Here is a 56,174-nt window from a genome sequence, read left to right on the forward strand (position 1 = left end):
GAAGACATCGCCGCCGAGCAGACCGATGCACTGCCGATCCCGCGCAGCCTGCACCGCCGCCCGCTGGCCGAGCATGTGGCCATCGAAGCCGCCGTGCAGAAACTGCATAACGCCCGTAACCCGATCCTGGTGATCGGTGCCGGCGCCAACCGCAAGATGACCGCCAAGGTCCTCAAGCAACTGATCGACAAGACTGGCATCCCGTTCATCACCACTCAACTGGGTAAAGGTGTGGTCGACGAGCGCCACCCGCGCTTCCTGGGCAACGCCGCCCTGTCGTCCGGTGACTTCGTGCACCGCGCCGTCGAAGCCGCCGACCTGATCGTCAACATCGGCCACGACGTGATCGAGAAGCCGCCATTCTTCATGGTCCGTGGTGGCACCGAAGTCATCCACATCAACTTCCGCTCCGCCGAAGTCGATGCTGTGTACTTCCCGCAGGTCGAAGTGATCGGCGATATCGCCAACGCCGTGTGGCAGATCAGCGAAGCCCTCACCGAGACCTCGCACTGGGACTTCACTCGCCTGATGGCCATCCGTGAAGCCAACGAAGCGCAAATCGCCGAAGGCGCCGACGACGACCGCTTCCCGGTCTACCCGCAGCGCCTGGTTGCCGACATCCGTCGCGTGTTGCCGTCCGAAGGCATCGTTGCCCTGGACAACGGCATCTACAAGATCTGGTTTGCCCGTAACTACAAGGCGCACAAGCCAAACACCGTGCTGCTGGACAACGCCCTGGCGACCATGGGCGCCGGCTTGCCATCGGCCATGGCGGCGCACCTGGTGCACCCGGACCGCCCGGTGATTTCGGTATGTGGCGACGGCGGCTTCATGATGAACAGCCAGGAGCTGGAAACTGCAGTCCGTCTGGGCATGCACATCACCGTGGTGATCCTGCGTGATGACGGCTACGGCATGATCCGCTGGAAGCAGGCCAACATGGGCTTCACCGATTTCGGCCTGGACTACGGCAACCCGGACTTCGTCAAATACGCCGAAGCCTACGGTGCCAACGGCCACCGCGTGGAAAGCGCCGAAGGCCTGCTGCCGCTGCTGGAGCACTGCATCAAGACCCCAGGCGTACATGTGATCGACTGCCCGGTCGATTACAGCGAAAACGACCGCATCCTCAACAGCGAGCTACGTGAGCGCGCGTTGGCGGTGTAAGGCGTAGCTTCAAGCTGGCACCGACCGGCAGCATGAGTTGCCGGGTTGGCTGCCCTCCTGAAAAATCTGCCCGTGCTGTGGCACGCACGGGCAACCCTTCAAGCGTTGCTGTGCTAGGGTGCACACACTTTTGCTTCTCAGGATGTACGCCCATGCTCCCCGCTCTCAGCGAAAAAGAACTCGCCCGCCTCGAAGACCTGCTGATCACTTACGGCAACGACTACTCGGTGCTGAACCTGGCCGAACTCAATGGTTTTTTCACCGCGCTCGCCAGCTCGCCGGTCACCGTCTACCCCGAGCAATGGCTGCCTGCGGTAGCCGGTGGCAAGGTACCGAAGTTCAAGAAGCCTGCGCATGAAGAAGCGTACACCGCGTTGATGCTGCGCTATGCCAACCAGGTGGCAGAAGAGCTGGGTGACGACGTCGACCACTTCGAGCCGCTATTCGAAGAAAACGAAGGTGAGCAAGGCAATGTGATCGTCATGGAAGAGTGGTGCTTCGGTTACATGCGCGGTACCCAGGTTGCCGGTTGGGAGGCGTTGCCGCCGGAGCAGGATCAACTGCTCAAGGCTATTTCGCTGCATGGGCTGGAGGACAACTTCGAGTTGTTGGACCAGATGAGCGAAGCCGATATCCAGGCGTGCGTGCCCCAGGTGGTCGAGGCCGCGCGGGGGCTGTACCGGTATTTCAACAAGCTGCACTGATTCGGAGTATGCAATAAGGCTGCTGGCCTCTTCGCAGGTAAACCGCGAAGAGACCAGCAGATCCAGCACACAGTTGGCTCAGAGGTGCTTGGGGCGGATCTCGAACGCCGACAGTGTGGCAGCCAAGCGCTCGGGGATGCGGCGTCGCGCTGGCGCGGCAATTGGTACTTGGCATGACCGATCTGGCGAATTATTTCGCGCAGCGAAATTATGGTTTCCTCATCACACGGATTCTGCTCTGCGCCGATCAGGTGCAGCATGTGCTCCATCAGCCCACTCCGGTGCTGACCAGGAGCCAAGCCCATGTCGAACCCGATCAAGCTTTACAACTTCCCGAAGTCTGGCCACGCCCATCGCATTGAACTGATGCTGTCTCTGCTCAACCTGCCTACCGAGCTGGTGTTCGTCGACCTGGCCAAAGGGGCGCACAAGCAACCGGACTTCCTGGCCCTTAACCCGTTCGGCCAGGTACCGGTCATCGATGACAACGGCACGGTGATCGCAGACTCCAATGCCATCCTCGTCTACCTCGCCAAAAAATATGACAACGGCACCTGGCTGCCCGAAGAGCCAGCCGCTGCCGCCCGCGTTCAACGCTGGCTGTCGGTCGCTGCAGGCCCGCTGGCCTTCGGCCCCGCCGCCGCCCGCCTGGTGACCGTGTTCGGTGCTTCGTTCAACACCGACGAAGTGATCACTCGCGCCCACACCCTGCTCAAGGTGATCGATGCCGAGCTGGCCAAGTCGCCCTTCCTGGCTGGCAACACAGCCACTATCGCCGACATCGCCAACTACTCGTACATCGCTCACGCACCGGAAGGCAATGTGTCGCTGGAGCCCTATGCCAATGTGCGTAGCTGGCTGGCACGGATCGAGTCACTGCCGGGCTTCGTGCCCATGCCACGTACCGTGATCGGGCTGCAGACCAGCGCCTGACACCCCGTCCTCGGGAGGAACGCCGCCATGCAACAGACGCCGGACCAACGCCCCTCGCCCTGGCATGCGGGCGAGAAAACCCTGCAGGAAAAGGTCGGTGTAGCAGAGCGCATGGAGGCGTTCGGGCAAAAGGTCATTCGTGACTACATGCCCGACCAGCACCGCACGTTCTATCACCAGTTGCCGTTCATGGTGGCGGCCAGCGTTGACGCTCAGGGGCGGCCCTGGGCGACGCTGCTGGAAGGGCCGGAAGGTTTCGTCAGCTCGCCCGACCCACGCCAATTGACGATTGACACCAGGGTACCGGCAGATGACCCAGCCACCCCGGGGCTGGTCGCCGGGCAGGCAATCGGCCTGCTGGGCATCGAACTGCACACCCGCCGGCGCAACCGCCTCAACGGGCAGATCCGCCAGGCTGCTGCAGGGCAATTGCAGGTGACGGTGGACCAGTCGTTCGGCAACTGCCCGCAGTACATCCAGCTGCGCGACTACACCCGCGTCACCGAACCGGCCCAAGGGCGCGTCGATGCCACAACACTGAATGCCACGACCGTCAGCATGATCCAGTCTGCTGACACATTCTTCGTCGCCAGCTATGTCGAGCATGAAGGCGGCCAGCGCTCGGTGGATGTTTCCCACCGTGGCGGTCGGCCAGGGTTCGTCAAGGTCGAAGGCAACACGCTGACCATTCCCGACTACGCCGGTAACCTGCACTTCAACACCTTGGGCAACTTGTTGGTTAACCCGAGGGCAGGTTTGCTGTTCATCGACTTCAGCAACGGCAACGTATTGCAGGTGTGTGGCCGTGCCGAGGTGCTGCTGGAAAGCCCGGCCATCCAGGCTTTCGAAGGTGCAGAGCGGCTGTGGACGCTGGAGGTCGAGCAGGTGGTGTGGCGGCCGGCTGCGGTTTCCCTGCGCTGGGCCTTCAAGGAGTACGCACCGACCAGCCTGATGACCGGCATTTGGGCCGAGGCCGATGCGCGTTTGCAGCAACGTCAGCAACAGCGCCAATGGCAAGCCTGGCGCGTGCTGCGAGTGGAGCAGGAGAGCCGCGATATCCGTTCGTTCTACCTTCAGCCGCCCAGCGATGGCGCTGTAGTGTTTGCACCCGGGCAACATGTTCCGGTGCAGGTACAGCGCGACGGTGAAACGCCGCTGATCCGCACCTACAGCTTGTCCAGTGCACCTTCCGACGGCTATTTGCGCATTAGCGTCAAAGCCCAGGGCCCGGTTTCCCGGCATTTGCATGAGCGCATCGCGCCCGGCGATGTGCTTAACGTGCGTCCACCCATGGGCAGTTTCACGCTGGACGTGCAGAGCACGCGGCCGCTGGTGCTGATTGGCGCGGGGGTGGGTATCACGCCATTACTGGCCATGCTGCGCGAGCAGTTGAGCAAGGCTCAGACGCGGCATATCCACTTGTTCCATGGCGCGCGTAGCCTGACCGACCTGCCGTTCGGGCAGGAGCTGGCGAGCTTGCGGCAACAGGCGGGAGGCCTGCTGCACGTCCATCGCGCCCTGAGCCAGCCGGAAGAACATGCGCTGCTTGGACGAGATTACGAGTTTGCCGGGCGTCTGGGCATCGAGCAGGTCAAGGCCACGCTGGCGCTGGATGACTACGATTTCTACCTGTGTGGGCCAGGCAGCTTTACCCAGGACCTGTATGAAGGGCTGCGGGGCGTGCATGTGCCGGATGCGCGGATTCACGCAGAAGCCTTTGGGCCGTCGACGTTGCGGCGGCACACGGACGCCGACCAGCCTACCTTGCAACAGCCGCCCGCCGCCAGCGAGCCAGTACCGGTGTACTTTGCGGCGTCAGCCAAGGAAGCGCGCTGGGCACCCGGTAGCGGTACCTTGCTGGAGCTGGCCGAGGCGCGCGGGCTGGCGCCGGAGTTCAGTTGTCGGGGTGGCTCGTGTGGTACCTGCAAGACCAAGCTTGTGAGTGGCCAGGTGCATTATCCGAATCCACCGGCAGAGCTGCCGGAGGCGGGGTCTGTGTTGATCTGTTGTGCGGTGCCGGCGCAGGTGGAGGAGAGGTTACAGGCGTTGGTGCTGGACATCTGACAAACCAGTCCCGCCCTCTTCGCGGGCAGCACAAAATGCCCAGATGAATAATAATCCCGGCACCTCATGTCCTCAGGAGCCCGCATGGACCAGATCCACCTGATGAAGGTGTTCGTCGCCGTAGGTGAGCTGGAAAGCTTCGCCGCTGCTGCCCGGCGCCTGGATATTTCCCCGGCCGCCGTCACCCGCGCCGTCTGCGCCCTGGAAGACCAGCTTGGGGTAAAACTGCTGCAGCGCACTACCCGCAGCGTACGCCTGACCGAAGCGGGAGGCCGCTACCTGGAAGACACCCGGCATATCCTCGCCAGCATCAACGAGGCCAACGCCGCCGCTGCGGGCATCAACGCCACCCCCAAGGGCGACCTGGCGGTTACCGCGCCGATCCTGTTCGGCAAGAAGTTCGTCATGCCGTGCATCGTCCGCTACCTGCAGCAGTACCCTGAAGTCGATGTGTCTGCCTACTTCCTGGACCGCGTGGTGAACATGGTCGAGGAGGGCATGGACGTTGCGGTGCGCATCGGCCCGTTGCCCGACTCGGGGTTGAAGGCGTTGCGGGTCGGCAGGGTGCGGCGCATGCTGTGCGCATCCCCCGATTACCTGGCGCGACATGGCGTGCCGAAACATCCCTCGGAGCTGGCCGGGCATGCGGTAATCGGCACCACCAACCTGTCGCCCCGTGCCGGCTGGCGCTTTGGGGTGACAGAAGAGCCGACCATGGTACGCATGAAGCCGAGGCTGACGGTCACCAGCAACGATGGGGCCATCGCGGCTGCCAGTGGCGGGCTGGGTATTGCCCGGTTGTTGTCGTACCAAGTGGCCGATGAACTGGCCAACGGGCAACTGCAGGTGATTCTGGCCGAGTACGAAGAGGCGCCCTGGCCAATTCATGTGCTGCACCGGGAGAGCAAGTATGGCTCGGCCAAGGTCAGGGCCTTCATCGACATGCTGGCGCAGACACTGCGAGCACAGCAACTCGATTGAGATCGTACAACGCAGGTAAAAATAGCTTGAAATAATATTTGTTGTACGATGACCTATGACGTGGCACTCTTTCGCCTGAAACAATTTGTCGCAAATAGCCCTGCCGGCGCTTGCGCCAAACGTTCGTCACTCTAAAAACAAGAAATTCAGGTGAACCATGAAGATGAAAGGCATCCGTTGGTGGATGGTCAGCCTTGTCACGGCTGGGCTCGTCGTCAACTACCTCGCCCGCAACACCCTCTCGGTGGCTGCCCCCACCTTGATGACCGACCTCTCCATCAGTACCGAGCAATACGCCAAGATCGTCGCTGCCTGGCAGGTGTGCTACGCCCTCATGCAGCCGATTGCCGGCTGGTTCATCGACTTCATCGGCACCAAGCTGGGCTTTGCCGTGTTCGCCATGGCTTGGTCGCTGGCCTGTGCCGGCGCGGCCCTGGCCACCGGCTGGCAAAGCATGGCGTTCATGCGTGGGTTGCTGGGCATGACCGAAGCCGCCGGCTTGCCGGCCGGGGTCAAGGCCACCACCGAGTGGTTCCCGGCCAAGGAGCGATCGGTGGCGATTGGCTGGTTCAACATCGGCTCGTCGCTCGGCGCCTTGCTGGCGCCGCCGCTGGTGGTGTGGGCGATCCTGCACAGTGGCTGGCAGCTGGCGTTCGTGATCGTTGGCGTTTCGGGCATTGTCTGGACCCTGTTGTGGATGCTGCTGTACAAGCACCCGCGCGACCAGAAACGCCTGAGTGACGAGGAGCGCGACTACATCCTGGCCGGGCAGGAAGCGCACTTCAAGCAGGACACCCGCGAGAAGGGCGCGTGGAAGCGTATCTTCAAGGCCCGCAACTTCTACGCCATCGCGTCGGCGCGGATCCTGTCGGAGCCTGCCTGGCAAACCTTCAATGCCTGGATTCCGCTGTACCTGATGACCGAGCGGCACATGAACATCAAGGAAGTGGCGATGTTCGCCTGGCTGCCGTTCCTGGCGGCGGACATCGGCTGTGTGCTGGGTGGGTATCTCAGCCCGCTGTTCCACCGTTACTTCAAGGTGTCGCTGTTCACCTCGCGCAAGATGGTGCTGGTGTTCGGCGCCAGCTGCATGATCGGCCCGGCCTGCATTGGCCTGGTGGAAAGCCCGTACACGGCGATCCTGTTGCTGTGCATTGGCGGGTTTGCCCACCAGACGCTGTCGGGTGCGCTGTACGCGATCACTTCCGACTCGTTCAGCAAGGACCAGGTGGCCACGGCGACCGGTATGGGCGGCATGTGCGGGTATCTGGGGGCGGCGGCGTTTACTTTGGTGTTCGGCGTGCTGGTCACACAGATTGGCTACAGCCCGTTGTTCGTGGTGCTGGCCGCGTTCGATATTGTGGCGGCGATGTTGGTGTGGAAGGTGGCGCGCGAGGTACGGGGTACCTCGGCTGAAAAGCCGATGGCGACACCCGTTGAGGCAGTTGCGTAGGGCTTGAGATTTTGGGGCTGCTTTGCAGCCCCAATTCCAGGCGACACGATTACAGCGTTTGATATTGCATCCTGAACCCCAGGCTCATAGCCTCCCCACGCTGCAACAACCTCAGCCCCGGACGCCCCGGCAGGTGATGCGCATTGACCGGGTGAGTAACCGGCTCAAAGCAGAAAAAACCTTGTCCCTGCGGACAAAACAGCAAGAAATGCTCAGCCCCACTGGCACTGCATGCCAAGCGATATCCGGCACCGGGCTGTTCAATCACGCAGTCCCCCGGCCAGCCATTGAAGGCGTGGTCCACGACCGTGTCAGGCAAGCCTCCCATGCGTTCAAAACTCCACTGCTCTGGTATCTCGGCCTCATACGAAGGCAGTCGCCCCTCCTCGGCCAACCAAACCTTGCGCGCGGCTGCATACAGCTTGGTATCGGGATACCGCGGGAAGTAGGGATGCAAACCCAACCCATACCAGTTAGCCTGCTCATCCAGATGCGTGACATGCAGGTCCAGGTTCAGGCACCCCTCGTGCAAATGCACATCCAACGTAGCCTGGTAGGCGAACGGCACTTTACTGTGCAGCGTCAGGCGTACGCGCCGCTCGCTGTGGTGCTCCACCTGCCAGGGTTGTTGCCAGGCACTGCCATGAATCGGGTAAGCGTCGTGCGTGGTATTGGGCGCCAGTGCCTGCCAGCCTTCGGGCCTGGAAAAGCCACCCTCGGAAATGCGATTGGACCACGGCGCCAGCGGGTAACAGGCCAGTCGTCGTGGGGTACCGGTGGCCAGCGCGGCCGCGTCGGAATGGCGTAGCAAGGGCTGCCCGGTTGCCTTCACTTCCCAGTTGACCAGGCTGGCGCCCAGTTCGGGGGCCAGGCTCAGGCGGGTCAGGTTGTCTTGCAGGTGCAGCTCGGTTACAGCCATTCAAGGCTCCTTTCAAATGAACAATCAATGAGCCCGACGGTAGGTCAGCAGCACGATGCCGCACACCACCACGGCGGCGCCGATCAGTTGCGGGGTACTCAGGTGCTGATCGAGCAACGCCCAGCCCAGCAGCAGTGTCGCGATGGGTTCGACATTCATCACCGGTGCGTTCTGCGCCATGTTCAGCCTTGGCACACACACAAACAGCAAGGTGAAGGCCAGGCCGTACAGCACCACCAGGCTGCCCAAGGCGACCCAGCCACCGCTGCTGCCGGGCAGTGACAAGCCCGACGGCATCACACCGCTTGCGCCTGCAACCAGCATGCTGGAAAACACGATCAGCAAGGTCAGCAGGCTGCGCACTGGCCCGCGTACGGCAGCCAGTTTGTGGTCGGTGATCCACAACGCGCAGGCAAACGCACAGGCGGCACCAAAGGCCAGGCTGACGCCCAGCGCCCAGTGCGGGTTGGCCGCGCCTCTGTCGGCCAGGCGAGCCGGCACATCCAGCGCCAGTACCAGACCGCACAGAATCAGGCCCATGAACAGCACCGTGCGGCCGCTAGGTCGCGCGCCACCCAGCGCCCAGGTAAGCAATGCCAGCAACATCGGGAAGGTGTTACCCACCAGCAGCGCCAGGGCCACCGGGATGCGCGCCACTGCCGAGTACAGGCACAGGCTCTGGGTGGCGATCAGCAGGCCTAGCAGCAACTGCCAGTGCCGGGTGCCCGCAGGCAGGCCTATCGCCTGGCGTTGCCACAGCAACAGGCAGGCGAGTACCAGCAAGGTGATGCCTGAGCGACAGAGAATCGCCAGCAGCACGCCAGTGCCGTCATCGAAGGCGATGCGAGCGGCGATGTGGTTGCCGGCGAATGAACAGGCCAGCAGGGCCAGCAACGCGATGGCCAGTTTGCGTGGGAACAAGGGGGCAGCAGAGGAGGGAACAGCCATGTGCAGGGTCCATTCGCAGAGAGAACCCGGGGCCGCACGGCGGCCCCGGTTTCAGTTAAAGCACCACGCTAGGCAGCCACAAGGAAATGGCTGGAATGTAGGTCACCGCCATCAGCACCAGGAACAGCGCCAGGTAGAATGGCAGCAGCGCCTTCACCGTCGACTCGATGCTCACCTTGCCGATGGCCGAACCCACGAACAGCACCGCCCCCACCGGCGGGGTGATCAAGCCTATCCCTAAGTTCACCAGCATGATCATGCCGAAGTGCACCGGGTCCACGCCGATACCGGTGATGACCGGCAGCAGGATCGGTGTGAGGATCAGGATCAGCGGCGCCATGTCCATCACCGTGCCCAGCAGCAGCAACATGAAGTTGATGCACATCAGGATCACGTAGCGGTTGTCCGACAGAGTCAGGAACGCCGTGGTGATCTTCGACGGGATCTGCATCAGCGTCATCACGTAGCCGAAGCTGGCGGCAAAGCCGATCAGGATCATCACGATGGAGATGGTGCGAACCGTGCGGTGCATCAGCTTGGGCAGGTCGCGCCACTTGTAGTCGCGGTAGATGAACATGGTCACGAAGAACGACCACACCACCGCCACGGCTGCCGATTCGGTCGCGGTGAACACGCCCGACAGGATGCCGCCCAGGATGATCACCATGGCCATCAGGCCCCACAGCGCCTCACCGGCAATTTTCAGCGCCTGGCGCAGCGGGATCACTTCGCCCTTGGGGTAGTTGCGCTTTTTCGCGAACAGCAGGCACAGGCCCATCATGACCGCGCTAAGCAGCAGCCCCGGCATCACCCCGGCCATGAACAGCGAGGCGATCGACACCGAGCCGCCAGCGGCCAGCGAGTACAGGACCGAGTTGTGGCTGGGTGGGGTCAGTAGCGCCTGCACCGAGCCGCTGACGGTCACGGCGGTGGAGAACTCGCGCGGGTAGCCCTTGCGCTCCATCTCCGGGATCAGCACCGAGCCCACCGAGGCCGTGTCGGCCACCGACGAGCCCGAAATCGCGCCGAAGAAGGTCGAAGCCATGATGTTGACCAGCGACAGCCCGCCACGCACGAAGCCCACCAGCACCCCGGCAAAGGCCACCAGCCGGCGTGACATACCGCCTTCGGCCATGATCGCACCGGCCAGCACGAAGAACGGAATGGCCAGTAGCGAGAACTTGTTAACCCCACTGGCCACCTGGATCATCATCGCCTGCAGCGGGATGTCGATCCACCAGGCACCGATCAACGCCGACAGGCCCAGTGCATAGGCCACCGGCATGCCCAGCAGGATGAGCGCAACGAAACTGCCCAACAGAATGAACGCATCCATTTACGCCACTCCTTCGCTTTCTTCTGCGTGGTCGAAACGCACCACCTTTCGATGGCTCTGGTCGCCAAGCAGAAGTTTTTCCAGCACGAAGACCAAGGTCAGTACGCCGCCCACCGGGATCGGCGCATAAGTCATACCCACCCGTACACCCGGCAGCGACGCCAGAAACTGGTTCCAGGTGGTGATGCACAACTTGGTGCCGTAGTAGGTCATGAATACGCACACCAGAATCATCAACACCTGCACCAGCAGCGCGACCAGCTGGCGCTGCAGCGGTGGCAGGCGATCGGTAATCATCGCCACCGCCATGTGCGCCCCGGCGCGGTAGCTGGCGGCGGCACCGACGAAGGTGAATACCACCATCAGCAGGATGGCCACCGGCTCCGGCCAGCTGGCGCCAGTACCGAGCACGTAGCGGGCAAAAATGCCCCAGGGGATGATCAGCGACATCGCCAGGATCGACAGGCCGGCGACCCAGATGCAACTGCGGTACAGCGTGTCGTTCACACGCAGGACAAGGTTTTTCATGGGCATCACCAAAGCGGCAGGGCGACGGGCGCCGCGCTGCCGAGGTCGTTCAGAAAGGGGCCGCTGTTACTGGACGGCGTCGATGCGCTTCATCAGGTCAGCGTACTGCGCGCCGTATTTTTCACGCACCGAGGCGGTGGCGTCATAGAACGGCTTCTTGTCGACGGTGATGAACTCGACACCGGCGGCCTTGAGCTTCTCTTCACTGGCGGCGGACTTGGCGTCCCACAGCGCGCGCTCTTCCATCTGCGCCTCACGCGCGACCTTCTTCACCAGCGCCTGCTGCTCGGGGGTGAGCTTGTTCCAGGTGGTCTTGGACATCACTACCGGCTCCGGCAGAATCAGGTGGCCGGTGAGGGTGTAGTACTTGGCGTTCTGATAGTGGTTGTGTTCGAGCAGGGTCGGCGGGTTGTTCTCTGCGCCATCGATCACGCCGGTTTGCAGGGCGCTGAAGATTTCCCCGGTGTCCATGGCGATGCCGTTGCCACCCATGGCGTTCATCATGTCGATGAACAGCGGGTTGCCCTGAACGCGAATCTTCATGCCCTTGAGGTCTTCAAGGCTGCGTACGGGCTTCTTGGTGTAGATGCTGCGCGAGCCGCCATCCATCCAGGCCAGGGCCACCAGGTTGAAGTCGGAGTTGGTGATCTTGTCGAGGATCTCCTGGCCGATGTCTCCGTCGATGATCTTGCGCATGTGCTCATGGTCGCGGAACACGAACGGCATGTTGAACACGTTTACATCCGGCACCACCGGGCCAACGATCCCCAGGCTGACGCGGGTCATCTGTACGGCACCGATCTGCGCCTGTTCGATCACTTCCTTTTCCGAGCCCAGCACGCCGCCGGCGAACATCTTGAAGGTGATATCGCCATTGCTGGCTGCTTCAAGTTTTTTGCCCATGTTCTGCTCGGCCACCACGGTGGGATAGCCGGCCGGGTGGATCTCGGCGAACTTGATGTCCAGTGCCGAGGCGGGCATGGCCACGCTGAAGGCGAAGGGGAGTACGGCAAGAAGCAGCTTGCGTTTGAACGTCATGATGAAACTCCGTGGTTTTTATTATCTGGTTTCGGGCGTGCAAGTGTGGGTACGGCAAGGGGCCTTCAGCCCCGGTAGGCAGGCTCCTCCAGGCCTTTGGTGCCAGGGTTTAGGGCAAACACCCCGCCAGCCAGCGGCTGGTCACTGAGGTCGATGCCTGCAGGGCGGATCGAGGTGACGTACAGGATGTCCAGGTTGGCGCCGCCGAAGGCGCACATCGCCGGCTTTTTCACCGGTACGTTGAGTGAGCGGTCCAGGCGGCCATCGGGGGTGAAACGGTAGATCTGCCCAGCATCGTTGCCGCAAACCCAGTAGCAGCCGTCCTGGTCGATAGCCGCGCCGTCGGGGCGGCCGGGGTAGCCGCGCATGTCGACGAACAGCCGCTTGTTGCGCGGCGTGCCGCTGTCGGTGTCGTAGTCGAAGGCCCAGACTTTCTGCACGTTGGGGTGCGAGTCGGAGAGGTACATGCGTGCGCCGTCGGGGCTGAAAGCCAGGCCGTTGGGGACGATCATGCCGTCCTGCTGCAGGTGCAGATGGCCTTCGCCGTCATGCCGGTACAGCGCGCCCACGTGGGCACCTTGCTGCATGTCCAGCAGCATGGTGCCGGCCCAGAAGCGGCCCTGGCGATCACAGCGGCCATCGTTGAAACGCATGCCTGCCTGGGCATGTGCCACGCTGCTGAGCAGCCGGCTGTCCAGGCTGCCGTCGGCCTTGGCCTGAAGCTGGAAGATACCGCTTTCCATGCCGGCAACCCAGCCTTGGCTGCTGCGGGCGATGCAGGCCAGCATCTCGTCGCCCTGCCAGACCTGGTGCTTGCCATCGGCCGCGTGCCAGCGGTGCAGTTGGCGGGCGGGAATGTCGACCCAGTACAGGGCCTGTTCAGCGGCGTGCCACACGGGGCTTTCGCCAGTGCCGTTGCGGGCGTCGACGATCAGTTCGCAGTTCATGGCCGTGCCTCCTGGCGTGCGTGGGGTCAGTTGAACGGGCCGGCCACGGCGAAGGCGCCGCCCTGGTAGACCATGCTCGGGTCATCGGCGGCGGGCGCCGGCTGGGCTTCGACGGCGGCGCGGAAGGCTTCGGAGCTGTCCTTGGGCACATAGCCCAGGTGCTCGGCATGGCGGTTGTCCCACCACACGGTGCGGTTGTCGGAGACGCCGTAGACGATGGTGTGGCCAACGTCGGGCGTGGACAGCCCACGCTCGATCAGTTGCAGCAGGTCGTCATAGCTCAGCCAGGTGCAGAGCATGCGTGGGTTTTGGGGTTGCGGGAACGACGAGCCAATACGGATGCTGACGGTCTCGATGCCGTAGCGGTCGAAGTAGAAACTGGCCACATCTTCGCCGTAGCACTTGGACAGCCCGTAGTAGCTGTCGGGGCGGCGCGGGGCGTGGGCGTCGATGCGCTCATCCTGGCGATAGAAACCGATGGTGTGGTTGGAGCTGGCGAAGATGATGCGCTTCACCCCATGCTTGCGTGCCGCCTCATAGACATGGAATACGCCGCAGATGTTGGGGCCGAGGATGTCTTCGAAGGAATGCTCGGTGGACACGCCGCCGAAATGGATGATGGCGTCAACGCCTTCGACCAGGGCATGTACCGCCGCCTTGTCGGCCAGGTCGCAGGTGATCACTTCTTCATGCGGGCCTGCAGCAGGTGCCATGGGGCTGATGTCGGAAAGGCGCAGGACCTCGGCGTAGCCTTGCAGGCGTTCGCGAAGGACCTTGCCCAGGCCGCCTGCGGCTCCGGTGAGCAGCAGGCGATTGAGGGGAGTAGGGGTCATGGCCGGCTCTTGTTGTTGATTGTTGTAGGTTGTCGTATGACTTCGGTGATTATTGGCGGTGGGTTCGGGTGTTGTCAATGAGGCCTGCGTCTCTTTTGCCGGCCTCTTCGCGGTAAACCCGGAACACGGACGAAGCCCGTGCCATCCAGTCGCAGGTCTTGATCAGAGCAGCGATAGCGGATAGTTGAAGATCAACCGGTTCTCATCAAACTCGTTATTGCTGTAATCCCGCCGAATCGACGAGTTACGCCACTTCACACTCAAATCCTTGAACGCCCCGCTCTGAATCACATACGCCAGCTCCGTCTCGCGCACCCACTCCTTGCCATCGGTAACCGACCCGGTATGCACATCACGCCCGCTGATATACCGGTTCATCAAGGTCAACCCTGGCACCCCGACCGTGACGAAGTTGAAGTCATGCCTCACCTGCCACGAGCGCTCGTTGGCATTGTCAAAACTGGAGTTGTAGCTGTCGTTGGCCAAGGTCCCGCCGCTGGTGCCATTGACCCGCATCCAGGTATCACCATCGACTTTCTGCAGACCCACCCAGAAGGTGTTGCCGCCGTACTTGGCCGAGAACATCCCCGAATAGGTCTTGTTGTCCAGCTGTCCGGCACGTTCGGAGCCATCCTCATCGCCATGGAAGTAGCCCAGGTTGGCGCCCAGGGTCCAGTCGCCCACCGGCTGGCTGTGGCTCAGTTGCAGGTACTGCTGCTGGTACACATCCTTCAGCACCGCATTCCACAGCCCCACCAGCGTACGGTCCTGGTTGAACTTGTATTCGCCACCGACGAAGTTGAAGCGGTCCGACACGCCACCGCCGTAGCTCATGTCTTCCATACTGGCGTCGTTGCGCGGGCTGTTGCCGCGGAACTGGCCGCCATACAGGGTCAGCCCGGCAATCTCGTTGGAGGTGATTTGCCCGCCACGGAATGTCTGTGGCAGCGAGCGCCCGTCGTCCGAACGCAGAATCGGCAGCACCGGCATCCACTCGCCAATCTTCAGTTCGGTCTTGGAGATACGCGCCTTGCCGGCGACTGCCAAACGTCCGTAATCATCCGCCGGCTTGCCATCGTCGTGGCGCGGTAGCAACGCCGTGCCATAGGTGCCGCCGCCGCCGTCGAGCTTGACCGACCATAGCCCCAGCACATCCACCCCGAACCCGACTGGCCCTTCGGTGAACCCCGACCGGGCATCGAGAATGAAGCTTTGTGTCCATTCCTCGGCCTTGCTTTGCGGGTTGCTGGGGTTGGTGAAGTTACGGTTGATGTAGAAGTTGCGCAGCCCGAGGGTGGCCTTGCTGTCTTCGACAAAACCCGCAGCCAGGCTGGTGCCCGGCAGGCCGGCGATGACCCCGGCGCCAAGCAGGGCGAAGGGCAGGGTTTGGCAGATTTTCATTATTGTTGTGCTCCCGAAGGGTGTGGCAGCCCATCCACCGGGCACGCACAAACGGCCTGCGGCAGGGGCGGGTAAGTAACGGGCCGGTCAGGGCCAGGGGTTAATGCGCGGTAATCGGGTGCTAGGTACTGGCGGTTGTACGCAGGCAGGCCGGGGGAAGAGGGGTGTGCAACAGACGTGGGTGTCGCGGGATGGGTGTCGACATGAGTTCGTCCACTGGTTGTTGTTTTTGTTATGTGTTGTCGTACAACTGTGCGCGATTATTAGCAAGGGCGAGGTGGGCTGTCAACGCCTGATGGCTGAGCTGGCCTCGCCCTCCACCACGTAGACTGGCATGTCCAGTCCCGGCACCTTCGTTGTGTCGTACCCCTCTTGTCGGCGTGGGCGGAGCCTCTTCATTTGCGCAGCGACTGACTGGACGAGATCGACCGCTCCGTTGCCCCTAACGGGGCGCTCCTGAACGGTGGGCCGAGGCGATTCTCCCGTGCTTTGCGATTCCATGTAGGCGCCGCCACCCGCGATGAGGTCAGTACAGGCAAAACTACCCACAAAAAGCTAATGCATCCGCCAATAAAAAAGGCTGCCAATCGGCAGCCTCCTCGATGCTTCAGCCCGGACAATCAGTCCCAGCTCAACGCCCCACCAGTCTGATACTCAATCACCCGCGTCTCAAAGAAGTTCTTCTCCTTCTTCAAGTCCATGATCTCGCTCATCCATGGGAACGGGTTGGTAGTCCCCGGATACTCTTCTTTCAAACCAATCTGGGTCAAACGACGGTTAGCAATGAACTTGAGGTAGTCCTCCATCATCGCCGCGTTCATGCCCAGTACGCCGCGAGGCATGGTGTCACGGGCGTATTCGATCTCCAGCTGGGTCCCTTGCAGGATCATCTGGGTCGCTTCTTCCTTCATCGCCGCGTCCCACAGGTGCGGGTTTTCGATCTTGATCTGGTTGATCACGTCGATACCGAAGTTCAGGTGCATCGACTCGTCACGCAGGATGTACTGGAACTGCTCGGCCACGCCGGTCATCTTGTTGCGGCGGCCCATGGACAGGATCTGGGTGAAGCCGCAGTAGAAGAAGATGCCTTCCAGCACGCAGTAGTAGGCGATCAGGTTGCGCAGCAGCTCTTTGTCGGTTTCGACGGTGCCGGTGTTGAATTCCGGGTCGGAGATGGCGCGGGTGTACTTCAGGCCCCAGGCGGCTTTTTTCGCGACCGACGGGATCTCGTGGTACATGTTGAAGATCTCGCCTTCATCCATGCCCAGCGACTCGATGCAGTACTGGTAGGCGTGGGTGTGGATCGCCTCTTCGAAGGCCTGGCGCAGGATGTACTGGCGGCACTCCGGGTTGGTGATCAGGCGGTACACGGCCAGGGCCAGGTTGTTGGCAACCAGCGAGTCGGCGGTGGAGAAGAAGCCGAGGTTGCGCATGACGATGCGGCGCTCGTCTTCGGTCAGGCCGTCCTGGCTCTTCCACAAGGCGATGTCGGCGGTCATGTTGACCTCTTGCGGCATCCAGTGGTTGGCGCAGCCGTCCAGGTACTTCTGCCAGGCCCAGTCGTACTTGAAGGGCACCAGCTGGTTGAGGTCGGCGCGGCAGTTGATCATGCGCTTTTCGTCTACCGCAACGCGGGCAGAGGAACCTTCCAGCTCAGCCAGGCCTTCGGCAATGTCGAGGGCGTCGAGGGCGGCCTTGGCACGTTTGACCGCTTCGGAGTCAGACGCGGTGGCTGCACGGGCTTCCAGGGCGGCGGCACCACCGGCGCTGTCGAGCTTGTCGAGGGTGGCAGCGGCAGTGGCCTGCGCAGGGGTGTTGCCTTTGGCGGCTACTTCGCCGTCTTCCTTGTCGAATTCGTCCCAGCTCAGCATGGTGATTGGCTCCTGCTTGAGGGTCGCCCTGGGGCAACCGGTTGGATTTTAAGAATGTGATGCCTGACGCACGGCCGGTAGCGGCGAATGGACAGCTTGGAGAGGCTGACTCTCGTTAACATCTAAATGTGTTCTGGCTTGTACCTGGCCAGGCCTCGGGGAGGGGCCAGGACAATTGAATGGTGCTCTTTTCAGAGGGCGCAAAGTATACCGGAATTCACCCTCGATCGGGGCGCGTGTGTTGCCGGCGAGGGTAACTTTTTCGACCGGTTTTGCGTGCGTCCGTTCACGAAATGGCTGTGTTCGTCTACGGGGGGAGAGTGTAGCGCCAACCTATATGTTGTGCCAGTTTAAATTTGTAGGCACATCATATGGTGTTTTTGTCAAAGGGCGTGTTAGCCGAACGGGCCTCAGCGCGGGCTTGCCGGCGATGAGGCCCGGCAACATTAGCTGCGGTGGGTATGCAGCGTTTCGACAATGTGCGTCTTGGGCTGCTTGCGTGCTGCTTCGACCGAAGTGAAGCGGCCGGTTTCTGCGTTACGGCCAATCTTGCGAGTTACCACTTTTTTCCGCGCCATGGGCTTGCGTCCTTTTTAGAGAGGTCCAGTCCTTTTACCGAACCGTATACGCAGCGGGAAAAGGGCAGGGCTTCTCAGTGACGCAGATACAAAAATGCCGCGCGGGGCACCCTTGGGCACCCCGCGCGGCATCCAGGCCTTACTGGCAGGCTTCGCAGTCAGGCTCGTCGATCGCGCAGGCCTTCGGCACTGGCGCAGGGCCGGCTGCCTGGACCGGGGCGCTGTCGCCACCGCTGGAAACGGCGTTGAGCTTGCCGGTGTTGATGGTCGACTTCTCGGTGCTGGTCGCGGCCAGGGCACGGAGGTAGTAGGTGGTTTTCAGGCCACGGTACCAGGCCATGCGGTAGGTCACGTCCAGCTTCTTGCCCGAAGCGCCAGCGATGTACAGGTTCAGCGACTGAGCCTGGTCGATCCACTTCTGGCGACGCGAGGCAGCATCGACAATCCACTTGGTTTCCACTTCGAACGCAGTGGCGTAGAGGTCTTTCAGCTCTTGTGGAATACGCTCGATCTGCTGCACCGAACCGTCGTAGTACTTCAGGTCGTTGATCATGACCGAGTCCCACAGGCCACGAGCTTTCAGGTCGCGGACCAGGTACGGGTTGATCACGGTGAACTCGCCCGACAGGTTCGATTTCACGTACAGGTTCTGGTAGGTCGGCTCGATCGACTGCGAAACGCCAGTGATGTTGGCGATGGTCGCGGTTGGCGCGATGGCCATGATGTTCGAGTTACGAATACCTTTTTGTACGCGGGCACGTACCGGAGCCCAGTCCAGGGTCTCGTTCAAATCGACGTCGATGTACTTCTGGCCACGGGCCTCGATCAGGATCTGTTGCGAATCCAGCGGCAGGATGCCCTTGGACCACAGCGAGCCCTGGAACGTCTCGTACGCACCGCGCTCATCGGCCAGGTCGCAAGAAGCCTGGATGGCGAAGTAGCTGACCGCTTCCATCGACTTGTCGGCGAACTCGACCGCAGCATCGGAACCGTAGGCGATGTGCTGCAGGTACAGAGCGTCCTGGAAGCCCATGATGCCCAGGCCGACAGGGCGGTGCTTGAGGTTCGAGTTACGCGCTTGCGGCACCGAGTAGTAGTTGATGTCGATCACGTTGTCGAGCATGCGCACGGCGGTGTTAACGGTGCGTTGCAGCTTGGCGGTGTCCAGTTTGCCGTCGACGATGTGGTTCGGCAGGTTGATCGAGCCCAGGTTGCAGACTGCGATCTCGTCCTTGTTGGTGTTCAGGGTGATCTCGGTGCACAGGTTCGAGCTGTGGACCACGCCCACGTGCTGCTGCGGCGAACGCAGGTTGCACGGGTCCTTGAAGGTCAGCCACGGGTGGCCGGTCTCGAACAGCATCGACAGCATCTTGCGCCACAGGTCTTTGGCCTGGATGGTCTTGAACACCTTGATCTTGTTGTACTCGGTCAGGGCCTCGTAGTACTCGTAGCGCTCTTCGAAGGCCTTGCCGGTCAGGTCGTGCAGGTCTGGCACTTCCGAAGGCGAGAACAGGGTCCACTTGCCGTCATCGAAGACGCGCTTCATGAACAGGTCCGGGATCCAGTTGGCGGTGTTCATGTCGTGGGTACGACGGCGGTCATCACCGGTGTTTTTACGCAGCTCGATGAATTCTTCGATGTCCAGGTGCCAGGTTTCCAGGTAGGCACATACGGCGCCCTTGCGCTTGCCACCCTGGTTCACGGCAACGGCGGTGTCGTTGACCACTTTCAGGAACGGTACAACGCCCTGGGACTTGCCGTTGGTGCCCTTGATGTAGGAGCCCAGTGCGCGAACAGGGGTCCAGTCGTTGCCCAGGCCACCGGCGAATTTCGACAGCATGGCGTTGTCGTGGATCGCGTGGTAGATGCCCGACAGGTCGTCCGGCACGGTGGTCAGGTAGCAGCTGGACAGCTGCGGGCGCAGGGTGCCGGCGTTGAACAGGGTCGGGGTCGAGGCCATGTAGTCGAAGGACGACAACAGGTTGTAGAACTCGATCGCGCGGGCTTCCTTGTCTTTCTCTTCCAGCGCCAGGCCCATGGCCACACGCATGAAGAACACCTGCGGCAGCTCGAAGCGTACGCCATCCTTGTGGATGAAGTAGCGGTCGTACAGGGTCTGCAGGCCCAGGTAGGTGAACTGCTGGTCGCGCTCGTGGTTGATCGCCTTGCCCAGTTTTTCCAGGTCGAAGTCAGCCAGGGCAGGGTTCAGCAGCTCGAACTCGATACCTTTGGCGACATAGGCCGGCAGAGCCTTGGCGTATAGGTCGGCCATTTCGTGGTGGGTGGCGCTGTCGGCTACATTCAGGAAGCCCAGGCCTTCGGCGCGCAGGGTGTCCATCAGCAGGCGGGCGGTGACGAACGAGTAGTTCGGCTCGCGCTCAACCAGGGTACGGGCGGTCATCACCAGGGCGGTGTTGACGTCCTTGATGGCCACGCCGTCGTACAGGTTCTTCAGGGTTTCGCGCTGGATCAGGTCGCCATCGACTTCGGCCAGGCCTTCGCAGGCTTCGCTGATGATGGTGTTCAGGCGGGCCATGTCGAGCGGCGCCAGGCTGCCGTCGGCCAGGGTGATGCGGATGGACGGGTGCGGCTCGACCACGGCATCGGTGTTGGCGCGGGTGGCACGCTCTTTGGCACGCTGGTCGCGGTAGATCACGTAGTCACGGGCGACTTTCTGCTCGCCGGCGCGCATCAGGGCCAGTTCGACCTGGTCCTGGATTTCTTCGATGTGGATGGTGCCACCCGATGGCATGCGACGTTTGAACGTGGCGGTAACCTGCTCGGTCAGGCGCGCGACGGTGTCGTGGATGCGCGACGAAGCGGCAGCGGTGCCGCCTTCAACTGCGAGGAACGCCTTGGTGATGGCCACGGTGATCTTGTCGTCGGTGTAAGGGACGACAGTGCCGTTGCGCTTGATCACGCGCAGTTGGCCAGGGGCGGTGGCGGCCAGATCCTGGTTGGAATCGGCAGCTTGCGGCACCTTGGCTTGCGGGTTCTCGCGAGTTGTGTCGGTTTGCATGGGTGGGTGTCTCCACAGTTTCTATAGTGTTCAGGCGCCTTTTGGGCGCCCACCGTTCCGTCCACTTGCTCGATGCCCCGGCGGGGATGCGCAATGCATGCGCATCCGCCCGCGCGGGCGTACCGACTTCGGGACAGACTCAGGAATAAGGGCAATAGCTCGCCGCTCCCTGGCCGAAGTCAAAGGTTCTGGGCCTGAGCCCAAAATCTGTTGCTGATGGGTGTCAGGCCTGGCCTGCAACACCCATACCCGAACAAGGCCCTGTAAGGGCTTGCCTCGGTCGCCTCCGCAGGAGCGGTTTGGCTGCTGGAATCACTTGAAGTTCAGCCCGGAAATCGCTCGATTTTGCGGGTTGACTTTTGTGTGTGATTTTGCACGAACCCCAACATCTAGTGGTTCGCTGCGATCGGGATACAAGATAATGCGGTATTGGGGCCTTTGCAAGGCGAGCGCCTGTGGATAACTTGTGCGTACTTTGTGTGTGAATGGTGGGTATTCGCTGTAGGCCTTGTGCCAAGTGGTTTGCAGTATTTTTCTGCGCCTTGCTGCCCCGGGGCAGTTTTTTTCGGGCGCGAACCGTATCACAAAAAACGGTTCAGTCGAGGGGGCTGTGAGTGGCTTGGCAGTGCCGGGGGCGGGACGTAGTATCCGAGGCAGATGTTGCCTTTTGGTTAAAGGGGTATGTTGCCTGTGCCGGCCTCTTCGCGGGCACAGGTAGAAGAAAAACAACAAGCGAAGGCCTAAGCCATGGACCATCCCACCCCCCGCATCCTCATTGTCGAAGACGACCAACGCCTGGCCGAGCTCACCGCCGAGTACTTGCAGGCCAACGGCTTCGAGGTCAGCGTCGAGGGCGATGGCGCCCGGGCAGCACGGCGCATCGTCGACGGCCAGCCCGACCTGGTCATCCTCGACCTGATGCTGCCCGGCGAGGACGGCCTGAGCATCTGCCGCCGTGTACGCAGCCAGTACCCGGGCCCGATCCTGATGCTCACTGCCCGCAGCGACGAACTCGACCAGGTCCAGGGCCTCGACCTGGGGGCCGACGACTACGTCTGCAAACCGGTGCGTCCACGCCTGCTGCTGGCGCGAATCCAGGCCCTGCTGCGTCGCAGCGAAACCGTGGACAACAAGCGCCAGGCGCTGGCCTTCGGCGCGCTGCGTATCGACAACCGCCTGCGCGAGGCGCGCCTGGGTGAACAGCTGGTCGACCTGACCGGCGCCGAGTTCGATTTGCTCTGGCTGCTGGCCAGCAACGCCGGCCGGGTGCTGACCCGTGAGCAGATCTTCACCGCGCTGCGCGGCGTAGGCTACGATGGCCAGGACCGTTCCATCGACATCCGCATTTCAAAAATTCGCCCCAAGATCGGCGATGATCCACTCCAGCCTCGCTTGATCAAGACCCTGCGCAGCAAGGGTTACCTGTTTGTCGGCGAGGCGCCATGAACAACTCGATCTTCCTGCGAATCTACGGCGGCATGCTGGCTGTGCTGGTGCTGGTGGCCCTGCTTGGCATACTCAGCCTGCACCTGGTCAACGAAGTGCGCGCCGCCCAGCACCGCGAAGGCCTGGCCCAGGGCACATTCAGCCTGATGGCCGACAACCTCGCACAGCAGAATGACACCGAACGCAAACGCTCCCTGCTGATCTGGGAGCGCCTGCTGGGCGTGCCGCTGGCGTTGCAGCCCATGACTGCGCGCACCCTCGACGGTGGCCAGCGGGCGCGGCTGTACCGTGGCCTGGTGGTGGTAGAAAAGACTGGCCCGCATGCGGCACAAGTGCTACGCAAGGTCGGCCAAGAGGACCTGATGCTGGTCGCGCAGATCAAACAGATCAGCGAACAGCTGGCGCGGGCCACCCTGTACCTGCTGGCCGATGAGCTGGTGCGTTACCCGATCACCGAACAGCAGCAGCGGCTGGCTCAGATCAAGCAGGAAAAAGGCTTCGGCTTTGGTGTCGCCCTGCAGCGCATCGAGCGGGTAAGCCTGGACGATGACCAGCGGCGCCGGGTCGAGGAGGGCGACACCGTGATGGCGCTGGGCAGGGATGGGGACTCTATCCGGGTATTTGCGGGGCTATCAGGCTCGCCCTGGGTACTGGAGATCGGCCCGTTGTACCAGCTCAACCCGTATCCGCCGCAGTTGCTGATATTGATCGCCTTCCTTGGCCTGTGCCTGATCGGCCTGGTGGTCTACCTGCTGGTGCGCCAGCTGGAGCGCCGTGTGTCGGGCCTGGAGGTTGCCGCCACACGCATTGCCCAAGGCAGCCTGGACACCCGCGTTCCCGCCGGTGACGCCGACTCGGTCGGGCGCCTGGCCGCTGCCTTCAACGGCATGGCCGAGCACTTGCAGCGCTCGCTGACCATGCAGCGTGAGCTGGTGCGGGCGGTGTCCCACGAGCTGCGCACGCCGGTTGCGCGCCTGCGTTTTGGCCTGGAGATGATTGAAAGCGCCACCACCGAACAGGCGCGGGCCAAGCACCTGGCGGGCATGGACGGGGATATCCAGGACCTCGACAAGCTGGTTGACGAGATGCTGACCTATGCCCGCCTGGAGCAGGGCGCGCCGGCCTTGAAGTTCCAGCGGGTAGACCTGGACGCCTTGCTCGACCGCGTGATCGAAGAGCTGGCACCACTGCGTGCCGAGGTGCGGGTGGTGCGTGGCGACTGCCAGGGCGCGGATGCCGACGGCGCCTGGGTCGAGGCCGAGCCGCGTTACCTGCACCGGGCTTTGCAGAACCTGGTCGGCAATGCCATGCGCCATGCCGAGCGCGAAGTGCGCCTGAGCTACCAGCTGGGGCAGCAACGCTGCCGGATTGATGTGGAAGATGACGGCCCAGGTATCCCAGAGGGCTTCTGGGACCGTATTTTCACCCCGTTCACCCGCCTCGACGACAGCCGTACACGGGCCTCGGGTGGTCATGGCCTGGGCCTGTCGATCGTGCGGCGGATCATCTACTGGCACGCAGGCCGGGCCACGGTGGGGCGCAGCGAGGCGCTGGGCGGCGCCTGCTTCAGCCTGAACTGGCCGCGCCAGCAGGCCCCTCTGTAAAGGTCAGGCGCTGACCAGGCTGAGCAGGTGGCCGTCCTGCAGGCTGAACTGGCCCTGCAGCTCTGCGCCGTGCTGCCATTGTGGCGACAGGTCGGTGAGCAGGCGCAGGCGCGCCAGGCCATCGGCGGACCATTCCAGCACTTCGGCGTGCTCGAAATAGAAGCGCTGGCGAGTGAGCGGGTAGAGGGTCTTGAACAGGCTTTCTTTCAGCGAGAAGGTCAGGGTGACCGTCAGGCCGAGCTGGCGACGGTCCAGGCGTTCGAGTTCGGACGGGGTAAGGATTTCGCCCATCAGCCGTTCGGCGCGCTCGTCATCCAGCAGGGATTCCTGATCCAGCCCCAGGCCTTGGCAACTGCCCTGGGCCGCGACCACGGCGGCGGCCCAGCCTTTGCCATGGGTGATCGAACCGAGGATACCTGCCGGCCAGATCGGTGAGCGGTCCTCGTGGGTGCCAGGCACGTAATTGCGGCCATCCAGGCGTTGCAGTGCAGCACGGGCGCATACGCGGCCGGCAAGGTACTCGGCCTGGCGCTTGGCCACCGAGCGTTGCAGGCTGGCACTGGGCACGATGCCGGCACGCTGGAAGTCATCGGCGGCCAGGAGGGCGGGGTCAAAGGCGCAACTGACCAGCAATGCGCCGGGGAGTGGGCGGGGCAAGGGCCAGTGGTGCTGGAGCGGGGCGCAACAGGCGGGGAGTGTGTTCATGGGGCATATTGTGCCTGCCCCGGCAATGGGCCGCAAAGCGGCCCCCGGCAATCTTTACTTGAACACTTTCTTGAAAAACGCCTGCATATCCGCCCAAGAGCTTTCATCCGCCGCCTTGTTATAGCCAATGTCCGGCCCGCCATGCTCGCCATGGCTCAACCGGTCGGCATCCGGGTTGGTAAACCCGTGCTTGGCGCCTTCAATACTGACGAATTCATAGTTGACCTTGGCCGCCTCCATTTCTGCCTTGAACGCATCCACCTGCTGCTGGGTGACCATGCTGTCTGCCGCCCCGTGCTCGACCAGGATATCGGCCCGCACCACGCCCGGTTTTGCCGGTGTCTGGGTGGCCAGTGCGCCATGGAAGCTCACCACGCCGTCCAGCTTCTCGCCCCGGCGCGCGGCATCGAGCACCACCTTGCCGCCGAAGCAGTAACCGACAGCGCCCAGTTGATGCTTGTTGGTATTCGGTTGCAGCTTCAACAGTTCAAGGCCGGCGTCGAAGCGTGCTGCCGCCGCTGCCGGGTCCTTCATGGCGGCAGCCATGAACGCCTGGGCGTCCTGCGGGTGTTCGGTGTGCTTACCGTCGCCATACATGTCGATGGCCAGCGCGTTGTAGCCCAATGCGGCCAGGTCGCGGGCGCGGCGCTTGGCGTAATCGTTCAGCCCCCACCATTCATGCACCACGACAATGCCGGGGCGCTTGCCCTCGATGGCGTCGTCGTAGGCGTAATAGCCGACCAGGCGGTTGCCATCGGCGTCCTGGTAAGGGATTTCACGGGTTTGTACCGCCGCTTGGGCTAAGGCGGCGCTGCACATCAGGGTCAGGGCCAGCAGGGCACGCATGGTTACTACTCCTTGTCTTGCAGACAGTTCGTTCAGCCGGTGTTCAGCCAGGGTTCAGTCGCGGTTCAGGGTGCCCTGCTTACTCTAGCTTCCAGACCGAAACAGCGCACCCAACTGGAGTATCCAGCCATGAAAACCTTCAACACCCTGCTTGCCGCCATGGCCGTCTGCGCCGCTGGCATCACCACAGCCCAGGCCGCCGACGACAACTTCGCCAGCCTGACCTACGGCCAGACCAGCGACAAGGTTCGCAAGTCCGGCCTGCTGCAGCGCAACACCGACCACCTCAACGCCGATGGCATCATCGGCAAAGACGACACCTGGGGCGTGCGTCTGGGCAAGATCAATGACCAAGGCCGCTACTACATGACCTACGACAATGTCTCGGGCGACCACAGCGGCCTCAAGCTGCGCCAGGAAAACCTGCTGGGCAGCTATGACCTGTTCCTGCCCGTGAGCGATACCACCAAGCTGTTTGGCGGTGGCAGCCTGGGCGTGACCAAGCTGACCCAGGACTCGCCAGGTGCCAGCCGCGATACCGACTACGGTTATGCCTATGGCCTGCAGGCGGGTGTGATCCAGGACATCACCGACAAAGCCTCGGTCGAACTGGGCTACCGTTACCTGCGCACCAATGCCGCCACCGAAGTGGGCGAGCGTGGCGGGCCGAAGGACGGCACCCTGCGCCTGACCAGCAGTGCGCAGACCTACCTGGCTGCTAGCTACAAGTTCTGACGGGCGAGCCGGGTTATCCTGTGCCGGCCTCTTCGCGGCCTTAGCCGCGAAGAGGCCGGCACAGGCAATACAAATCAAGGAGCTGCACATGAAACTGCTGGTGGTCGAGGACGAAGCCCTGCTTCGCCATCACCTCTACACCCGACTGGGCGAAAGCGGCCATGTGGTCGAGGCCGTCGCCGACGCCGAAGAGGCCCTGTACCAGGCCGGGCAATACCACTTTGACCTGGCCATCATCGACCTGGGCCTGCCCGGCATCAGTGGCCTGGAGCTGATCACGCGCCTGCGCAGCCAGGACAAGACCTTCCCCATCCTCATCCTCACCGCCCGTGGCAACTGGCAGGACAAGGTCGAGGGCCTGGCGGCCGGTGCAGACGACTACCTGGTCAAGCCGTTCCAGTTCGAAGAGCTGGAGGCTCGCCTGAATGCCCTGCTGCGCCGCTCCAGCGGTTTCACTCAGTCGACCATCGCCGCCGGCCCCCTGGTGCTCGACCTCAACCGCAAACAGGCCACCCTCGACGAACACCCACTGGCGCTGACGGCCTACGAATACCGTATTCTCGAATACCTCATGCGCCATCATCAGCAGGTAGTGGCCAAGGAGCGCCTGATGGAGCAGCTGTACCCGGGGGACGAGGAACGCGACCCCAATGTCATCGAGGTGCTGGTCGGCCGCCTGCGCCGCAAGCTTGAGGGTGAGCACGGCTTCAAACCCATCGACACCGTGCGCGGCCTGGGCTATCTGTTCACCGAGCGCTGCCGATGATCCGCTCCCTGCGGGTACGCCTGATGTTGGCCGCCGCCGTGCTGGCGCTGCTGTTCATGCTGGCGCTATTGCCGGCCTTGCAGAAAGCCTTCAGCCTGGCCCTGCAGGAATCGATCGAGCAGCGGTTGGCCTCGGATGTGACCACTCTGATTTCCGCCGCGCGCATCGAGCATGGCCAACTGCAGATGCCGACGCTGCTGCCGGACGAGCGTTACAACCTGCCGTATACCGGCCTGCTGGGCTACATCTTCGACCGCGACGGCAACCTGGTCTGGCAGTCGCGGGCCACTGCTGACCGGCACATCAATTACAGCCCGCGCTACGACGGGCGGGGTAACGAGTTTGCCCGCATTCACCAGTCCGATGGCGAAGAATTCTTCGTTTATGACGTCGAGATCAAGCTGCTGGGCGGCCAAAGCGCCGCTTACAGCATTGTCGCCCTGCAGCCGGTGAGCGAATACAAGGCCACCCTCAATGGCCTGCGAGAAAAGCTCTACCTAGGTTTTGGTGCTGCCTTGCTGGCATTGATGGTGCTGTTATGGGCGGGCTTGACCTGGGGGCTGCGCTCGTTGCGGCGGCTCAGCCACGAGCTGGATGAGGTGGAATCGGGCGCACGCGACGGCCTGAGCGGCGAGCACCCTCGCGAGTTGCTGCGCTTGACCCGTTCGCTCAACCGCCTGCTACGCAGTGAGCGCGAGCAACGCACACGCTATCGCGATTCGCTGGATGACCTGGCCCACAGCCTGAAGACGCCGCTGGCGGTGTTGCAAGGTGTGGGCGAGAGCCTGCAGCAGCGCAGCGGCGAGCGTGAGCAGGCGCGGGTGCTGCAAAGCCAGATCGAGCGCATGAGCCAGCAGATCGACTACCAGCTGCAACGCGCCAGCCTGCGCAAGAGCGGCCTGGTGCGCCACAGCGTGAGGCTGCTGCCGTTGCTCGACAGTTTGTCCTGCACGCTGGCCAAGGTTTACCGGGACAAACAGGTGAACGTGGCCCTGGAGGTGCCTGATGCGGCGCAGGTGCCGATGGAGCAGGGCGCCTTGCTGGAGATGCTCGGCAACCTGCTGGAAAACGCCTACCGGCTGAGCCTGGGCCAGGTGCGGGTAAGCCTGGAGCAGGCGCCCGGGCAGTTGACCTTGTGTATCGAGGACGATGGGCCGGGGGTGCCGGCCGACCAGCGTGAGCGCATCCTGGAGCGGGGGGAGCGGCTGGACAGCCAGCACCCGGGGCAGGGTATCGGGCTGGCGGTGGTCAAGGACATTGTCGACAGCTATGACGCCGAGCTGAGCCTTGGGGATTCGCCCTTGGGCGGGGCGGCGTTCAGGATCACCTTCAACCTCGATTGATTCGCTTGCTTTGCCGGCCCTTTCGCGGGTAAACCCGCGAAGAGGCCGGCACAGGCAAACCGCATCGGGCGGATTCCCGCCATGCCCCCTGTACAAATCCCGCCACTGGGCGGAAATCCGCCAGCCTTCTTCAGGCAAATCGCCCCGTCGTTGGGCATTTATCCCTAGCTAATACGGCCTTTGCACCCTTCATGGGCATTTTGGCACCACCCTTGCTATTGATCCCTTCAGAGGCCTGCCCAGGCAGCTCGAACACAACGACAAATCCCTCCGGGTGCAGGAGGGTTAGCGATTCAGGTGCCCCATCACCCTGGGAAGGGTGGGCCGGCACACTTGAGGAAAATGAGCCATGACGACACGTCAGCCGCTGTACAAATCCCTGTATGTCCAGGTGTTGGTCGCCATCACCATCGGCATTCTGCTCGGCCACTACTACCCGGAAACGGGCGTCGCCCTCAAACCTTTGGGTGACGGCTTCGTCAAACTGATCAAGATGGTCATCGCCCCGATCATCTTCTGCACCGTGGTCAGCGGCATCGCCGGCATGCAGAGCATGAAGTCGGTCGGCAAGACCGGCGGCTACGCGCTGCTGTACTTTGAAATCGTCTCCACCATCGCCCTGATCATCGGCCTCGTCGTCGTCAACGTGGTCAAGCCAGGCGCTGGCATGCACATCGACGTCAGTACCCTGAACGCCAGCAGCGTGGCTGCCTACGCCGCCGCCGGCGCGCAGCAGACCACCGTCGGCTTCCTGCTCAACGTCATCCCCAACACCGTGGTCGGCGCCTTCGCCAACGGCGACATCCTGCAAGTGCTGATGTTCTCGGTGCTGTTCGGCTTCGCCTTGCACCGCCTGGGCAGCTATGGCAAGCCGGTGCTGGACATGATCGACCGCTTTGCCCATGTCATGTTCAACATCATCAACATGATCATGAAGCTGGCCCCGATCGGTGCCTTCGGCGCCATGGCCTTCACCATTGGCCAGTACGGCGTTGGCTCGCTGGTGCAACTGGGCTACCTGATGGCCTGCTTCTACATCACCTGCCTGCTGTTCGTGCTGGTGGTGCTGGGCGGTATCTGCCGCGCCCACGGCTTCAGCGTGCTCAAGCTGATCCGCTACATCCGTGAAGAGCTGCTGATCGTGCTGGGTACTTCCTCGTCGGAATCGGCACTGCCGCGCATGCTGGCCAAGATGGAGCGCCTGGGTGCCAAGAAGTCGGTTGTCGGCCTGGTGATCCCGACCGGTTACTCGTTCAACCTGGATGGCACCTCGATCTACCTGACCATGGCCGCGGTGTTCATCGCCCAGGCCACCGACACCACCATGGACATCACTCACCAGATCACACTGCTGCTGGTGCTGCTGGTGGCCTCCAAAGGTGCTGCCGGCGTTACCGGTTCGGGCTTCATCGTGCTGGCCGCCACCCTGTCGGCTGTTGGCCACTTGCCAGTTGCCGGTCTGGCGCTGATCCTCGGCATCGACCGCTTCATGTCTGAAGCCCGCGCCCTGACCAACCTGGTAGGTAACGCCGTCGCTACCGTGGTGGTTGCCAAGTGGGTCAAGGAAATGGACAACGACAAGCTCGCTTCGGAGCTGGCTTCCGGTGGTGCTCCGCTGGTTGATACCCGTCCTACCGATGACCTTGGCGTGGCCGAAGGCCCGGCTCGCTAATAGCGGGATGGCTAAATGAAAAAGGCGACCCTTGAGGTCGCCTTTTTCATGTTCGTGCCGCGTTCAGGCCAGCACCACTTCCAGCACCCGGATCACCTCCGGCTGCGGGTAATGCCACCTCACTTGCACATCCCAGAATTTCACCCCATACACCCGCTCGGCCGGTGGTATCTGATAGGCCGGTCGCGGGTCCTGGGCCAGGCATTGCTCGATCAGCTCTACCAGTGGCTCAGCCAGGCGTAATGCATGCTCACGAGCCTGGGGCAGGGCGTTTTCACCCCACTGCACGGCAATCGCAGCAGGTGCTTCACTGGCCATCTGGTTGCTGGCGCCCGCGATGCTGTCGGCGTAGGGCACATAGGGCTTGATGTCCAGTACCGGCGTGCCATCGAGCAGGTCGATCCCGGACAGCAACAGGCGGCCAGGCTCTACCCCCTCCAGACGCACCACTGACTGGCCGATGCCGTTGGGCCTGTGGGTGGCGCGGGTGGCGAACACGCCCATGCTCTTGTTGCCGCCCAGGCGCGGTGGCCGCACTTTCAGGCGGGGTTTGTCTTCCAGGGCCTGGTGGAACAGGAACAGCAGCCAGACATGGCTGACCTGCTCCAGCCCTTCGACCGCATCACCCTGGTCGAACGGCGGCAGCAGTTCGACCACGCCGCGCGCCGCAGGCGCCAGCTGCGGCTGGCGTGGAATGGCGAATTTCTCCTTGAAGCAGGAGCGCACTATGCCGACCGGGGCAACCGTGTGCTGCATGGCCACTCAGCCGCGCACGCGCAGGGTCAGGCCCTTGAGGAAGTTGCGCAGCAACTGGTCACCGCACGGACGGTAGTTGTCGTGGCCGGCCTTGCGGAACAGCGCGCTGAGCTCCGGCTTGCTGACCGGGAAGTTGACCGACTTGAGGATCGCGTGCAGGTCGTCTTCCTTGAGCTCGAAGGCCACCCGCAGCTTCTTGAGGATGAGGTTGTTGGTTACCGGCAGCTCGACCGGCTGCGGTGGGCGGCTGTCATCCTTGCCGCGGCGGTGAATCACCAGGCCATCGAGGAAGTGCGCCATCACCCGTTCAGGGCAACGTACGAAACCTTCCTCTTCTTCTTTCTTCAGGTAGGTGGCCAGCACCAGAGGATGCACTTCGAGGCCGGAAAGCCCAATGATTTCGGCCATCTTGGCGTCGTTCACCTTGAGCATGTAGCGCAGACTGCGCAGGACATCGTTGTGGTTCATTGCTGCAGAATCCTGTTCAGGTGCCACGCGAGTGCGTGGCGTATTGCTTAGAAACGTTCGGTAGTGGCCAGGTAGCGCCATTGGCCTAGCGGCAGTTTGCCCATCGATACGCCACCCAGGCGAATACGGCGCATGCTTAACAGCTCCAGGCGCAGGTAGGCGCACAGCTCGGCGATTTGCCCGGGCTGCGGGTTTTTCAGCACCATGCGCAGGTGGGTCTCGTTTTGCCAGCTGGCTTTGGTCTTAGGCAGTTCGCGATCATTGCGCGTGGCCCCGCGCGCCAGGCGTTCCAGCGCCTGGGGCGTGGTTTCGCCGCGCACTTCGACGATGAACTCCTGCTCCAGGCGGCGCAGGTCGGCGTTGATCTTGCGCGTCACCCGCCAGTCCTGGGTGAATACCTGCAGGCCGGTGGCGCCGCGCTCCAGCGGCGCCACGCACTCCTGCCGGGCAAAATGCCCGTGCAGGGCGCGCACGCCTTCGCGGTGAGCCTCGCTGAGGTTGCCCCTGTTCATGCTGGCGCGGGCAGTTTCACTGTCGATACCGGCGGGTTGGTTCATCAGCAGGGTCACCGGCTCCAGCGTTTCGGCGCGGGCACCCGGCAACAGCTCGACGCGCTGTTGCTCAACCTTGAACTGCGGCTGCTCGACGACCACGCCATCGACCGTCACCCAGCCGCCTTCGATATACAACTCGGCCTCGCGACGGGAGCAACCCAGCTGCTCGATAAGGCGTTTGGACAGGCGGACGGGTTCAGACATGACGGTAATTCGCAAAGGCAGGGAAAGACGCGCATTGTACCTGCCTGCGCGACAGAGGGGCTGGGAATCTGTGTCATTTACGCCGTTTTGCGCAGGCGCATGTGCAGCAGCGGGTAGGGCTGGTCCAGGCCGTCGGTTTCCGAACGGCCGAACACTTCGAAGCCTTCATGCAGGTAAAAGCCCAAGGCTTGCGGGTTCTGCTCGTTGACGTCCAGGCGTTCGGCGTTCAGTTCGTCGATCGCATAGTGCAGCAGGCGCTTGCCAACCCCTTGGCCACGGTAGTCTGGTGCGACGAAGAGCATGTCCACGCGCCCATTGGCGACCCCGGCGAAGCCGCAGATACGTTGCCGGTCCTTGCAGCAGACCAGCATCACCGCATCCAGGTAGCGGCGCAACACGTGGTCGCGCAGCAGCAGGATGTAGCCCTCTGGCAGGAAGTGATGGGTGGCGCGCACCGAGTCCTCCCACACCTGTACCAGCTCGCTGTAGTCGCTCAAGCGCGGCGTTTGCAACGTCAGTGGCGCATGCATGCCGGTGGTCCTCCATGGCGATAGGGAAAACATAGCAGCCCAACCACCGGTCGGCTTGTCTGTGTAGCGCTTGAACGGCGGAGGGTAGCGGTCTATTAATTAAGCGTGGGAAAAAATCCCACGCAAAGAAGAGCTAAAACTGACAACAAGACTTTTACTGATTTGGCGTTCTCGTGGCGACGACCTGGAGACGGACTATGCAAATCCACCTGCTGTTCAAGAAGGCCTTACTGGCGGTTGCCGTAGCTGGCGTGCTTTCGACGTCCATTGTTTTGATCCCTGACACGATTTCTCACGGCTCCAGCGCCTATGCCAAAGATGGTGGTGGTGGTGGTGGTGGTGGTGGTGGTCATGGTGGCGGTGGCGGTCACGGTGGCGGTGGAGGCGGCGGCCACGGCGGCGGCCACGGCGGTGGCGGTGGCGGCGGAGGCCACGGCGGCGGCGGGAGTGGTGGCGGAGGTGGAGGCCACGGCGGTGGAAGTGGTGGTGGCGGCCACGGTGGTGGCAGCGGAAGTGGCGGTGGTGGCCATGGCAGTGGCGGAGACGGTGGCGGCCATGCCGGCAACAGTGGCAGCGGCCACGACGGTAATTCAAACGCTGGTCGCAGCAGCAACCATGCTGAAGCGGGTGACGATCATGGCAATCACGTGGGTGGTGAGCCCGGTGACGATCACGGCAATCACGTTGGCGGTGAGCCCGGTGACGATCATGGCAACCATGTTGGCGGTGAGCCCGGGGATGATCATGGTAATCATGTCGGCGGCGAGCCTGGCGATGATCACGGCAATCACGTGGGTGGTGAACCTGGTGACGATCGCGGCAACCATGTGGGTGGCGAACCGGGTGATGACAATAGCAGGAGCTGACAGGCGTTGATCAGCCCAACTTCTCCCCCTTCGATGTTAAGCGCACTGCGGCGTGTCATGCGTCCGCTGGTGCGCTTGATGTTGCGCAAGGGGGTGACTTATACGATGTTCGCCGACCTGCTCAAGGACGTGTTCGTCGACGTAGCCCACCGCGAGTTTCGCCTGGACGGCACCCCGCCCACCGACAGCCGTATCAGCCTGCTCACAGGCGTGCACCGCAAGGATGTCCGGCGGATTCGTAGTGAAGCCGGCACGGTGCTCGCAGCCTTGCCGGCAAACATCACCCTGGGTGCTCAGCTGGTCAATGTATGGACCACCAGCCCGCCGTTCTGCTCGGCACCTGGCCAGGCGCTGGCGCTGCCGCGTTTGGCCAGTGTCGGCGGCGACTGTTCATTCGATGCCCTGGTGGCCAAGGTCAGCACCGATATCCGTGGCCGGGTTGTGCTGGATGAGTGGTTGCGCCTTGGTATCGTCCGGCTCGATGAGCAGGATTGTGTGCACCTGGAGGCCCAGGCATTCGTGCCGCAGACGGGTTTCGATGAAAAAGCCGCCTACTTTGGCCACAACCTGCATGACCATGCCTGTGCAGCGGTGCATAACCTCAGTGGCGAAGGCCAGCCGTTCTTTGAGCGCAGTGTTCACTACGATGCCTTGAGCCTGGCCAGCGTCGAACACTTGCGTGAAGCGGTCTCCAGGGATGGCATGCAGACACTGCTTGCTTTCAGCCAGCTTGCAGCAGAGCTGGAGGGTGCTGATGAGCCCACTGTCGAGCAACGTCAGCGCATCACCGTAGGGCTTTATTTCTACACTGAAGCTACCCAACCCGATTTGTCGAAGACACCCGGCCCATGACTGCTCTTGTGCGCTGCCTCAGTGCCATCACGCTCGCCCTGGTTTTCGGGTTGAACCTGATGGCGCCTGCCGAGGTGGCCGCAGCGCCGGTGTGTGTCAGCCGTGATGAAGTGGGTATGGCCGGTGCCGCAGGCATGCAGTTTCCGGGGGGAACGGGCGGCACCGGTGTGCGCAGTGAAAACGGCGGTGTTGGCGGCACTGGCGCACCGCATCCGCAGCGCCCCGGTGGCACAGGCGGTACGGGTGCAGTGGCCGAGGGTGTGGATGGCACCTACTTCGATCACAGCAGTGGTGGTGTTGGCGGTACCGGTGCGCCAATCCTGCGCCCGGGCGGTACCGGTGGTACCGGCATTGTCGGCACCATCACCGGGTTTGCCTCGATCTGCGTCAATGGTATGGAAGTCCATTATGGCAAGGACGTACCGGTGAGTCAGAACGGTGCACCGGCCAGCAGTGCTCACCTGGCCATCGGGCAGGTTGTGGCGGTGGAGGCCGTTGCCACCCAGCGCGGCCTGCAGGCTGGGCGTATCTCGATCCTCAACGCCTACGAAGGGCCGCTGACGGCGCTCCCCAGCGCTTCGGCCCCGCTGCGGGTGATGGGGCAACCGGTGCGCCTTGCCGCAGGCGCGCGGGTGGCGCAAGGGCTGCACCTGGGCGAGTCGGTCCGGGTCAGCGGCTTGCGCGATGCCAGGGGCGAAGTGGTGGCGACCCGTATCGAACGGGCGCCGGGGCTGCGAGAGGCCAGTGCCATTGGGGCGATTGATCGCCCTGGTAGCCTTCAAGGGCTGCAACTGGGTACCCGCGTAGCCCCGGCACGGGAAGTGCTGGTGCGCGGCCAGTGGACCGGGCGTCAGCTGGAAGTGGCGCAAACCCGCCGTGACCCGAGCCTGCCGTTTGCTGGCCGTGTGCAGCAGGCGGTGGTCGAAGGGCTGGTGCAGCGCGCGCAGGCTCGGCAACTGGTGGTCGCAGGCATCAATGTGACGCTGGGGCAGGGCACCGTGATCGTTGGCAAGCCGTCGGCGGCGTTGGCGCTCGATCAGCGTGTGCGGGTGAGTGGCGTACTCAATGGCGCTCACGAACTGCGGGCAACGCGTGTGGAGGTCCAGGATGACCGCGTCGACAACCCGGACAGAGGCCATTCGGGGCATGGCAGCGAGCACGGCAGCAGTGATTCCGGCAGTTCCGGCAACAGTGGTCATGGCACACGCGAAGCGACCGCTGTTGGCAACGAAGGCCGTGAGGATCGCAGCGGTGGCAGCGGCATTGAGGACGCCAGCGGGCATGGCAAGTCAGACCGCGTGGACAAGTCTGGCAAGACAGAACATGTCGAAACGGTGGAGCAGCCTGAAAGCAGCAACAGCGGCCGTTCTGACCGGGTAGAGCGGGTCGACGTCGAAAAGGTAGAAAAGGCCGATAAGGTTGAGAAGGTCGAAAAAGTAGAGAAGGTCGAAAAAGTAGAGAAAGTCGAAAAAGTAGAGAAAGTCGAAAAAGTAGAGAAAGTCGAAAAGGTGGAGAAAGTCGAGAAGCCTGAAAAGGTGGAGAAGGTTGAAAAAGTCGAGAAGGTAGAGAGGGTCGAAAAAGTAGAGAAAGTCGAAAAGCCTGAAAAGGTCGAGAAGGTTGAAAAAGTCGAGAAAGTGGAAAAGCCGGAGAAGATAGAGACCGCCGAAAAAGTCGAGCATCCGGAGCGTTCCGGGCGTTAGGCAACTAGGCTGGGTATGTCCGCTCACACTTCCCGACGGGATTCCGAGGTGCTGATGAGACCGACCCTCCCGCTTCTCGCCTGCCTGCTGTCATGCACCAGCGCGTCAACCTTGGCTGAAACCTTCAGTGCGGCCATCGGCATGGACTATTCAAGCGGCGACTATGGCACGGGCACCACGTCGGAAATCTGGTACGTGCCCGTGGTCGGCAAGTATGAAACCGGCCCCATGACCTACAAGGTCACCGTGCCTTGGCTACGCATCACCAACCCGGAAGTCGGCCCGAATGGTGACCCCTTGCCCGGCGGTTGCCGGGATGTGGAGAGCGGGCTGGGCGACACGGTTGCCAGCGCCGGGTACGCCCTGCTCGATGGCAGCGACGGCGGCCTGATGCTGGACCTGATCGGCAAGGTCAAATTCCCCACCGCCGATGAAGACCAGTGCCTGGGTACCGGCGAATACGACTACACCACCCAGGTCGACATCACCAAGGGCTTTGGCCCGGTCACCGGCTTCGCGACATTGGGCTGGAAGAAGTTCGGCGACCCGCCCGACAGCGATTTCGACGACCCGGTATTTGTCAGCCTCGGCTTCGCCATACCTGTGGCTACTGGCACGTCAGCGGGCGCTTCGTACGATTGGCGGCAGAAAGTGCTCTCGACAGGGTCGCAGATCAAGGAACTGACCTTGTTCCTGACCCACAAGCTCAACCCGCAATGGAAAGTGCAACTGTATGCGGTCAAAGGCTTTTCGGATGCCAGCCCGGATGCAGAGGGGGGGCTGATGCTGTTTCACACGTTTTGACAAAAAAGCCCCTGCGCCGGGCTACCGGGGCAGGGGCTTTTCAGTGTTTCAGCCGCTTTAAATAGGCTCGGCCCACATGTCGTATTCGTCGGCATCCACCACACGGCAGCGCACTTTGTCGCCTGGCTTGAAGCCATGATCGCCGTCGATGAACACGCTGCCGTCGATTTCCGGGGCATCGAAGAAGCTGCGGCCAACCGAACCTTGCTCCTCGACTTCGTCGATCAGCACGTCGATTTCCTTGCCGATGCGCAGTTGCAGTCGGGCGGCGCTGATGGCCTGCTGGTGGGCCATGAAGCGGTCCCAGCGGTCCTGCTTGACGTCGTCCGGCACTTCTTCCAGGCCCAGGTCGTTGGCCGGTGCGCCTTCTACCGGCGAGTACTGGAAGCAGCCCACGCGGTCCAGCTGGGCTTCGGTCAGCCAGTCCAGCAGGTACTGGAAGTCTTCCTCGGTTTCGCCCGGGAAGCCGACGATGAAGGTGGAGCGGATCACCAGCTCGGGGCACTGTTCGCGCCAGTTCTTGATGCGCGCCAGGGTGCGGTCTTCGAAGGCCGGGCGCTTCATCGACTTGAGCACTTTCGGGCTGGCGTGCTGGAACGGGATGTCCAGGTACGGCAGGATCTTGCCGGCGGCCATCAGTGGGATCACGTCGTCGACGTTCGGGTACGGGTACACGTAGTGCAGGCGTACCCAGGCGCCCAGGCTGCTCAGTGCTTCGCACAATTCGAGCATGCGGGTCTTGACCGGGCGGCCGTTCCAGAAGTCGGTCTTGTACTTGACGTCGACGCCATAGGCGCTGGTGTCCTGGGAAATCACCAGGATCTCCTTCACCCCGGCCTTGACCAGGCGCTCGGCCTCGCTCAGCACTTCACCCACCGGGCGGCTGACCAGCTTGCCGCGCATCGACGGGATGATGCAGAAGCTGCAGCTGTGGTTACAGCCTTCGGAAATTTTCAGGTACGCGTAGTGGCGCGGGGTCAGCTTGACGCCCTGAGGCGGCACCAGGTCGATCAGCGGGTTGTGGTCCTGGCGTGGCGGTACCACTTCGTGAACGGCGTTGACCACCTGCTCGTACTGCTGCGGGCCGGTGACCGACAGCACGCTCGGGTGCACATCACGGATGCTGCCTTCTTCGACACCCATGCAGCCGGTGACGATGACCTTGCCGTTTTCCTTGATCGCTTCGCCGATCACTTCCAGCGATTCTGCCTTGGCGCTGTCGATGAAGCCGCAGGTGTTGACCACCACCACGTCGGCGTCCTCGTAGGTGGGCACGACTTCATAGCCTTCCATGCGCAGCTGGGTCAGGATGCGCTCGGAATCGACCAGGGCTTTAGGGCAACCCAGGCTTACGAAACCTACCTTGGGGGTGGCGGGCGTGGTGGACATGACTAACCTCGGTATTGAATGCAGGTCGCCCGGCCGGAATCGGGGGCGATCTTGACGGGCGCTTTGGGCGCCTCTGATCAAAAAGTGCGCAATTCTAGCGAGCGTAACGTCGCTTGACCAGCAGAAATACGACGAACGCTGCGCTATGCTTCGCGCCGTTGAGCGAAGGTGCCTTCAGGGGCCGGCGCTAGAGTGAATATTAAAGGCCGTGATGGCCGTCTGCGGGAGTGGTCGATGGTTCAGGCAAGCAGTCACGCCGAGGGCGGGCACGAGGGGAAGCAGGGCGCGGCGCGGTCGCTGGGCCTGCTCGTGGCGGCGGTCGGGGTGGTTTATGGCGATATCGGCACCAGCCCGTTGTACACCCTGAAGGAAGTCTTCACCGGCGGTTACGGGGTGCCGGTCAACCATGATGGCGTGCTGGGGATCCTGTCATTGATCCTGTGGTCGCTGTTGTGGGTGGTGTCGTTCAAGTACGTGATGTTCATCCTGCGTGCCGACAACCAGGGGGAGGGCGGCACCATGGCGCTGACCGCGCTGGCGCGGCGTGCCACGGCGGCCTACCCGCGGTTGCGCACACTGATGGTGATCTGCGGCCTGATCGGCGCTTCGCTGTTCTATGGCGACAGCATGATCACCCCGGCGGTGTCGGTGCTGTCGGCGGTGGAGGGCATGGGCCTGGCGTTTGACGGTATCGACCATTGGGTGGTGCCGATTTCGCTGGTGGTGCTGGTGGCATTGTTCCTGGTGCAGAAGCACGGCACCGAGAAGATCGGCAAGCTGTTCGGCCCGATCATGGTCACCTGGTTCGTGGCGCTGGGCGCACTGGGCGTGCATGGCATCTCGCAGAGCCCGGAAGTGCTGAAGGCCTTCAACCCGGGTTGGGCGATCAATTTCTTCGTGGTGCACCCCGGCATGGGCGTGGCCATTCTCGGCGCAGTGGTGCTGGCGTTGACCGGCGCCGAGGCGCTGTACGCTGACATGGGCCACTTTGGCCGCAAGCCGATCGCCCGGGCCTGGTTCATCCTGGTGCTGCCCGCGCTGGTGCTGAACTATTTCGGCCAGGGTGCACTGCTGCTGCAAAACCCGGACGCAGCCCGTAACCCGTTCTACCTGCTGGCACCTGGCTGGGCGTTGCTGCCGTTGGTCGGGTTGGCGACCATGGCCACGGTGATCGCCTCGCAAGCGGTAATCTCGGGGGCGTTCTCTCTGACCCGCCAGGCCATCCAGCTGGGCTACATTCCACGCATGCAGATCCAGCACACCTCCAGCGACGAGCAGGGGCAGATCTACATTGGCGCGGTGAACTGGACGCTGATGGTCGGTGTGGTGCTGCTGGTGATCGGTTTCGAGTCGTCCGGCGCCCTGGCGGCGGCCTACGGTGTGGCGGTGACCGGCACCATGCTGATGACCACTATTCTAGTGTCGGCCGTCATGTTGCTGCTGTGGAAATGGCCCCCTGTGCTGGCGGTGCCGATTCTGGTGGGTTTCCTGTTGGTCGACGGGCTGTTCTTCGCCGCCAACGTGCCGAAAATTGTTCAGGGCGGTGCCTTCCCGGTGTTGGCGGGTGGTGTGCTGTACTTGCTGATGAGCACCTGGAAGCGCGGCAAGCAGATTCTGGTCGAACGCATCGACGAAGGCGCACTGCCGCTGCAGCTGTTCATCAGCAGTATCCGTATTCAGCCGCCCCATCGCGTCGAAGGCACGGCGGTGTTCCTCACCGCACGGGCTGACGCAGTGCCCCATGCGCTGTTGCACAACATGCTGCACAACCAGGTGCTGCACAGCCAGGTGGTACTGCTGACGGTCGTCAGTGAAGACCGCCCGCGCGTGCCGGAGCACGAGCGCTTCGAGGTGGAGGCATACGGTGACGGGTTCTTCCGTGTGCTGCTGCACTTTGGCTTCATGGACGAACCGGACGTGCCGGCGGCATTGAAACTGTGCCACCTGGACGATCTGGACTTCACCCCGATGCGCACCACTTACTTCCTCAGCCGCGAGACGGTGATCGCTTCACGGCTGGAGGGGATGTCGCGCTGGCGGGGTAACCTGTTCGCCTTCCTGCTGAAGAATGCCAACGGCAACTTGCGCTTCTTCAACCTGCCGCTGAACCGGGTGATCGAGCTGGGGACCCAGGTCGAGATCTGATTGCCAAGGGGCCGCAAAGCGGCCCCAGTCATTGTCAGTTCTGTTCGGCGACGCTCGATTTGCCTTGGCGCGTCTCGATCTCACCAATCAAACGCTTGGCCAGCGCCGGGTAGTTCTCGTCGAAGTGGTGCCCCCCAGGCAACTTCAGGCGTTCACCCACCGCAGTCTTTTCGGTGCAACCGCTCTCATCGGTCTCTTCCACGCCATACACGCACACCACCTTGGACGCTGGCAGCCTGGCCATTTCCGGCCCGGTAGGTGCTTCCTGGCCTTCCTTGCCCAGCCAGCCCTCGACTTCGATCTCGAAACTGCCACTGCGGGCAAACGCCAGCAGCATCACAGCATCGATGCGCTGCTGGTCTTCGGCAGGCAGGCGGTTGTAGATCGCCGGCAGCACATCGGCACCGAATGAATAACCGGTCAGCACGAAGCGCTTGGTGCCCCACTTCTGCCTGTAATGTTGCATCAGCTCGGACAGGTCGGCGGCGCTTTGCTCCGGGGTCTTGTGCTGCCAGTAGTAGCGCAGCGTGTCGATGCCTACCACCGGGTAGCCCAGCTTGGCCATTTCCCCGGCCACATCACGGTCCAGGTCGCGCCAGCCACCATCACCGGAGAGGAACAGGGTCACCGTGTCGGTGGTCTGCCCGGCCGGGACCTCGACCACCGGAATAGCCAAGGCGTTGCCGTCACGGCCAACCAGAGCTTGGGTCAGCTGGGCCTTAAGCACTTGTGGCAGGTGGATGTCGTAGTCGCTGATGCTGGTTTCGGCGTTCGCCTGGTCACGTACGAAAGCGGCGCTGGCGTCATCCGGGTTGTCGTTCCAGGCGACGTTCCAGTGGCCATGAGGTGCCGCCTTGGGCAGCGGGGCCTGACAGCCGGGTTGCTCCAGGCTGAAGTCCACTGAAATGGCCCGCGCCTTGTCATCGCTCTGGCTGGCCAGCCAACGCCAGGCCTGGGCGGCACCAGGGCCTATACCGGCGACCAGCGTCGGCTTTGCCGACAATTCGGTCAGGGCTTGGTCCATGGCCTGTTGCTGTTTGCTACAGTCGTTCGGCGGCAGCACCACCTGCACCAGCTGGGCTTCGCCGGCCTGGCTCAGGTCCAGCAGTTGCTTGTCGGTCAATGCTTGGTCCTGTGGCACACCAATGGCTACCCGGGCCTTCGGGTGTACGCCAGGGGTCACCCGGGTGATGTGGGTGTCATTGATGCTCAATTGCTCCAGGCGCGCCTCGGGGGCCGGGCGCGTCCACAGCCAGAACGCCAGCGCGCCACCCAGGGCGGCCAGCAGCAGGGGGACCAGCAGGTACAGCCAATAGCGTCGGGTCATCAACGTTTCACCAATCCAGTCAGGCCGCCTGCAATCAGGGCGGCGGTGTCGGCCAGTGCTACCAGCGGGTCGAGCCCGGCCGGCACGGCCATGTAGCGGGGTTCCCAGTCCGGTTGGAATTTGTCCTTGAAGCGGCGAAGCCCCTGGAAGTTGTACAACTGCTCGCCCCGGCGGAACACCATCGAACCCAGGCGCTGGGTCAAGGGCGCACCTCGCCGCGGTTGCAGGCCGGAAAGCGGCACCATGCCAAGGCTGAAGCGGGCGTAGTCATGGCTTTTGTAGTGCAGGATCAAGCCGATCATCATGAACTCCATGGTCAGCTTGGGGGCTTCGGGGTGCGCACGCATCAGGTCGAGGCTTGCCAGCTCGTTGCCATGGGTTTCCAGCAGGTTGGCGAAGGCTACCGGGCGGCCCTGGAAGCGAATCAGCGCGATGCGGAAGTGTTGCAGGTAGTCCGGGCTGAAGCGCCCCAACGAAAAGCCTTTCTCACGCACGTTCTTGCCGCCGAGCCAGGCATCGGAAATTTCCTTCAGCTCTGCCAGCGGGGCGTGGCCGGGTTCATGGATTTCCAGGCTCAGGCCGTCGCGACCACCGCGATTCCAGGTGTAGCGCAGGTCTTTCATCTCCTTGCCCTTGGCTTCCAGATCGAAGCGGCGCAGGTCGACACGGGCTTCTTCACCCAGCTTCAGTGCTGTCAGGCCTATATCCATGTAGAACGGCAGGTTCTCGGCACGTACCTGGTAGAACACCGGGCGAGCGTGGTGCAGGTCGCACAGGTCACGGAACTGCCAGATCATCTCGGCACGCTCCTGGGCCGGGCCGATGGGGTCGTACAGGGCCACCAGGCTGCGGCCACGCCGTGCGTACATGAGGAAGGCATTGTCACGCGGGTGGAACAGCAACGCTTTGTCGCCCGTCAGGGCCAGGCCGCCGTCGGGTTGGTCGGAAGCCAGCAAAATACGGTTGGCGCGCTGCAGTTCCTCTTCATCGGGCAGGTGGATCACAGGAGGGGCGGTGCGCAGCAGCCAGGTCAGCGCCACGGCAGCCAGCAGCAAGGCGCTGCCCATGGTGGCACGCAGGCCGCGTGGGGCATCGGCATCGAGTGTGAACTGCCACCACAGCTGATGGCTGTAGGGCACATCCTGGTAGGCGAACAGCAGCAGCCAGACCGAAGCGCCGACTGCGCAGGCACTGGCCACCAGGAACACCGGCGAGAAGGGCAACTCCAGCAGGCGGCTGGGGCGGTAGAACGAGCGACGGAACAGGGCAAGCAGGGTCGCGGTGAAGGTCAGCAGGCACGCTTCTTCCCAGTCAAACCCCTTGAGCAGCGACAGCAGGGCGCCCACCAATAACAGCACGGTAGTCAGCAACCAGGCGGCGGACAGGCGCCGGCGCAGGCCCTGGGCCAGCAGCAGGCACAGCACGCCGATCAGGCTGGCGCCGAAGTGCGAGGCATCGATAAGCCGGTGCGGCACCAAGAAGCCCATGTGTTCCAGGCGCGTGTCGATTTCGGGTGTGGCGCCCGAGAACAGCAGCACCACGCCGGACAGGAATACCAGAATCGACAAAATCGGTGCGGCCAGCCCGGAAGCTACCTTGATGGCCTGCTGTGCGAACAGCAGGCGCCGGGCTTCGTTAGCCAGCAACAGTACACAGGCCAGCAGCAATGGCAGTACCACATAGATCAGCCGGTACAGCAGCAGGGCGGCCGCCAGCGGTGCAGCACCGAGCTGGTCGGCAAAGGCTGCCAGCAGAATCGCTTCGAACACCCCGACGCCGCCCGGCACATGGCTGAGTACGCCAGCGGCCAACGCCAGCAGGTACACCAGCACGAATGCCCCGAAAGGTGGTGCTGCGGGCAGCAGCAGATACAGGACAGTGGCGGCGGCTGCCACATCCAGCGCGGTGATCAGCAGTTGCAGGGCCGCCAGCCGTGCACCCGGCAGGCGTAGCGTGCGGCGGCCCACCTGTACCAGCAGGTTGTTCGCCAGCGGTTGCTCGGCCAGGCGCCGGCGGTACAAGCCGAACACCAGCAGGGCGGATGCCACCAGCACGGCAATGGCGATGCCTGCCAGCAGGCCCGGCGGCAACCCCAGTGCAGCCGAGGCTGCCGGCAGGTCGCTCAAGGTCGCCAAGGCTGCCAGGGGAGGCAACGCACAGCCCAGCGACAAGCTGGCAAACACCGTCATGCGAGCGACTTCGCCAGCCCCCAGCCCTTGGCGTGCATAGAGCCGGTAGCGCACCGATCCGCCTGACAGCATCGACAGCCCGATGGCATTGCCGATGGCAAAGGCGCTGAAGCCGCCCAGCACCAGGCTGTGCACTGGCAACTTCACCCCGGCATAGCGGCTGGCCGACCACTCGTAACCCAGCAGGATCACGAAGCCCGCCACCGTCGCCACAAAGGCGCCCAGCAACGACTGGGTCGGCACACTGAGCATGGCGTCGTGCAAGGCATAGATATCCAGCTCGCTCAGCAGGTGGCGGCAGGCAATCAAAGCCATGGTGAACAGCACCAAGGTCACTGCCAGGCCGATGGGCTGGCGGTAGCGGCTCAGGCGTTCGAGCAAGGGCAGGCGTTGCACGGCACCGGGCAGTGCCGAGGCGAGTGGCACCGGAGGTTCGGGGTTATGGGAAGTCATGAGTTGCCCCGGGCATGCTGCGCGAGGTGGAGAGAAGGTGCGGCCAAGTGAGAGTCCCTTAGGAAAACGTATCCAATATTACTCCGGCCTCAGGCGCTTTCAGCGGCCTGGCAGGGTTAAAGATAGTTCATCCGGGGTACGATGCCTCAAGCCTGCGGGATGGCTGGAGGGGCGGGGAAAAGGAAGCGATGAAATGCAGGGGCGTAGAAACAACAAACCCCGCGCTGCTGTTAAACAGGCGGGGTTTGTTCTGACGAATATGGTTGCGGGAGCCGGATTTGAACCGACGACCTTCGGGTTATGAGCCCGACGAGCTACCAGGCTGCTCCATCCCGCGTCAGAGGTGCGCATTCTACAGTCTGCCAATCGTATGTCAAGCATTTGGCTTCGATTTGACGTGTTTTATTCGCCGTACTTTTCAGTGGGCAAAGAAAAAGGCCACTGTGTTAGCAGTGGCCTTTTCTTGAATCTGGTTGCGGGAGCCGGATTTGAACCGACGACCTTCGGGTTATGAGCCCGACGAGCTACCAGGCTGCTCCATCCCGCGTCATTGGGGCGAATTCTACAGTTTGTAATGTGTATGTCAAGCGCTACGCTTTGATTTTTCGAGATTTTTTTGAAATTGCCTTTCAGTAGGCAAAGAAAAAGGCCACTGCGTTAACAGTGGCCTTTTCTCGAATCTGGTTGCGGGAGCCGGATTTGAACCGACGACCTTCGGGTTATGAGCCCGACGAGCTACCAGGCTGCTCCATCCCGCGCCTGTGAGATCGAATTCTACGGATTTACTTCCTGCTGTCAAGCAAATATTCAGGAAAAACCTTTTTTGTTCAAACCCTTAGCACTCGTCGGCAAGATGCAGCTCAGGCGCGGCGCGGCTTTCAGGCCAATTGTCGAATGCTGGCGCGGGTAGCTGTTTCAGGGCAGGGTGCATGCGATACTATCTGTATGAATTTACAGTGCTGACGGCCATCCATGTCCTTGCGCAAGATCATTCACGTCGACTGCGATTGCTTCTACGCTGCAATCGAGATGCGTGACGACCCGCGTCTGGCGGGGCGCCCCATGGCGGTCGGAGGTTCACCCGACCACCGTGGGGTGATCGCCACCTGTAACTATGAGGCGCGTGCCTATGGTGTGCGCTCGGCCATGTCGTCGCGCCATGCACTTAAACTGTGTCCCGACTTGCAGATCGTCAAGCCGCGCTTCGAGGCTTACCGAGAGGCCTCGCGCGAAATCCATGGCATTTTCCGCGACTACACTGAGTTGATCGAGCCGTTGTCGCTGGACGAAGCCTATCTGGACGTGAGCGATAGCCATTGGTACTCGGGCAGCGCCACGCGTATTGCCGAGGATATTCGCCGGCGGGTCGCCCGTACCTTGCATATCACCGTATCGGCGGGGGTGGCGCCGAACAAGTTCCTGGCCAAGATTGCCAGCGACTGGCGCAAGCCCAATGGCCTGTTCGTGATTACCCCGGGTGAAGTGGAGGCGTTCGTGGCTGCCTTGCCGGTGGCCAGGTTGCACGGGGTGGGCAAGGTGACGGCAGACAAACTGGCACGGCTGGGTATTGAAACCTGTCTGGAACTGCGCGAATGGTCGCGCCTGGCGCTGGTGCGCGAGTTTGGCAGTTTTGGCGAGCGCTTGTGGGGGCTTGCGCGGGGGATCGACGAACGTGCGGTGCACAACGACAGCCGTCGACAGTCGGTGAGTGTGGAAAACACCTACGACACCGACCTTCCAGACCTGGCCAGCTGCCTGGCGCGGCTGCCTGAGCTGCTGGAAAGCCTGAATGAACGCATCGCCCGCATGGACAGCAGTTACCGGCCGGACAAACCCTTCGTCAAGGTCAAGTTCCATGACTTCAGCCAGACAACCCTGGAGCAGGCCGGCGCGGGCAGGGACCTTGAAAGCTATCGACAGTTGCTGGGGCAGGCGTTCGCCCGTGGAGGCAAACCGGTACGCTTGCTGGGGGTGGGGGTGAGGTTGCGCGATTTGCGCGGGGCGCATGAGCAGTTGGAATTGTTTGTACCTGAATAAAAAGGGCCGCATATGCGGCCCATCGCGAGCAAGCTCGCTCCTACAGTCCAGGGTCAGCCACCAACCGGCCAGTGGCCTTGGTCAGCGACTGTAGAAACTCCTGCTGCAGCTCCGGATCGTTGCGGGTCAGCTCGATCAGGCTTTGTTCCATTTCACTGGCTTCTTCTTCAAGGCCCAGCTCGGACAGGCGCTTGACCCGGTGGACCCATTGGCCGACATCGTCATCTTCGAGGTCGTCGAAGATCAGCTCATGGGCTTCGAGCAGCTTGTTGCGCAGGGTGGCGCTGACCAGCAGGCTGGCATCGCCACGCACCGCGTTGTCCTCGTCGAGTACCTGCAGGTGCAGGGTGCCGATGTGGTTGAGGTTCTGCTCCGAGAACGGGCTGTCGAGCAGGTTCAGGCGTAGCACGCCGTTCCTGTCGGTAGACAGTTCGTGGGTCATCTTGCCAGCCTTGACCTCGACCAGGCGTTCGCTCCAGGGCACGCTGGTCGATTCCTCGCGCTTGCCTTTCTGCACCTCGCTGATCCCGGCCAGGTTCTGCTGGGCGCGGCCGTTGGACGGCACGTTCATGAACGGGTTGAGCCCGTCCACGCCGTAGCTGAGCCAGTCATGAGTGATGCTTTCCGGCAGGTTGCCCAAGGCGAAGACGTTGACCACATTGGCCCCGACGCCCGCCACCACGGCCACGGCACCCAGCGGGATCTCGTAGATCTCGCGCCAGGGCTGGTACGGCGTGTAGCGGTCGTAACGACGGGTAACTTCGAACTCGGTGACTTCGAAGCGCTTCTGTTCATGCACACGCACACGTCGTTGCGGAAGCTCCATCACCTTCGGCTCGCCGACATCGATCTGCAGGGTGTGCTCGAGCAATTTGCGCTCGACGCGCTCCTCATGGTCGCTGCGCTGGGACATCTGGTTGGCGCAGCCGCTGACGAGCAGGGCGCCGCACAGTGCGGCGCCCCCCAGGGTAAAGGTACTTCGCTTGAACATGATCACTCGTGCATTGGTTATCAGCGGCGAACGCGGGCCTGCAGGAAGCTCAGCACTTCATTGAGCGGCAACGCCTGGGCGTCTTGCTCGGTGCGGTGCTTGTACTCAAGGTTGCCTTCGGCCAGGCCGCGATCGCTGACGACGATGCGGTGCGGGATACCGATCAGCTCCATGTCGGCAAACTTGATGCCTGGGCTGGTTTTCTTGTCGCGGTCGTCCAGCAGCACTTCAAAGCCGGCGGCGGTCAGTTCGGCATACAGCTTGTCGGTTGCCTCGCGGACCACGTCGGTTTCGTAGCGCAGCGGTACCAGAGCGATCTGGAACGGGGCCAGGGCGTCGTTCCAGATGATGCCTTTGTCGTCATAGCTCTGCTCGATGGCAGCGGCGACCACGCGGGACACGCCGATGCCGTAGCAGCCCATGGACAGGGTTACCGGCTTGCCGTTCTCGCCCAGTACCTGGCACTTCAGCGCTTCGCTGTACTTGGTGCCCAGCTGGAAGATGTGGCCCACTTCGATGCCGCGCTTGATCACCAGGGTACCCTGGCCGTCCGGGCTTGGGTCGCCTTCGACCACATTGCGCAGGTCGGCCACCTGAGGGACTGGCAGGTCACGCTCCCAGTTCACGCCGAAGTAATGCTTGTCGTCGATGTTGGCGCCGATGCCGAAGTCGCTCATCAGGGCAACCGAACGGTCGATGATGCACTCCAGTGGCAGGTTCAGCGGGCCGAGCGAGCCGGCACCGGCGCCGATGGCGTCGCGCAGTTCGGCTTCGGTGGCCATGACCAGTGGGTCGGCAACCTGTTCCAGCTTGGTGGCCTTGATTTCGTTCAGCTCGTGGTCGCCACGAACGACCAGGGCAATCAGCTTGCCTTCTTCGGCGCCGCGCACGATCAGGGTCTTGACGGTTTTCTCGATGGCCAGGCCGTAGTTTTCCACCAGCTGGGCGATGGTTTTGGCGTTTGGCGTGTCGACCAGGCGCAGCTCCTCGGTAGGGGCAGGGCGCACGGTTTCACGCGGAATGGCCTCGGCCTTCTCGATGTTGGCGGCGTAGTCGGAGCTGTCGCTGAAGATCACGTCGTCTTCGCCGGACTCGGCCAGTACGTGGAATTCGTGCGAATAGCTGCCACCGATCGAGCCGGTGTCGGCCTGCACTGGGCGGAAGTCCAGGCCCAGGCGGGTGAACACGTTGCTGTACGCCTGGTGCATGCGGTCGTAGGTTTCCTGCAGGGAAGCCTGGTCGGCATGGAACGAGTAGGCGTCCTTCATGATGAACTCGCGGCCACGCATCAGGCCGAAGCGCGGGCGGATCTCGTCACGGAATTTGGTCTGGATCTGGTACAGGTTGAGCGGCAGCTGTTTATAGCTGGACAGCTCGTTACGGGCCAGGTCGGTGATGACTTCTTCGTGGGTCGGGCCAACGCAGAAATCACGCTGGTGGCGATCCTTCAGGCGCAGCAGCTCTGGGCCGTACTGTTCCCAACGGCCGGACTCCTGCCACAGCTCGGCGGGCTGAATGCTTGGCATCAGCACTTCCAGGGCGCCGGCGGCGTTCATTTCCTCGCGTACCACGGCTTCGACCTTGCGCATTACCCGCAGGCCCATCGGCAGCCAGGTGTACAGGCCGGAGGCCAGTTTGCGGATCATGCCGGCACGCAGCATGAGCTGATGGCTGATGACCACTGCGTCGGCAGGGGTTTCTTTCTGGGTGGCGAGCAAATATTGACTGGTGCGCATGGTTAGCCGTGTCGATTGCCTAAGACGTTGAAATAGCCCCGCATTGTACGGGGGGGAAACGAAGGCGTACAGGATGCCCCAGGGCGTGACGCTTGTCAGCCAAGAAAAAGCCCGGCGTGATCGCCGGGCTTTTTCAGGTGCGGGGCACTGCAAGCCAGGCTTACAGGATGCTCAGCGGGTATTCCACGATCAGGCGCAGCTCGTCGATCGAGCTCGAACCGTAGTAAACGCCGTCGGCGGAACGGTAGGTGGCCTGACGTACGCGCAAGCTCAGGTCTTTGGCCGGGCCGCTTTGCAGCACGTACTTGACGTCTACGTCGCGTTCCCATTCCTTACCGTTGTTGGTGCTTTCGGTCGTGGCACCGGAACCGCGCACATAGCGGGTCATGAAGGTCAGGCCAGGTACGCCGTATTCGGCGAAGTTCAGGTCGTAGCGAGCCTGCCAGGACTTCTCGTCTTCGGCGTTGAAGTCGGAGCGGGCAACGGAGTTGGCCAGGAAGATGGTGCCGCCACCGTCGACGCCGTAGGCGTAGTCGCCGTCGCCGCTGACTTTCTGGTAAGCCAGGGTGAAGGTGTGGGCGCCAATGTTGTAGGCGGCCGAGAGGCTGGCTGCGATGTTGTCCAGTTCGTTGCTGCCGTCAGCCTTGCTGACGAAGGCGCCGGTCAGGTTGTCGCCGATGGACTTGGTGTCATAGATGTTGAAGTCGAACACCAGGCCTTGTTTGTCGCTGATCGGCAGCGCCCAGTTGATGTTGCCGTACCACTTGCGGAAGTGATCTTCGATGCGCGAGTAGTAGACGCTGGTGCTGAGGTTTTCGTTGATGGCATAGGTGCCACCGAAGACGTTGGCCTCGGTCAGGCGCAGGCTGTCGTGGTAAGTCTGGGCCTGCGCGTTCAGGGCAGTGAAGTGACCGGCGTGCAGGGTCAGGCCATCGATTTCGTTGCTGGTGATCAGGCCGCCTTCAGCAACTTCTGGCAGCAGTCGGCTGTCGTCGGTGGCTAATACCGGCAGGGCGGTGAACTGGTCGCCGAACTTCAGCACGGTATTGGAGACGCGCAGTTTAACTGCACCGCCGCCTTCGGAGTAATCATCTTGCGAACGGCCGTCGGAACCGGTCGGGAACAGGCCGGTGCCGGCGCGGCCTTTGCCGCTGTCCAGTTTCAGGCCCAGCATGCCGATGGCGTCAACGCCGAAGCCCACGGTGCCTTGGGTGAAGCCCGACTCGAAGGTACCCAGGAAGCCCAGGCCGGTTTCTTCGACGCGGCTCTTGCCGCTGTCGTTGTTACGGAAGTCACGGCTGAAGTACAGCATGCGGGTTTTTACGTTCAGCTTGCTGTCTTCGAGGAAACCTTTGGACTCGTCTTGTGCCGAGGCCATTGCCAACTGCGAGGTCCCTGCCGCAACGGCCAGGGCGATCATGCTCCACTTCATCACGCGCATCGTGATTTGCTCCTTTGGTTTTTAGGAAGAGTACCGCTGCATCCATGTGTTTTAGTTATATGGAGCAGCTCTTTCTTGTTATGTCGGCGAAAATGTATAGCACGCTGACTGTTGTTGGCGATATGGCTATAAGCACTCTTTTCGGAACTTTTTCACCCTGTCGCTTTTAGGTATTTCCATGTCGCAAATCACGCCCCGGTTTAGGGCCGTACAACGCCAGCGCTGTTCCTGTCACCGTAACAAACCTGTAATTACCGGTTTCGGTTAGGGGAACTCCCTGGTAACCAATGCCGCTGTTGTTATTTGTCGCGTTCACCTGCCATTGCAGATGTCGTGCCGACTTGGCGTGAAGGGAATGCAACAAGCGTGCTCAAAATTCGCAACACTTCATGAAATTTTCACAAAACCTGCTACCGAGGGTCAGAAGGTCCCGTAAACACGGGGTGAAGCCGGCTCGCGCCCGTGTTGGAGTAGAGAATCATTAAAATTTAAAAAGCTGCCATTAAAGTCAATGTGTTACCGCAACTTGTTCATCCAGAGTCGTTTGTGGGGTGACAGGTGTGGAGAGTGTGGACAGAAGGCCTCATTTTGGTGCGAAAAGTAGCGCTGTGTTACCGGGAGTGTGCAAGGTATCCTTGCAGGCCTGATTTCCGCTTGAAGCGGGTTGGTTTTGCCTGAAGGAGATATGCCGTGTTCGTCCTCGATTCGCGTTTGCAGCAGGATTCCCTGGTGCTGGGGGAGTTTGCACTGTGCCAGTTGCTGCTGAGCAAGGATGCCAACTACCCATGGTTCATCCTGGTGCCCAAGCGCGCCGGCATCAGCGAACTGTTCGAGCTTGAAGTGGCGGAGCAGCAGCAGTTGTGGCAGGAAACAACCCTGTTGGCTGAGGCGCTGAAAGCCAGCTACGGCGCCGACAAGATGAACGTGGCCACCCTGGGCAACGTGGTCAGCCAGCTGCATATGCACGTTATTGTGCGCCAGCGTGACGATGCTGCCTGGCCGGCACCGGTGTGGGGCAAGTGCCCGGCGGTGGCCTACAGCGACGATCAGTTGAATGCCATTCGCCAGCGCCTGCGTGGGCTGCAACTTGCTGGTTATCAGGAGGCCTGAGATGTCGCTGGAGTTACGTATTGTCGAACTGGAAACCCGCCAGGCGTTCCAGGATGACACTATCCAGGCGTTGAATGACGTGGTGGTCGAGCAGGCGCGGGTGATCGAGCGGCTGCAATCGCAGATGGCCGAGCTGATCAAGCGTTATGAAGAGATGGTCGGCCAGTACGGCAGCGAAGGGGAGGAGGCGCCACCGCCTCATTATTGATGCATCGCAGAGGCATATTCGCCGGCATGCCGGTAAATATGCCTCTGGATGAAGTGGCAATCAGCGGCGGGTGACCGCAACCACATCTTCGGCCTGCAGGCCCTTGTCGCGGTGCATCACCGAGAACTCAACGCGCTGGCCTTCGACCAGAATGCGATGGCCTTCGCCGCGAATGGCGCGAAAGTGCACGAAGATGTCATCACCCGAATCGCGGGAAATGAAGCCAAAGCCTTTCGACGTGTTGAACCACTTGACGGTGCCGGTATCCCGATTGCCGGCATCCTGAGCGGCATGCTGGCTGTTGCGTGCCCTGCGCGGGCTGCGGGCAAAACCCACGGCCAGGTGCAGGGCCACTGCCAGTGCCGCGCAGACCAGTGCGGCGAGGTTGCCCATTTCCGGGCGGGCCAGCAATGTCAGGGTTTGCAGTACCACCGCCACCACCAGCAGGGCGCAGGCAAGGTGCTGCAACTGCTGCCGCGCGCCGCGGTAGTACAGGGGCACGACCGGGGCCAGAACCAGGTTGAGCAGGCCGAGGAGTGTCAGGTAGACCGCGTCAGGTTGTTGCAGGAAGGGTGTCGCGTCGGTTTTCAGGCTGGGTATGAGCGATAGCAGCAAGGCTGCCACGCCCGTCACCAGATGGACGATCTTGAACATGGGGTTGGCTCACAGTTGATAAGGCCGATCACAGGAAGAGCGGGCAGCACGGTGCGCATGAGGTGTAGAGCGCGAACACGTGGCAGGCCAGCCTATGCACCCGGCAATGACAGTCCGCACGGGTGGCACGGTGCCTATTTAACAGTAAAGCCGCAGGCTACTCAAACCGCAGGCCGCCCGGCGGGCAATGTGTTGCGCCATGTCACATGCGGCAGGGGCGAAGTGTTGCTACAGTGGTCCCCGTCCGCTTGAGTCTCAAGCCTTATGGAAAGGGGAGCTTCATGGCAATCGATATCGGTATCAGCGAAGAAGATCGCAAGTCCATCGTCGATGGGCTATCCCGCCTGTTGTCGGATACTTACGTGCTGTATCTGAAAACCCATAACTTTCACTGGAACGTCACCGGCCCGTCGTTCCGTACCCTGCACCTGATGTTCGAAGAGCAGTACAACGAGCTGGCGCTGGCGGTCGACTCCATCGCCGAGCGTATCCGGGCCTTGGGCTTCCCGGCGCCGGGCTCGTATGCATTCTATGCGCGGCACTCGTCTATCAAGGAGGAGGAAGGTGTACCCCCGGCGGACGAGATGATCCGCCAGCTGGTACAGGGGCAGGAGGCCGTGGTGCGCACGGCGCGCAGCATTTTCCCGGTGGTGGACAAGGTCAGTGACGAACCTACTGCCGACTTGCTGACCCAGCGCATGCAGGTGCACGAAAAAACCGCGTGGATGCTGCGGGTGCTGCTCGACGGCAAATAGTTATCCAAAGCTGTCACCTGACACTGTGGGAGCGGGCGTGCCCGCTCCCACAGTTTCTGCTTCACGTTTAAGAAATTAAGTATTTGTGCAGGAAGATTTTGCCGCTGCTCCAAGCCCGGCTATCAGCGCTTCATACGTCACCTGTTACCTGTGATGAGGAAGTAGGGCGCATGATGCAAGCGAGCAAGCGTATGGCTGGGCAGGGGAGCTGGCCGGCAAAGCAGTGCATGGATCCGTTCAAGGCGGATTTCGACATGTTGCAGATCCAGCCGGTGTCGCGTTCGGTGCGGTTGAACGGGTTTTCCACCTGCTTGCGTCTGGAGGCCATCTACTGGGGCATCCTGGAGCGTATCGCCGCTGCTAACCGCTGTTCGGTCAGTGCGGTGTTGTCCTACGTGGACCGCGAAGTGCACTTGCGCCAGGGTGGGGTGCGTAACTTCAGTGGGCTGATCCGGGTCATCTGCGTCGCCTGGCTGCAAAACCCGCCAAGTGTGCGCTGATCGCCGGGCGGGCTGCGCAGTGCCTGTTAACCATATATAATCCCGCTTTTTGCTGCCCCGGCAGCCAGCGTTGTGGTTGACGAGAGACACCCATGCCCCTTTATGACTATCAATGTGCATCCTGCGAGCACCGCATGGAAGTGCTGCAGAAGATCAGCGCCGCGCCGCTGACCGATTGCCCGGCCTGTCAGGCCCCGGCGCTGAAAAAGCTGCTGTCGGTGCCAGGCTTCCGCCTGAGCGGTAATGGTTGGTACGAAACCGACTTCAAGACCGGGGCAAAAAAGAATCTGGCAGGCGGCGACAAGGCCGACTGAGTTGAATGCTGTGACCGGGTCTTGCAGTATTAGCCCTCCGGGCGGCCAAGGCCTCCACCGAATACACGAATCACGAGAAGCGAAACCACCATCATGATGCGCAGCCATTATTGCGGCCAACTGAACGAGAGCCTGGACGGCCAGGAAGTCACCCTTTGCGGCTGGGTCCATCGTCGCCGCGACCACGGCGGGGTGATCTTCCTCGACATCCGTGACCGCGAAGGCATGGCCCAGGTCGTGTTCGACCCGGATCGCGCCGAAACCTTCGCCGCCGCCGACCGCGTGCGCAGCGAATACGTCGTGCAGATCACCGGCAAGGTGCGCAAGCGCCCAGACGGTGCGGTGAATGCCAACATGGCCTCCGGCGCCATCGAGATCCTCGGCTACCAGCTGAACGTGCTCAACGAAGCGGAAACCCCGCCGTTCCCGCTGAACGAGTACTCCGACGTTGGCGAAGAAACCCGCCTGCGCTACCGTTTCATCGACCTGCGTCGCCCGGAAATGGCCGACAAGCTGCGCCTGCGTTCGCGCATCACCAGCAGCATCCGCCGCTTCCTCGACGAAAACGGCTTCCTCGACGTCGAAACCCCGATCCTCACCCGTGCCACGCCCGAAGGTGCGCGTGACTACCTGGTGCCAAGCCGTACCCACGCCGGTAGCTTCTTCGCCCTGCCGCAGTCGCCCCAGCTGTTCAAGCAGCTGCTGATGGTGGCCGGCTTCGACCGCTACTACCAGATCGCCAAGTGCTTCCGTGACGAAGACCTGCGTGCCGACCGTCAGCCGGAATTCACCCAGATCGACATCGAGACCAGCTTCCTCGATGAAAGCGAGATCATGGGCCTGACCGAAAGCATGATCCGCAAGCTGTTCAAGGAAGTGCTGGACCTGGAGTTCGGCGAATTCCCGCACATGACCTTCGAAGAAGCCATGCGCCGCTACGGCTCCGACAAGCCAGACCTGCGTAACCCGCTGGAACTGGTCGACGTTGCCGACCAGCTGAAAGACGTCGACTTCAAAGTGTTCGCCGGCCCGGCCAACGATCCTAAGTGCCGTGTGACCGCCCTGCGCCTGCCTGGCGGTGCCAGCATGCCGCGCAGCAAGATCGACGAGTACACCAAGTTCGTCGGCATCTACGGTGCCAAGGGCCTGGCCTACATCAAGGTCAACGAGCGCGCCAAGGGCGTCGAGGGCCTGCAGTCGCCGATCGTCAAGAACATCCCTGAGGCCAACCTCAACACCATCCTCGACCGCGTCGGTGCCGTAGACGGCGACATCGTGTTCTTCGGTGCCGACAAGTTCAAGGTGGTCAGCGAAGCCCTGGGCGCGCTGCGTATCCGCTTGGGTCACGACTTCGAGCTGCTGACCTGCGAGTGGGCGCCGATGTGGGTCGTCGACTTCCCGATGTTCGAAGAAAACGAAGACGGCAGCTTCACCGCGCTGCACCACCCGTTCACCGCGCCGAAGTGCACCCCGGAAGAGCTCGAGGCCAACCCGGCTACAGCCCTGTCGCGTGCCTACGATATGGTTCTGAACGGTACCGAACTGGGTGGCGGTTCGATCCGTATTCACCGCAAAGAGATGCAACAGGCGGTATTCCGTCTGCTGGGTATCGAGGCAGAAGAACAGGAAGAGAAGTTCGGCTTCCTGCTCGACGCCCTGAAGTTCGGCGCTCCGCCTCACGGTGGCCTGGCCTTCGGCCTGGACCGTTTGGTCATGCTGATGACCGGCGCCCAGTCGATCCGTGAAGTGATCGCCTTCCCGAAAACCCAGAGCGCTGCATGCGTCATGACCCAGGCCCCTGGCATGGTCGACGCCAAGGCCCTGCGCGAGCTGCACATTCGACTGCGCGAGCAGACCAAGGTCGAGTAAGCAGTCCCGGGCGCATCCATATGGATGCGCCTTTGCGTTTCGGCGCAGGTATTTTTCCGTCCCGCCCCGTACAGGGGCGGGGCTGTTTGTGAAACAAAGGATTCGGAGTCGTTATGGCTGGTCATTCCAAGTGGGCGAACATCAAGCACCGCAAAGAGCGCCAGGATGCCAAGAGAGGCAAGATCTTCACCAAGTGGATCCGCGAACTGACCGTTGCGGCCAAGCAAGGCGGTGCTGACCCGGCATCGAACCCGCGCCTGCGTCTGGCGCTGGACAAGGCGCTGGGCGCCAACATGAGCCGCGACATCATCGATCGCGCCGTGGCTCGGGGTGCCGGCACCAACGAAAGCGATAACGTCGAAGAGCTCAGCTATGAAGGTTACGGTCCGGGCGGCGTGGCGATCATGGTCGAAGCCATGACCGACAACCGCAACCGTACTGCCGCCGCCGTGCGTCATGCCTTCACCAAGTGTGGTGGCAACCTG

At 62.3% G+C, this 56,174-nt stretch carries 49 protein-coding genes and 3 tRNA genes (1 of these 52 running past the window's edge); 25 read left to right on the top strand and 27 right to left on the bottom strand.

Features of this window, described 5'->3' with window-relative positions; genetic code table 11:
- The 6 genes from FHW75_RS13155 to FHW75_RS13180 all read left to right on the top strand — a co-directional run.
- Positions 1 to 1,167, top strand: a 1,167-nt coding sequence (locus FHW75_RS13155) for an acetolactate synthase large subunit (protein ID WP_183673871.1), incomplete at its 5' end; no start/stop codon positions are given.
- A 152-nt stretch (positions 1,168 to 1,319) separates the two neighbouring features.
- The gene (locus tag FHW75_RS13160) at positions 1,320 to 1,871 is read left to right on the top strand and encodes a UPF0149 family protein (RefSeq protein WP_016712047.1); all 552 of its coding nucleotides are present in this window, start codon (positions 1,320 to 1,322) and stop codon (positions 1,869 to 1,871) included.
- 303 nt (positions 1,872 to 2,174) lie between these two features.
- Positions 2,175 to 2,804, top strand: a complete 630-nt coding sequence (locus FHW75_RS13165) for a glutathione S-transferase family protein (protein WP_019098133.1) — start codon at positions 2,175 to 2,177, stop codon at positions 2,802 to 2,804.
- 27 nt (positions 2,805 to 2,831) lie between these two features.
- Positions 2,832 to 4,868 (top strand): pyridoxamine 5'-phosphate oxidase family protein, encoded by a 2,037-nt coding sequence (locus tag FHW75_RS13170; RefSeq protein ID WP_027615354.1) that lies wholly within the window; start codon positions 2,832 to 2,834, stop codon positions 4,866 to 4,868.
- 84 nt (positions 4,869 to 4,952) lie between these two features.
- On the top strand, positions 4,953 to 5,849 hold the full coding sequence (locus tag FHW75_RS13175) for a LysR family transcriptional regulator (RefSeq protein ID WP_019098131.1): 897 nt from the start codon (positions 4,953 to 4,955) through the stop codon (positions 5,847 to 5,849).
- A 157-nt stretch (positions 5,850 to 6,006) separates the two neighbouring features.
- Positions 6,007 to 7,302 (top strand): MFS transporter, encoded by a 1,296-nt coding sequence (locus FHW75_RS13180; protein ID WP_025754936.1) that lies wholly within the window; start codon positions 6,007 to 6,009, stop codon positions 7,300 to 7,302.
- A 49-nt stretch (positions 7,303 to 7,351) separates the two neighbouring features.
- Here the strand turns inward: FHW75_RS13180 and FHW75_RS13185 are convergent, their stop codons facing one another.
- The 11 genes from FHW75_RS13185 to FHW75_RS13230 form a co-directional block, all read right to left on the bottom strand.
- A complete protein-coding gene (locus FHW75_RS13185; RefSeq protein WP_089230216.1) occupies positions 7,352 to 8,221 on the bottom strand; it encodes an aldose 1-epimerase in 870 nt (289 codons plus the stop codon).
- A gap of 24 nt (positions 8,222 to 8,245) precedes the next feature.
- On the bottom strand, positions 8,246 to 9,169 hold the full coding sequence (locus tag FHW75_RS13190) for an EamA family transporter (RefSeq protein WP_019098128.1): 924 nt from the start codon (positions 9,167 to 9,169) through the stop codon (positions 8,246 to 8,248).
- A gap of 55 nt (positions 9,170 to 9,224) precedes the next feature.
- Complete coding sequence (locus FHW75_RS13195; RefSeq protein WP_016712039.1) at positions 9,225 to 10,505, bottom strand: TRAP transporter large permease; 1,281 nt, start codon at positions 10,503 to 10,505, stop codon at positions 9,225 to 9,227.
- Entirely contained in the window at positions 10,506 to 11,033 is a 528-nt protein-coding gene (locus FHW75_RS13200) for a TRAP transporter small permease (RefSeq protein WP_019098127.1), read from the bottom strand.
- A 66-nt stretch (positions 11,034 to 11,099) separates the two neighbouring features.
- Entirely contained in the window at positions 11,100 to 12,071 is a 972-nt protein-coding gene (locus FHW75_RS13205; protein ID WP_019098126.1) for a TRAP transporter substrate-binding protein, read from the bottom strand.
- 65 nt (positions 12,072 to 12,136) lie between these two features.
- Positions 12,137 to 13,018, bottom strand: coding sequence for a glucurono-1,5-lactonase (locus FHW75_RS13210; RefSeq protein WP_183673872.1), 882 nt, complete (start codon positions 13,016 to 13,018; stop codon positions 12,137 to 12,139).
- A gap of 26 nt (positions 13,019 to 13,044) precedes the next feature.
- A complete protein-coding gene (locus tag FHW75_RS13215) occupies positions 13,045 to 13,851 on the bottom strand; it encodes an NAD(P)-dependent oxidoreductase (RefSeq protein WP_019098124.1) in 807 nt (268 codons plus the stop codon).
- Between the two features lie 162 nt (positions 13,852 to 14,013).
- Positions 14,014 to 15,252 carry an OprD family porin gene (locus tag FHW75_RS13220; RefSeq protein WP_019098123.1) on the bottom strand — a complete coding sequence of 413 codons (1,239 nt, stop codon included), beginning with the start codon at positions 15,250 to 15,252 and terminating at the stop codon, positions 14,014 to 14,016.
- A gap of 620 nt (positions 15,253 to 15,872) precedes the next feature.
- Positions 15,873 to 17,123 (bottom strand): ribonucleotide-diphosphate reductase subunit beta, encoded by a 1,251-nt coding sequence (locus FHW75_RS13225; RefSeq protein WP_019098122.1) that lies wholly within the window; start codon positions 17,121 to 17,123, stop codon positions 15,873 to 15,875.
- A gap of 446 nt (positions 17,124 to 17,569) precedes the next feature.
- Positions 17,570 to 17,701 (bottom strand): hypothetical protein, encoded by a 132-nt coding sequence (locus FHW75_RS26805; RefSeq protein WP_016712030.1) that lies wholly within the window; start codon positions 17,699 to 17,701, stop codon positions 17,570 to 17,572.
- Positions 17,702 to 17,840: 139 nt separating this feature from the next.
- On the bottom strand, positions 17,841 to 20,720 hold the full coding sequence (locus FHW75_RS13230) for a ribonucleoside-diphosphate reductase subunit alpha (RefSeq protein ID WP_016712029.1): 2,880 nt from the start codon (positions 20,718 to 20,720) through the stop codon (positions 17,841 to 17,843).
- A gap of 747 nt (positions 20,721 to 21,467) precedes the next feature.
- Between FHW75_RS13230 and FHW75_RS13235 the strand changes: the two genes are divergently transcribed.
- Together FHW75_RS13235 and FHW75_RS13240 are read left to right on the top strand one after the other, a co-directional pair.
- Positions 21,468 to 22,166, top strand: coding sequence for a response regulator transcription factor (locus tag FHW75_RS13235; RefSeq protein WP_019098121.1), 699 nt, complete (start codon positions 21,468 to 21,470; stop codon positions 22,164 to 22,166).
- Positions 22,163 to 23,770, top strand: a complete 1,608-nt coding sequence (locus FHW75_RS13240; RefSeq protein ID WP_027615350.1) for an ATP-binding protein — start codon at positions 22,163 to 22,165, stop codon at positions 23,768 to 23,770. The genes FHW75_RS13235 and FHW75_RS13240 overlap by 4 nt, the downstream gene beginning before the upstream one ends.
- 3 nt (positions 23,771 to 23,773) lie before the next feature.
- On the opposite strand, the gene FHW75_RS13245 is transcribed toward FHW75_RS13240, so the two are convergent.
- Together FHW75_RS13245 and FHW75_RS13250 are read right to left on the bottom strand one after the other, a co-directional pair.
- Entirely contained in the window at positions 23,774 to 24,475 is a 702-nt protein-coding gene (locus FHW75_RS13245) for a 4'-phosphopantetheinyl transferase (RefSeq protein ID WP_019098120.1), read from the bottom strand.
- Positions 24,476 to 24,529: 54 nt separating this feature from the next.
- Positions 24,530 to 25,321: a dienelactone hydrolase family protein gene (locus FHW75_RS13250; RefSeq protein WP_016712025.1), complete on the bottom strand. Its 792-nt coding sequence runs from the start codon at positions 25,319 to 25,321 to the stop codon at positions 24,530 to 24,532.
- A gap of 129 nt (positions 25,322 to 25,450) precedes the next feature.
- On the opposite strand from FHW75_RS13250, the gene FHW75_RS13255 reads away from it, so the two are divergent.
- From FHW75_RS13255 to FHW75_RS13270, 4 genes are all read left to right on the top strand, one after another.
- Complete coding sequence (locus tag FHW75_RS13255) at positions 25,451 to 26,056, top strand: outer membrane beta-barrel protein (RefSeq protein ID WP_084297029.1); 606 nt, start codon at positions 25,451 to 25,453, stop codon at positions 26,054 to 26,056.
- An 88-nt stretch (positions 26,057 to 26,144) separates the two neighbouring features.
- Positions 26,145 to 26,822 carry a response regulator gene (locus FHW75_RS13260; protein WP_016712023.1) on the top strand — a complete coding sequence of 226 codons (678 nt, stop codon included), beginning with the start codon at positions 26,145 to 26,147 and terminating at the stop codon, positions 26,820 to 26,822.
- Positions 26,819 to 28,165 carry an ATP-binding protein gene (locus FHW75_RS13265; RefSeq protein WP_084297028.1) on the top strand — a complete coding sequence of 449 codons (1,347 nt, stop codon included), beginning with the start codon at positions 26,819 to 26,821 and terminating at the stop codon, positions 28,163 to 28,165. The genes FHW75_RS13260 and FHW75_RS13265 overlap by 4 nt, the downstream gene beginning before the upstream one ends.
- 349 nt (positions 28,166 to 28,514) lie before the next feature.
- Positions 28,515 to 29,837: a dicarboxylate/amino acid:cation symporter gene (locus FHW75_RS13270; protein WP_019098118.1), complete on the top strand. Its 1,323-nt coding sequence runs from the start codon at positions 28,515 to 28,517 to the stop codon at positions 29,835 to 29,837.
- 63 nt (positions 29,838 to 29,900) lie between these two features.
- Here the strand turns inward: FHW75_RS13270 and tsaA are convergent, their stop codons facing one another.
- From tsaA to FHW75_RS13290, 4 genes are all read right to left on the bottom strand, one after another.
- On the bottom strand, positions 29,901 to 30,593 hold the full coding sequence (gene tsaA, locus FHW75_RS13275) for a tRNA (N6-threonylcarbamoyladenosine(37)-N6)-methyltransferase TrmO (protein ID WP_019098117.1): 693 nt from the start codon (positions 30,591 to 30,593) through the stop codon (positions 29,901 to 29,903).
- 6 nt (positions 30,594 to 30,599) lie between these two features.
- On the bottom strand, positions 30,600 to 31,061 hold the full coding sequence (locus tag FHW75_RS13280) for a DUF1456 family protein (protein ID WP_019098116.1): 462 nt from the start codon (positions 31,059 to 31,061) through the stop codon (positions 30,600 to 30,602).
- Positions 31,062 to 31,108: 47 nt separating this feature from the next.
- Positions 31,109 to 31,819, bottom strand: coding sequence for an rRNA pseudouridine synthase (locus tag FHW75_RS13285; protein WP_019098115.1), 711 nt, complete (start codon positions 31,817 to 31,819; stop codon positions 31,109 to 31,111).
- A gap of 77 nt (positions 31,820 to 31,896) precedes the next feature.
- The gene (locus FHW75_RS13290) at positions 31,897 to 32,349 is read right to left on the bottom strand and encodes a GNAT family N-acetyltransferase (protein ID WP_019098114.1); all 453 of its coding nucleotides are present in this window, start codon (positions 32,347 to 32,349) and stop codon (positions 31,897 to 31,899) included.
- A 318-nt stretch (positions 32,350 to 32,667) separates the two neighbouring features.
- On the opposite strand from FHW75_RS13290, the gene FHW75_RS26810 reads away from it, so the two are divergent.
- The 4 genes from FHW75_RS26810 to FHW75_RS13315 are packed head-to-tail and all read left to right on the top strand — an operon-like array spanning position 32,668 to position 36,571.
- Positions 32,668 to 33,225: a hypothetical protein gene (locus tag FHW75_RS26810; protein WP_409347960.1), complete on the top strand. Its 558-nt coding sequence runs from the start codon at positions 32,668 to 32,670 to the stop codon at positions 33,223 to 33,225.
- Positions 33,226 to 33,272: 47 nt separating this feature from the next.
- On the top strand, positions 33,273 to 34,067 hold the full coding sequence (locus tag FHW75_RS13305; RefSeq protein ID WP_019097277.1) for a DUF6502 family protein: 795 nt from the start codon (positions 33,273 to 33,275) through the stop codon (positions 34,065 to 34,067).
- Positions 34,064 to 35,767, top strand: a complete 1,704-nt coding sequence (locus tag FHW75_RS13310) for a DUF5666 domain-containing protein (RefSeq protein ID WP_183673874.1) — start codon at positions 34,064 to 34,066, stop codon at positions 35,765 to 35,767. Before FHW75_RS13305 ends, FHW75_RS13310 begins: the two co-directional genes overlap by 4 nt.
- A 54-nt stretch (positions 35,768 to 35,821) precedes the next feature.
- Complete coding sequence (locus FHW75_RS13315; protein ID WP_025755057.1) at positions 35,822 to 36,571, top strand: hypothetical protein; 750 nt, start codon at positions 35,822 to 35,824, stop codon at positions 36,569 to 36,571.
- Positions 36,572 to 36,628: 57 nt separating this feature from the next.
- On the opposite strand, the gene rimO is transcribed toward FHW75_RS13315, so the two are convergent.
- Positions 36,629 to 37,960: a 30S ribosomal protein S12 methylthiotransferase RimO gene (gene rimO / locus FHW75_RS13320; RefSeq protein ID WP_016712011.1), complete on the bottom strand. Its 1,332-nt coding sequence runs from the start codon at positions 37,958 to 37,960 to the stop codon at positions 36,629 to 36,631.
- A 234-nt stretch (positions 37,961 to 38,194) separates the two neighbouring features.
- Between rimO and FHW75_RS13325 the strand changes: the two genes are divergently transcribed.
- Positions 38,195 to 40,105 carry a potassium transporter Kup gene (locus tag FHW75_RS13325; protein ID WP_025755056.1) on the top strand — a complete coding sequence of 637 codons (1,911 nt, stop codon included), beginning with the start codon at positions 38,195 to 38,197 and terminating at the stop codon, positions 40,103 to 40,105.
- 34 nt (positions 40,106 to 40,139) lie between these two features.
- Here the strand turns inward: FHW75_RS13325 and FHW75_RS13330 are convergent, their stop codons facing one another.
- The 5 genes from FHW75_RS13330 to FHW75_RS13350 all read right to left on the bottom strand — a co-directional run bounded on the left by FHW75_RS13330 (position 40,140) and on the right by FHW75_RS13350 (position 44,832).
- On the bottom strand, positions 40,140 to 41,432 hold the full coding sequence (locus FHW75_RS13330) for a virulence factor family protein (protein WP_019099843.1): 1,293 nt from the start codon (positions 41,430 to 41,432) through the stop codon (positions 40,140 to 40,142).
- Positions 41,432 to 44,074 carry a bifunctional lysylphosphatidylglycerol flippase/synthetase MprF gene (mprF, locus tag FHW75_RS13335; RefSeq protein WP_027615345.1) on the bottom strand — a complete coding sequence of 881 codons (2,643 nt, stop codon included), beginning with the start codon at positions 44,072 to 44,074 and terminating at the stop codon, positions 41,432 to 41,434. The genes FHW75_RS13330 and mprF overlap by 1 nt, the downstream gene beginning before the upstream one ends.
- 260 nt (positions 44,075 to 44,334) lie before the next feature.
- A tRNA-Met gene (locus FHW75_RS13340) sits at positions 44,335 to 44,411 on the bottom strand.
- A gap of 133 nt (positions 44,412 to 44,544) precedes the next feature.
- Positions 44,545 to 44,621 (bottom strand) — tRNA-Met (locus FHW75_RS13345).
- Between the two features lie 134 nt (positions 44,622 to 44,755).
- A tRNA-Met gene (locus FHW75_RS13350) sits at positions 44,756 to 44,832 on the bottom strand.
- A gap of 220 nt (positions 44,833 to 45,052) precedes the next feature.
- On the opposite strand from FHW75_RS13350, the gene dinB reads away from it, so the two are divergent.
- Entirely contained in the window at positions 45,053 to 46,111 is a 1,059-nt protein-coding gene (gene dinB / locus FHW75_RS13355) for a DNA polymerase IV (RefSeq protein ID WP_161990213.1), read from the top strand.
- A 40-nt stretch (positions 46,112 to 46,151) separates the two neighbouring features.
- Here the strand turns inward: dinB and FHW75_RS13360 are convergent, their stop codons facing one another.
- The 3 genes from FHW75_RS13360 to FHW75_RS13370 form a co-directional block, all read right to left on the bottom strand.
- Positions 46,152 to 47,102 carry a hypothetical protein gene (locus FHW75_RS13360; protein WP_183673875.1) on the bottom strand — a complete coding sequence of 317 codons (951 nt, stop codon included), beginning with the start codon at positions 47,100 to 47,102 and terminating at the stop codon, positions 46,152 to 46,154.
- Positions 47,103 to 47,122: 20 nt separating this feature from the next.
- Positions 47,123 to 48,838, bottom strand: coding sequence for a proline--tRNA ligase (locus FHW75_RS13365; protein ID WP_016712005.1), 1,716 nt, complete (start codon positions 48,836 to 48,838; stop codon positions 47,123 to 47,125).
- Between the two features lie 160 nt (positions 48,839 to 48,998).
- A complete protein-coding gene (locus tag FHW75_RS13370) occupies positions 48,999 to 50,279 on the bottom strand; it encodes an OprD family porin (RefSeq protein ID WP_019098460.1) in 1,281 nt (426 codons plus the stop codon).
- 690 nt (positions 50,280 to 50,969) lie between these two features.
- On the opposite strand from FHW75_RS13370, the gene FHW75_RS13375 reads away from it, so the two are divergent.
- Entirely contained in the window at positions 50,970 to 51,389 is a 420-nt protein-coding gene (locus FHW75_RS13375; RefSeq protein ID WP_183673876.1) for an HIT domain-containing protein, read from the top strand.
- Between the two features lies 1 nt (position 51,390).
- Positions 51,391 to 51,597: a SlyX family protein gene (locus tag FHW75_RS13380; protein ID WP_016712002.1), complete on the top strand. Its 207-nt coding sequence runs from the start codon at positions 51,391 to 51,393 to the stop codon at positions 51,595 to 51,597.
- Between the two features lie 60 nt (positions 51,598 to 51,657).
- Here the strand turns inward: FHW75_RS13380 and FHW75_RS27000 are convergent, their stop codons facing one another.
- Complete coding sequence (locus FHW75_RS27000; protein ID WP_019098462.1) at positions 51,658 to 52,251, bottom strand: cold-shock protein; 594 nt, start codon at positions 52,249 to 52,251, stop codon at positions 51,658 to 51,660.
- Between the two features lie 281 nt (positions 52,252 to 52,532).
- On the opposite strand from FHW75_RS27000, the gene FHW75_RS13390 reads away from it, so the two are divergent.
- The 5 genes from FHW75_RS13390 to FHW75_RS13410 form a co-directional block, all read left to right on the top strand.
- The gene (locus FHW75_RS13390) at positions 52,533 to 53,006 is read left to right on the top strand and encodes a Dps family protein (RefSeq protein WP_003254783.1); all 474 of its coding nucleotides are present in this window, start codon (positions 52,533 to 52,535) and stop codon (positions 53,004 to 53,006) included.
- Between the two features lie 170 nt (positions 53,007 to 53,176).
- Positions 53,177 to 53,506: a ribbon-helix-helix domain-containing protein gene (locus tag FHW75_RS13395; protein ID WP_019098463.1), complete on the top strand. Its 330-nt coding sequence runs from the start codon at positions 53,177 to 53,179 to the stop codon at positions 53,504 to 53,506.
- A gap of 92 nt (positions 53,507 to 53,598) precedes the next feature.
- Positions 53,599 to 53,820 carry an FmdB family zinc ribbon protein gene (locus FHW75_RS13400; RefSeq protein ID WP_003254776.1) on the top strand — a complete coding sequence of 74 codons (222 nt, stop codon included), beginning with the start codon at positions 53,599 to 53,601 and terminating at the stop codon, positions 53,818 to 53,820.
- A gap of 93 nt (positions 53,821 to 53,913) precedes the next feature.
- Entirely contained in the window at positions 53,914 to 55,689 is a 1,776-nt protein-coding gene (gene aspS, locus FHW75_RS13405; RefSeq protein WP_019098464.1) for an aspartate--tRNA ligase, read from the top strand.
- Between the two features lie 113 nt (positions 55,690 to 55,802).
- Positions 55,803 to 56,174 carry the 5' portion of a YebC/PmpR family DNA-binding transcriptional regulator gene (locus FHW75_RS13410; RefSeq protein WP_016711997.1) on the top strand. The gene runs 375 nt beyond the window's last position, so the window shows 372 of its 747 coding nt (coding positions 1-372); its start codon is at positions 55,803 to 55,805; its stop codon lies off the right edge, out of view.

This window comes from Pseudomonas sp. OG7, from assembly GCF_014192825.1.
Classification (GTDB): domain Bacteria; phylum Pseudomonadota; class Gammaproteobacteria; order Pseudomonadales; family Pseudomonadaceae; genus Aquipseudomonas; species Aquipseudomonas monteilii.

What these genes read in the sequence shown, in the direction of transcription:
- FHW75_RS13160 (WP_016712047.1), top strand. Translation starts at nt 1,320, where the DNA reads ATGCTCCCCGCTCTCAGCGAAAAAGAACTCGCCCGCCTCGAAGACCTG.
- FHW75_RS13165 (WP_019098133.1), top strand. Translation starts at nt 2,175, where the DNA reads ATGTCGAACCCGATCAAGCTTTACAACTTCCCGAAGTCTGGCCACGCC.
- FHW75_RS13170 (WP_027615354.1), top strand. Translation starts at nt 2,832, where the DNA reads ATGCAACAGACGCCGGACCAACGCCCCTCGCCCTGGCATGCGGGCGAG.
- FHW75_RS13175 (WP_019098131.1), top strand. Translation starts at nt 4,953, where the DNA reads ATGGACCAGATCCACCTGATGAAGGTGTTCGTCGCCGTAGGTGAGCTG.
- FHW75_RS13180 (WP_025754936.1), top strand. Translation starts at nt 6,007, where the DNA reads ATGAAGATGAAAGGCATCCGTTGGTGGATGGTCAGCCTTGTCACGGCT.
- FHW75_RS13185 (WP_089230216.1), bottom strand. Translation starts at nt 8,221, where the DNA reads ATGGCTGTAACCGAGCTGCACCTGCAAGACAACCTGACCCGCCTGAGC.
- FHW75_RS13190 (WP_019098128.1), bottom strand. Translation starts at nt 9,169, where the DNA reads ATGGCTGTTCCCTCCTCTGCTGCCCCCTTGTTCCCACGCAAACTGGCC.
- FHW75_RS13195 (WP_016712039.1), bottom strand. Translation starts at nt 10,505, where the DNA reads ATGGATGCGTTCATTCTGTTGGGCAGTTTCGTTGCGCTCATCCTGCTG.
- FHW75_RS13200 (WP_019098127.1), bottom strand. Translation starts at nt 11,033, where the DNA reads ATGAAAAACCTTGTCCTGCGTGTGAACGACACGCTGTACCGCAGTTGC.
- FHW75_RS13205 (WP_019098126.1), bottom strand. Translation starts at nt 12,071, where the DNA reads ATGACGTTCAAACGCAAGCTGCTTCTTGCCGTACTCCCCTTCGCCTTC.
- FHW75_RS13210 (WP_183673872.1), bottom strand. Translation starts at nt 13,018, where the DNA reads ATGAACTGCGAACTGATCGTCGACGCCCGCAACGGCACTGGCGAAAGC.
- FHW75_RS13215 (WP_019098124.1), bottom strand. Translation starts at nt 13,851, where the DNA reads ATGACCCCTACTCCCCTCAATCGCCTGCTGCTCACCGGAGCCGCAGGC.
- FHW75_RS13220 (WP_019098123.1), bottom strand. Translation starts at nt 15,252, where the DNA reads ATGAAAATCTGCCAAACCCTGCCCTTCGCCCTGCTTGGCGCCGGGGTC.
- FHW75_RS13225 (WP_019098122.1), bottom strand. Translation starts at nt 17,123, where the DNA reads ATGCTGAGCTGGGACGAATTCGACAAGGAAGACGGCGAAGTAGCCGCC.
- FHW75_RS26805 (WP_016712030.1), bottom strand. Translation starts at nt 17,701, where the DNA reads ATGGCGCGGAAAAAAGTGGTAACTCGCAAGATTGGCCGTAACGCAGAA.
- FHW75_RS13230 (WP_016712029.1), bottom strand. Translation starts at nt 20,720, where the DNA reads ATGCAAACCGACACAACTCGCGAGAACCCGCAAGCCAAGGTGCCGCAA.
- FHW75_RS13235 (WP_019098121.1), top strand. Translation starts at nt 21,468, where the DNA reads ATGGACCATCCCACCCCCCGCATCCTCATTGTCGAAGACGACCAACGC.
- FHW75_RS13240 (WP_027615350.1), top strand. Translation starts at nt 22,163, where the DNA reads ATGAACAACTCGATCTTCCTGCGAATCTACGGCGGCATGCTGGCTGTG.
- FHW75_RS13245 (WP_019098120.1), bottom strand. Translation starts at nt 24,475, where the DNA reads ATGAACACACTCCCCGCCTGTTGCGCCCCGCTCCAGCACCACTGGCCC.
- FHW75_RS13250 (WP_016712025.1), bottom strand. Translation starts at nt 25,321, where the DNA reads ATGCGTGCCCTGCTGGCCCTGACCCTGATGTGCAGCGCCGCCTTAGCC.
- FHW75_RS13255 (WP_084297029.1), top strand. Translation starts at nt 25,451, where the DNA reads ATGAAAACCTTCAACACCCTGCTTGCCGCCATGGCCGTCTGCGCCGCT.
- FHW75_RS13260 (WP_016712023.1), top strand. Translation starts at nt 26,145, where the DNA reads ATGAAACTGCTGGTGGTCGAGGACGAAGCCCTGCTTCGCCATCACCTC.
- FHW75_RS13265 (WP_084297028.1), top strand. Translation starts at nt 26,819, where the DNA reads ATGATCCGCTCCCTGCGGGTACGCCTGATGTTGGCCGCCGCCGTGCTG.
- FHW75_RS13270 (WP_019098118.1), top strand. Translation starts at nt 28,515, where the DNA reads ATGACGACACGTCAGCCGCTGTACAAATCCCTGTATGTCCAGGTGTTG.
- tsaA (WP_019098117.1), bottom strand. Translation starts at nt 30,593, where the DNA reads ATGCAGCACACGGTTGCCCCGGTCGGCATAGTGCGCTCCTGCTTCAAG.
- FHW75_RS13280 (WP_019098116.1), bottom strand. Translation starts at nt 31,061, where the DNA reads ATGAACCACAACGATGTCCTGCGCAGTCTGCGCTACATGCTCAAGGTG.
- FHW75_RS13285 (WP_019098115.1), bottom strand. Translation starts at nt 31,819, where the DNA reads ATGTCTGAACCCGTCCGCCTGTCCAAACGCCTTATCGAGCAGCTGGGT.
- FHW75_RS13290 (WP_019098114.1), bottom strand. Translation starts at nt 32,349, where the DNA reads ATGCATGCGCCACTGACGTTGCAAACGCCGCGCTTGAGCGACTACAGC.
- FHW75_RS26810 (WP_409347960.1), top strand. Translation starts at nt 32,668, where the DNA reads ATGGTGGTGGTGGTGGTGGTGGTGGTGGTGGTCATGGTGGCGGTGGCG.
- FHW75_RS13305 (WP_019097277.1), top strand. Translation starts at nt 33,273, where the DNA reads ATGCGTCCGCTGGTGCGCTTGATGTTGCGCAAGGGGGTGACTTATACG.
- FHW75_RS13310 (WP_183673874.1), top strand. Translation starts at nt 34,064, where the DNA reads ATGACTGCTCTTGTGCGCTGCCTCAGTGCCATCACGCTCGCCCTGGTT.
- FHW75_RS13315 (WP_025755057.1), top strand. Translation starts at nt 35,822, where the DNA reads ATGAGACCGACCCTCCCGCTTCTCGCCTGCCTGCTGTCATGCACCAGC.
- rimO (WP_016712011.1), bottom strand. Translation starts at nt 37,960, where the DNA reads ATGTCCACCACGCCCGCCACCCCCAAGGTAGGTTTCGTAAGCCTGGGT.
- FHW75_RS13325 (WP_025755056.1), top strand. Translation starts at nt 38,195, where the DNA reads ATGGTTCAGGCAAGCAGTCACGCCGAGGGCGGGCACGAGGGGAAGCAG.
- FHW75_RS13330 (WP_019099843.1), bottom strand. Translation starts at nt 41,432, where the DNA reads ATGACCCGACGCTATTGGCTGTACCTGCTGGTCCCCCTGCTGCTGGCC.
- mprF (WP_027615345.1), bottom strand. Translation starts at nt 44,074, where the DNA reads ATGACTTCCCATAACCCCGAACCTCCGGTGCCACTCGCCTCGGCACTG.
- FHW75_RS13360 (WP_183673875.1), bottom strand. Translation starts at nt 47,102, where the DNA reads ATGTTCAAGCGAAGTACCTTTACCCTGGGGGGCGCCGCACTGTGCGGC.
- FHW75_RS13365 (WP_016712005.1), bottom strand. Translation starts at nt 48,838, where the DNA reads ATGCGCACCAGTCAATATTTGCTCGCCACCCAGAAAGAAACCCCTGCC.
- FHW75_RS13370 (WP_019098460.1), bottom strand. Translation starts at nt 50,279, where the DNA reads ATGCGCGTGATGAAGTGGAGCATGATCGCCCTGGCCGTTGCGGCAGGG.
- FHW75_RS13380 (WP_016712002.1), top strand. Translation starts at nt 51,391, where the DNA reads ATGTCGCTGGAGTTACGTATTGTCGAACTGGAAACCCGCCAGGCGTTC.
- FHW75_RS27000 (WP_019098462.1), bottom strand. Translation starts at nt 52,251, where the DNA reads ATGTTCAAGATCGTCCATCTGGTGACGGGCGTGGCAGCCTTGCTGCTA.
- FHW75_RS13390 (WP_003254783.1), top strand. Translation starts at nt 52,533, where the DNA reads ATGGCAATCGATATCGGTATCAGCGAAGAAGATCGCAAGTCCATCGTC.
- FHW75_RS13395 (WP_019098463.1), top strand. Translation starts at nt 53,177, where the DNA reads ATGATGCAAGCGAGCAAGCGTATGGCTGGGCAGGGGAGCTGGCCGGCA.
- FHW75_RS13400 (WP_003254776.1), top strand. Translation starts at nt 53,599, where the DNA reads ATGCCCCTTTATGACTATCAATGTGCATCCTGCGAGCACCGCATGGAA.
- aspS (WP_019098464.1), top strand. Translation starts at nt 53,914, where the DNA reads ATGATGCGCAGCCATTATTGCGGCCAACTGAACGAGAGCCTGGACGGC.